Source organism: Bifidobacterium sp. WCA-178-WT-4B (assembly GCF_009696495.1).
Taxonomy (GTDB): domain Bacteria; phylum Actinomycetota; class Actinomycetes; order Actinomycetales; family Bifidobacteriaceae; genus Bifidobacterium; species Bifidobacterium infantis.
The window spans coordinates 57,672-115,342 of sequence record NZ_VULV01000002.1 but is presented as its reverse complement, the minus strand read 5'-3'; the positions used below and the strand labels follow the sequence as shown (position 1 = coordinate 115,342).

Sequence of the window (57,671 nt, the reverse complement as noted above, 5' to 3'; positions counted from 1 at the left end):
ATTTTATTGGTTACGTAAATCTTTTAACTCTATTCGTAATATCAATTTCAAAATGTTGCATCTTAATACTCAAGGTGCTATGCGTGATTCCCGGTTCATCATGACCTGTATCCTGATGAATATACCCGTATTGGCTTTGTACGCATTTAATACTGGCATGCCAGTATGGCTGGTAAAGTTCACTGCATTTCCAACAGTTTTAGTTGGAGTTCATAAGGCAATGGTAAATCTCACCGGCACGATATTGCATACCGTTTTAACGCGTAAAAATGCAACCTTCTTGGAAGGTGTTAAGGATTACGAATGTGCTGCTTTAATCCAGTCACTCGCAGTAGTATTGGTTCCGGTCTCCTTATTCCTATCTCAATATGGATACGAAATTGCCGCTATTTTCGTTTTTTGTGTCATCACTGCTCTGCTAGCGTTGACTGAAATTGCTATGAATGGCGCGGCTTGGACGGTATCATACGCTTTACGTCGTCAAGGAAAGCAAGGAGAATACGAAGCGTCAAGTAATTTTATCGACGGCGCTTTCGGCATTTTATATCCTTATATTACTACACCATTATGCTCTTCATTTTCCATGATAGGATGGTGGATCGTTGGTTCGATAAGTGCAGTTGGTGTAATAATTATGCGCCTATTTATCAAATCTCCATCAACCAATAACAAAAAGCAGGTGGGTTGACTCATCTCTCGATGAAATCAATTAAGTGTGAAATAGATGCTATGAAATAGCCTCTATTATGAGGTCTATGGGCGTGGAAGGTTGGACGTTTAAGCATCCAACCTTCCACCCGTAAACTCTTATAAACTTAGCTCCCCTCAGAGAGGGGAGCTAGAGAGAATGGTGGCTACAGCCGCACCAGATCACTTACCCTGCTGCGCGGCGTTCTGGCGACGCTGCTTGGCGCGCCACTTGTACCAGTCCTCACGGCCGAGGATGATCTTGCGCACGCGGATGGACTCCGGGGTGACTTCCACGCATTCGTCCTCGTTGGCGAAGTCCAGGGACTCCTCGAGGCTCATCTTGATCGGCGGGGTCAGGGTTTCGAGCACGTCAGCGGTGGAGGAACGCATGTTGGTCATGTGCTTGGCCAGCGTGATGTTCACGTCCAGCTCGTCGGGCTTGTTGTTCACGCCCACGACCTGGCCCTCGTACACCGGGGACTGCGGTTCGACGAAGAAGTTGCCACGGGCCTGCAGACGCTGCATGGCGTATGGGGTGGCGATACCCTTGCGATCGGAAACCATGGAACCGTTCTGGCGAATGGTGATGGCACCGGCCCACGGCGCGTAGCCGGCGGAGATGGAGGAGGAGATGCCGGTGCCGCGGGTGGCGGAGAGCAGCGCGGTGCGGAAGCCGATCAGGCCACGGGACGGCACGGTGAACTGCAGACGGACCCAGCCGGAGCCGTGGTTGGTCATGCCGTCCATGCGTCCCTTGCGGTCGGCCATGAGCTGGGTGACGGTGCCCATGTACTCTTCCGGCACGTCGATGGTGGTGTTTTCCATCGGCTCGTTGACCACGCCGTCGATCTTCTTGGTGACCACCTGCGGACGGCCGACGGTCAGCTCGTAGCCTTCGCGACGCATCTGCTCGGCGAGCACGGCCAGCGCCAGCTCGCCACGGCCCTGGACCTCCCAGGCGTCGGGGCGGTCGGTGGGCAACACCTTGATGGAGACGTTGCCGATGAGCTCGCGGTCCAGACGGTCCTTGATCATGCGGGCGGTGAGCTTGTGGTCCTTGCCTTCGGTGCCGGCCAGCGGGGAGTCGTTGGTGCCGAAGGTCATGGAGATGGCCGGATCGTCCACATGGATGAGCGGCAGCGGCTTCGGGTCGTTGGGGTCGACGATGGTCTCGCCGATCATGATGTCGTTAACGCCGGCAACGGCCACGATGTCGCCGGGGCCCGCGGACTCGACCGGGGTGCGCTCGAGGCCCTGCGTGCGCAGCAGTTCGGAGACGCGGAAGTTCTCGAGGGAGCCGTCCACACGGGACAGGCCGTAGGTCTTGCCCTTCTCAAGGGTGCCGTTGTAGATACGGACCAGACCGAGTCGGCCGAGGAAGTCGGAGGAATCGATGTTGGCCACGTGAGCCTGCAGCGGGGCGCCTTCCTCGTATTCGGGGGCCGGGATGGTGGAGATGATGGCCTCGAACAGCGGCTCGAGGTTCTCGTTGTCCGGCAGGCCACCGTCGGCGGGCTGGTTCACGGAGGCGTAGCCGGCCTTGGCGGCGCAGTAGATGACCGGCATTTCCAGCAGCTGGTCAAGGTTCAGGTCGATGCCCTCGTGCTGCACGTCGTCGGCCAGGCCGAGCAGCAGGTCGGAGGTTTCGCCGACGACCTCTTCGATACGGGCGTCGGGGCGGTCGACCTTGTTCACGCACAGGATGACCGGCAGCTTGGCCTCCAGGGCCTTGCGCAGCACGAATCGGGTCTGCGGCAGCGGGCCTTCGGAGGCGTCCACGAGCAGCACGACCCCGTCGACCATGGAGATGCCGCGCTCGACCTCGCCACCGAAGTCGGCATGGCCGGGGGTATCGATGATGTTGAGGGTGATGCCCTCCGGGTGGCCGTACTTGGCGGCCAGCGGACCGGTGTATTCCACGGCCGTGTTCTTGGCGAGGATGGTGATGCCCTTCTCGCGTTCCAGATCGTTGGAATCCATCACACGATCCGGCACTTCCTCACGCTCGGAAAACACGTGCGACTGCTGAAGCATGGCATTGACCAGGGTGGTCTTGCCGTGATCGACGTGAGCCACAATCGCCACATTACGGATATCTCCACGAACCGCCATCGAAACCTCTCTTAATGCTGATTCTTTTGCGTAATCGTTCGGTACTTGCGTTCTCGAGTACTTGAGTATCTACTCTGAGGTGTTATGTATACCTGCACACAAACCGTCACGATGATACTTGCACGGCTTGACCACGCGGCGAGCGCTCCCCCGCGGATTGTCCGGGCCTGACCCGACGGTGCCGGGTCAACGCCGGGTCAGGCCGGCATAGGACTCTTCGAGGGCCAGGCTGACCCGTTCGATCTGCTCGCGGGCCAATGGCCTGCGGAACGTCATGCGCAATGCCGATTTGGCGACGGACGGTTCGAGGCCCATCGCCAGCAACGTGGCAGGAATCTCGTGGCGTCCGATGGCGCAGGCCGAACCGGAGGAGGCTGCGATGCCGCGCGCGTCCAGATCGACCAGCAGCGCCTCGCCGGTGACGCCGGGAAAGACGAAGGAGGCGTGCCCGGGCAGGCGGCGCACGGGGTCGCCGGTCAGGTCGGCGCGGGGCACGACCCTGCGGACCGCGTCGATGAGCATGTCTCGGGACGCGACCAATTCACGGTACTGCGCCTGCATGCGCGCATTCGATTCATTGAGTCCGATGGCGAGCGCCACGGCACCGGCCACGTTCTGTGTGCCGGAGCGCAGGCCGCGTTCCTGCCCGCCGCCGGACAGCACCGGTTCGATGGGCGTGCGGCCGCGTACCAGCAGTGCGCCCAGACCTTTGGGCGTGCCGAACTTGTGCCCGGATACGGACAGAGCGTCCACATCCCAGTCACGAAAACGAATCGGAATCTGGCCGGCGGCCTGTACGGCGTCCACATGGATGGGCACGCCGTGCGCGTGGGCGATGCGGACCAGTTCCTCCACGGGTTCCACGGTGCCGACCTCGTTGTTGGCCAGCATGGTGGAGACCATCGTGGTACGTTCGCTGGCCTCGCCGTCGAGCTCGCATTCAAGTGCGTCGAGATCGAGATGTGCTTGCGCATCCACGGGAATGCGCACGACTTCGAAACCGAACCATTCGTGCAGCCATGCCGCCGATTGGGCCACGGCCGGGTGCTCGATAGCGGAAATGATAATGCGCGGGCGGCTGCTTGCCAGCTGCTTGCCATCGGTTTCGTCGAGTCCGTAGACCGGCCGCAGGCCCAGCTTGCGCATGCGGGCCATGGCAATGCCTTTGATGGCCAGATTGTCCGATTCGGTGCCGCCTGAGGTGAAGATCACGTCATCCGGCCTGGCGCCCAATGCCGCGGCAAATGATGCGCGAGCCGCGTCCAGCGCGCGGGCCGCGGTTTTGCCAGGCTGGTGCACACTGGCCGGATTGGCGTAGGCCTCAGTCAGGAACGGGGTCATGGCCTCGATGACTGCCGGGCTCACTGGTTCGGTGGCGGCGGCGTCCAGGTACAGTTCGCCGGCTTCGCTGGACGTGTTGGGGGTATCGGCCATGACTAGTTCCAATCCAATCCGAGGTCGATGCTACGCACGGAGTGGGTGAGCGCACCCACGGAGATCACGTCCACGCCGGTGGCGGCCACGGCTGGCACTCGCTCCAGGCTCATGTTGCCGCTGGCTTCCACGATGGCCTTGCCGTCGATGAGCTCCACGCCGCGACGGGTGTCGTCGAGCGAGAAATTGTCCAGCATGATGGTGTCCGCTCCGCCGGCGAGCACGGCGGGAATCTGGTCAAGGCGGTCGACTTCCACTTCGATATGCGTGGTGTGGCCCACCTGTTCGCGCACGTGGCGGATCACGCCGGCCAGGTCGATGCCGCGCGCGGCGAGCGCCGCCAGATGGTTGTCCTTCATCATGACCGCGTCGGACAGTCCGTAGCGATGGTTGTGGCCGCCGCCGCAGACCACGGCGTATTTTTCGAACGGGCGCAGGCCGGGCGTGGTTTTGCGCGTATCGACGATGCGGGTGCGCTCGTAGCGGCGTGGCCGGGTGACGGGTCCGTCATAGTCGTCGCCGTAGATGGCGTTCACCGCGTCCACGAAGGCGGCGGTCATGGTGGCGATGCCGCTCATGCGCTGGGTGAAGTTGAGGGCGATGCGCTCGGCGGTGAGCAGGTCGCGTACCGGGCCTGCCACGGTGGCGAGTATCTGGCCGCGCTGGAATCGCTCACCGTCCTTGATGGTGACGGTGACGGTGACGGCCGGGTTCTGTGCGGCGAAGGCTGCGGCGAACACGTCGATGCCGCTCATCACACCGTTTTCGCGCGCGGCGAGGTGGGCCGAGCCGGTTTCGTCCGCGGGGATGGTGGTCTCGCAGGTGATGTCGCCGTAGGGCGCGTCTTCGGCGAGCGCCGCTTCGACGGCGGTGCGGATGATGTGTGATGTGAGCATGGGTCAGTCCTTGATGTAGGCGACGGAGTGGGCCCAGTTGTCGACTGGCTCGCTGTAGTCGGTGCGGGCGTGGGCGCCTCTCGACTCGGTGCGGGCGAGCGCGGCGGTGGCAGCCACATAGCCTACGGTGAGCATGTTGCGGTTCTCCAAAGCCTCAACGCTACTTGCAGCGCCATCGGCGTTTATATCAGCCTGGGCGTTTGCGGCGGCGAGGCCTTGGCCGAGTTCGGCGATGGCGGTTTTCAGTCCGGCCTCGTCGCGCAGCACGCCGACGCCATGCCACATGGTGTTCTGGATGCGGGTACGGTCCCACACCTTGTCGGCGGCGGTATCGTCAGCAGCAGCCGTAGCGGCAGGAGCGGCCAACGCGATCGGCGCATGGTCGAACACGGCACCGGTGGCGGAGTTCAGGAACGGTTCGGGTGCCCAGACCGCGTCGTCACCGTCCGCGACGGCGGCAAGACCGGCGCGGCGTCCGTAGACAAGTCCTTCGAGCAGCGAGTTGGAGGCAAGGCGGTTGGAGCCCATGACACCGGTGCGGGCGCATTCGCCGGCCGCGTACAGGCCGGGGATGGAGGTCCGGGCGTTCAGATCGGTGCGAATGCCTCCCATGTAGTAGTGCGCGGCGGGCGCCACCGGGATCGGCTCCTTGCTCCAGTCGAAGCCAAGCGAACGCGTATAGGCGTCGATGGTCGGGAATCGGTGGGCCAGGAAGCTGGCCAGGTCGGGGTTCTCGCGGGTCATCGGCGAGACGTCGAGCATCACGGGCTTGCCGCCTTGCGCCTGCATCACGCGGAAGTTCTCGCGGGCCACGACGTCGCGCGGTGCGAGTTCGGCGCGCGGATCGATGTCCTTCATGTACCGGTGGCCGTGTTCGTCCAGCAGCACCGCGCCTTCGCCGCGCACGGCTTCGGAGACGAGGAAGTGCTCGCCCACGGCCATGGCGGTGGGATGGAACTGGTAGAACTCCAGATCGGCGACCTGGGCGCCCGCACGCCATGCGGCGGCGAGGCCGTCCGCGGTGGCGACCGGCGGATTGGTGGTGTACGGGTACATACGGCCTGCTCCACCGGCGGCCAAGATCACCCGGTCGGCGGCCAGATCCTTGTCCTGCCCGTCGATCAACAGGCGGACGCCGGCGATGTGGCCGTCCCGCACGATGAGGTCTTTGAGGAATGCGTTCTCGATGATGTGGATGCGCGGGTTCTTGCGCACCATGGCGGAGACGTCCAGTTCGAGCACTTTGCCGGTGGCGTCTCCCCCGGCATGCACCACGCGGGCGCGCGAATGAGCCGCTTCCAGGCCGCGCAGCATGTGTCCCTGCGCGTCGCGGTCGAAGTGGACGCCGGCCGCGGCGAACTCGCGGACGCGCTCCGCACCCTCACGGGTGAGGATGTCCACGGCCTTCGGGTCGCACAGGCCGTGGCCCGCGGCCATGGTGTCGGCGGCGTGCAGCTTCGGGTCGTCGTCGGAGAAGATGGCCGCAGCGATGCCGCCCTGCGCATGATAGGTGTTCGATTCCACCAGTTCGGCCTTGGTTACCACGGTCACGTCGTGTCCGGTGCCGGCCACGGCCAGTGCCGCGGACAGTCCGGCGACGCCTGCGCCCACGACGACGATTTCGGTGTTGCTCATTGTGTTGCTTTCCTCTGTTTTTGCGTCATCTGCCCCCCAGTCACCTACGGTGACAGCTCCCCTCAGGGAGGGGAGCTAGAAGCATGTCACGGGTGAACGCGCAGCATGCGCTCCAGTGCCACCTTGGCTTCGCGGGCGGTGTCTTCGTCCACGGTGATGCGATTGACCACGTTGCCGGCTTCGAGGTTCTCCAAAGCCCAAGCCAGGTAAGCCGGGTGGATGCGGTACATCGTGGAGCACGGGCAGACCACGGGGTCCAGGCAGAACACGGTCTTGTCCGGGTACTGAGCGGCCAGACGGTTCACCAGGTTGATTTCGGTGCCCACGGCAATGGCGGATCCGGCGGGTGCGTTGGTGATCTCCTTGACGATGTACGCGGTGGAGCCAGTACCGTCGGCGGCGTCGACCACCTGCATCGAGCACTCGGGGTGCACGATCACCTTGACGCCCGGGTATGCCTTGCGGGCGCGTTCGACCTGTTCGACGGTGAAGCGCTGGTGCACGGAGCAGAAGCCCTTCCACAGGATCATCTTGGCGCGGGCGTAGTCGGCCGGATCGGCGGCGCCGCCCTGTGCCTTGAACGGATCCCACAGCGGCATCTCGCTCAGCGGAATGCCCATCGCGCGGGCGGTATTGCGGCCCAGATGCTGGTCCGGGAAGAACAGCACGCGCTTGCCGCGGGCGAACGCCCATTCCAGCACGGCGTGCGCATTGGACGAGGTGCATACGATGCCGCCGTTGCGTCCGCAGAACGCCTTCAGCGCGGCGGATGAGTTCATGTAGGTGACCGGGATGATCTGCTGCAAGCCATCGGAGTCCGGCTGGGTGCCGCAGATCTCGCCGAGCTGGTCCCAGCATTCCTGGACCTGGTCGATGTTGGCCATATCGGCCATCGAGCAGCCTGCGGACAGGTTGGGCAGGGTCACGCTCTGTTCGGGCGTGGAGAGGATGTCGGCGGTTTCGGCCATGAAGTGCACGCCGCAGAACACGATGTGGTCGGCGTCCGGGCGTTCGGTGGCGTTCTTGGCCAGCTGGAAGGAGTCGCCCACGAAATCGGCGTGCTTGATGATCTCGTCACGCTGGTAGAAGTGGCCCAGAATCAACAGTTTGGAGCCAAGACGCTGCTTGGCGTCGGTGATGCGCTGCTGCAGTTCCTCGTCGGAGGCCTTGCGGTATTCGTCCGGCAGCACCTGCTGGCGCGGCGCGTTGGCGGGCAGACGGTCGAGCATCGAGGCACCGGGACCGTAGCTGGGTGTGGTGGTGTCGAAGTGCCATGGGTCCTGGGTCAGTCCTGCATCGCAGGTGCTTTGCGCGCCCAGCTTGGCGATGATCTCGTCAACGGACGGCGCAGTGGATAGTGCGGTCATAGCGGTTCCTTTCCTATATACGTCTGTGATGCCGGCCCGAAGCGGGTCGGCGGGAAAAATCAGATGCGCGCGGATGGAATCAGCGCGTCGAGAGCGTCTTCACGCTCGCCTTGTCTGGACAGTTCCACGATGTCGTCGCCATCGGATTCGTGGGGCGTACCGTTCTCGACAAGTCGTTTGGGGATGTAGCGGTAGACGGTGGCCGGTCGTTGGCGGCCTTCGCGCACCTTCTCCCCGGTGTCTTCAAGATCTCCCGAGGCAAGCATTTTGCGGCGGAAGTTCGCCAAGTCGAGGGTTTCGCCGCCAATCGCCTCATAGACGCCGTGCAGTTGGCGCAGGGTGAACGTGGGGCCGAGCAGTCGGGTGGCCACGTCGGAGTATTCGATTTTGGAGCGCAGGCGGAGCAGCGCGTAGTCGATGATCTGGCGATGGTCGAACGCCAGCTCGGGCAGTTCGTCTTCGGGGAACCATCGTACGTTGTCACCATCCTCGAAGCCCGCAGCCTCGGTCTGGCCGACGAGCGCCCAGTACACGACGGATACCATGGGCAATCCGCCATGAGACCGGGTCGGGCCTCCAAAGGTGTACAGCTGTTCGAGGTATCGCGGGTGCAGGTCTGTGGTCGATTCGAGGGCCGCGTAGGCAGACTGTTCCAACGACCGGTCGGAGCGCAGGTCGCCGCCGGGCAATGCCCAGCAGCCCAGGAACGGCTGACGGACGCGCTTGACCAAGGGCAACCAGAGACGGGAATGGGCCGAGTTCGCGGCGTTGCCGGAATCGGCGGCACTGTTGCCGGTATCGCCTTTCGGGCCGAGTGCCAGAATCACCACTGACACGCCGACCTGTGGCGGTGCGCTGCGGCGCTCGGACACATTGCCGAATCCCATGCCATGCCTCTTTCCATACCGGTTGTTCTCCCTGCATTGAGAGCATAGCACTACTTATAGTCACAATGACCATAAATCACATATTGGATGGTCTAGCGCACGAATATTGGTCAGGTAGCGGGCCCCAATCGCTACGAAATCACGTCCGTGTCTTCCGATTTCGACTGTGTCATTTCGGCGACGGGCGGGAGGAACGGCGCCAGGGAGGGTAGTTCGTCGAGACTCTTTAGGCCCATTTGGTCGAGGAAGAACTCGGAGGTGACCAAAAGGGCCGCGCGGGATTCGGGGTCCACGCCGTCTTCCTTGATAAGGCCGCGTACCGTGAGCGAGCGAATCACGCCATCGGAGTTGACACCGCGGATCGCGGCCACTTGGGCTCGGGTGACGGGCTGGCGATAGGCCACGATGGCAAGCGCCTCCAGTGCGGCCTGACTGAGTCTCGCAGTCTGGCCGTCGGTGACGAATAATGAGACGACCGGCTCGAACGCGGCTCGACTGGCGAACTGCCAGCCACGAGCGGTGCGGCGCAGTTCGAAGCCGCGCGGGCGGATGCCACGGGATTCATCGCCCTCATAGTCATCGTGCAGGGCTTGCAATGCCCCTTCGACTGTGTTGCGGTCCAATGCCAAAATGCGGGCCAGCTCGGTGGCGGTCTGCGGCTGGTCGGAGACCATCAGAATCGCTTCCAGACATGCGGTCAGCCCGCCGGGAAAAACGTCTACCGTGAAATCCACGTATTGGGGACGCGCCTCCTCCACTCCCCTCACCGCGGCCTTTGCGGATCCAGCCGTCGATTCCGTATCCGCCATGTGTTCGGTTGCATTCGTTGCGTCAATCCGCTCAGTCACCAGTCGCCGTCCTTACGCAAAATCGCCTTCGGAAATGTTCACGTCGCTCATCGTTTCGTCTACGCCGGGCACCCACCTCAGATGCAGTTCGGCAAACGGACCATCTTGCTGATACTGCAGCACACCTTGTTTGAAGAACACGAGCACGGCCATGAACCGAGCCACCACCTCAATACGAGAAGTGCAGTCCCGGGTCAATTCGCTGAACGACATCGACTGGTCTCCCTTGAATTCCAGTGCCGCGATCAGCCGGTCGCGCACCACCAGCGATTGGGCCCGCAGATCGACCAGCGGCACGTGCAGCTGGTGAATCGATACTTCGGAGGCGGGCGCGTTGGCGATGACCTGGGCGGCCAGTTGGGCGAGTTCGAGCGGGGTCAGCGTCCATACCAGCTCAGGCAGCATGGCGGCAACGGCCTCGTCCATGGCCGCCGGATGCGGGAATCGGCCGGAGTTGGCGGCGATACGCGCCCGGAAGTCACCTGCGGCCTGCTTGTAGGCGCGGTATTGGAGGAGTCGGGCGAACAGCAAATCGCGTTCGCGCAGTGCTTCAAGGCTTTGCTCGTCGTGCTGGCTGTCTTCGCTGCCGGGCAGAATCGCCACGCTTTTGGCCTCGACCAGAATAGAGGCGATATCGAGAAAGGCGCTGGCCTCATCCATGTTTTTCGTGAAATCGAGCCCACGCACGTATGTCAGGAATTCCTCGGTGATCGAGGAGAGGGAAACTTCGGTCAGCTCGAGTTTGTTGTTGGCGATCATGCCGAGCAAGGCATCGAACGGACCGGAATAGACTTCGAGGTTGACTTGGAAGCCGGAGGTGGCGGATTCCTCCGTGCTGATTTCGGCTTCCGCGGAGTTCCCCTCAGCCTCGCTACGCGAGCCAGCTTCCCTCAGAGAGGGGAGCCGAGAAAGGGAAGTCTCATTCATCGTTTATCGAAACAATCGTTACGCCACGATGCCGCGAGCAATGAGCTCACGTGCCACCTCACGGTATTCCTTTGATGTCTTGTGCTCAGGTGCATAGACCACCACGGGCGCGGCGGCAACCGTGGAATCGGGCAGTTTGATGGAGCGGGAGATGAACGTGTGGAACACCTTTTCGCTGAACGCCTCGTAAATGCGCTGGCAGACCTCTTCGCAGTGCAGTGTCTTGGTGTACATGGTGATGAGCACGCCGTCCACTTCCAATGCGGGATTGATGCGGGACTGCACTTTTTCGATGGACTGCATCAGCAGGGCCACACCGCGCAAGGCGAAGAATTCGGCGGCCACGGGAATGATCACGCCATCAGCTGCGGCAAGCGCGTTCACGGTGAGCAGGCCGAGCGATGGCTGGCAGTCGACGATGATGAGATCGTATTCCGACTTGAGCTTGCGCAGCACGCTGTTCAGGATCTGCTCTCGGCCCACTTCGGTGACCAGTTGGACCTCGGCGGCGGACAAATCGATGTTCGCCGGAATCACATCGATGTTCTCGAATGCGGTGTGCTGCACCACATCATGTGGATCCACGGAAATATCGAACAGCGCGGTGTAAATCGTGTTCTCCACGGTATTCGCGTTGACGCCCAGTCCCACAGTGGCGGCGCCCTGCGGATCGAAATCGACGATAAGCACGCGGCGGCCATACTGGGCCAACGCACCGGCGATATTGATGGAGCTGGTGGTCTTACCTACGCCGCCCTTCTGGTTGCACATGGCAATGACGCGCGCCGGACCGTGCTGTTGCAGCGGTCCGGGTGCGGGGAAGGTTTCGTATTCACGTCCAAGCAAATCGGTAGGCATACTGTCTACCTTATCAATATCCATGTTCCGGGGTGGTGTAACGACATACGCTTCGTCCATGGGCAGCGTGCCTTGACGGAATGCGCCGTCTTGCCCGTGGTCGCCACGCCGATCTGCCATGCCTGGACCTCCGTCGAATCCTGATCTCACCTGACCAGCGTACTCTTATCCGTTCGCCAATATCGCCGCAAACACGTTGCTTCGACATATCGCGGACAACCCGTCTCATCACCTCGCCAGACATCGGTCATCGCGCCCGAGGATGGGCAGTGAGATACGTTTCGATCAGGGTTTCCGGACTTACATGCGTGTAGATCTGCGTGGTGGTCACGCTGGCGTGCCCAAGCAGTTCCTGCACGGTGCGCACGTCCGCGCCACCTTGAATCAGGTGCGTGGCGAAGGAATGGCGCAGGGTGTGCGGATGGAGTGGTTTGGTGATGCCGGCCCGTTCCCCGGTTGCTTTGACGATTTCCCATACCGATTGCCGCGAGATGCGCTTGCCACGTTTGTTGAGAAACAGTGCGCGTCTCTCGGGAATCTTGGCGCTGGAGCGCCGTTCCAGCTCGCCACGCCCCGCATTGAGGTATGCGGTGATGGCCCGGCATGCGTAGCTGCCCAATGGCACAAGCCGCTGCTTGGAGCCCTTGCCCATGAGTCGCGCGATGTGCTCGTCCAGGTCGATGTCGTCCAGATTCGCGCCGGTGGCTTCCGAGACGCGGCAGCCGGTGGCGTACATGAATTCGAGCAGGGCCTTGTCCCGCAATACCACCGGATCGGTTGATCCGCCGACTGCCGCCGTGTCGAGCAGACGGGTTACCTCGTCCACGGTGAGTACGTCAGGCAGGGTGCTGGCACCTTTGGGTGCCTTGACTGCGGCAGAAACGTCGGCAGTCACCGCGTGCTGACCGAGCGCGAAGCGATGGAATTCGTGGATCGAGGCCAGTCTTCGGGCTTTGGAGCGGGCGGACTCCCCCGCCTGGTCAAGGGCGGCGATGTAGTCTTCGACGTCTTGTTTGGTTATGGCGTCAGGTTCGTGGATGCCGCGGGTTTCGAGCCAATCAATGTATTTGGCGATGTCGGATTCGTAGGCGGTGACGGTGGCCGTGGCGAGTCCTCGCTCCACACCGATGTGGACGAGGAACTGCTCGGTGAGTCTGGTGAATCCGTTGGTCATGAGTTTGTTCTCTCCCCCCACCCGCTGCGCGGGAGCCCCCTCGTCAGAGGGGACTAATAATAGGAAACCCCGCTCGGAAGCGGGGTTTCTAGTGTGAAGTCACGACTTCAAGCAATCAGGCCTCAACCGGAGCGTTGACGTCCTCAGGCAGGGCGGCCTTGGCGGCGTCCACGATGGTCTTGAAGGTGTTCGGGTCGGAGACGGCAATCTCAGCCAGAGCGCGACGATCCAGCTCGATGCCGGCGAGACGCAGGCCCTGGATGAAGCGGTTGTAGGTGATGCCTTCAGCGCGGACGGCAGCGTTGATGCGCTGGATCCACAGCTTGCGGAAATCGCCCTTGCGAGCCTTGCGGTCGCGGAAGTTGTAGTTAAAGGAGTGCAGCAGCTGTTCCTTGGCCTTGCGGTACAGGCGGGAGCGCTGGCCACGGTAGCCGGAAGCCCTCTCGAGAACAACGCGACGCTTCTTGTGGGCGTTCACTGCGCGCTTGACACGTGCCATAATCTATTCCTCAGCTTTCTAAAGTCTTATTTATTTCCGGGTAAGCCCTATGCTCACTTCTGCAGAAGCTGGTGCAGCTTCTTGGCCTGGCCGCCGCGCAGCACATCGTCGGCGGACAGTTCACGGCGCTTGCGAGCGGACTTGTGCTCGAGGTTGTGGCGCATGGCGGAACCGACATGCTTCACCTTGCCGGTGCCGGTGATCTTGGCGCGCTTGGAAGCGGCGGAATTAGTTTTCATCTTCGGCATTGCTGCCCTCCTTGCTGGTTTGCTTCTTGTCGGAAGTCTTCTGAGAAATCGCGGACTGCGCGTCGGCTGCGGCCTGAGCCTGAGACTCCTGCTTGGCCGCGAGACGAGCCGCCTGGCGAGCCTGACGCTCGGCGCGGGACTCGGCGCCACGACGACGCTGCTCGGACTGGGTGTGGACCTTCTTGCCCTTCGGCGCAAGGGTCATGATGATGTTGCGGCCCTCCTGCTTCGGCTTGGACTCGACGGTGCCGTATTCCTCGACATCGTCGGCCAAACGCTGCAGCAGTTCCACGCCACCAATCGGGCGGGAGATCTCACGACCGCGCAACATGATGGTGACCTTGACCTTGTCGCCTCCGTTAAGGAAACGGGTCACATGGCCCTTCTTCACGTCGAAATCGTGGTCGTCGATCTTCAGGCGGAAACGAATCTCCTTGATTTCCGCGGTGCTCTGGTTGCGGCGAGCCTCACGAGCCTTGATCTTCTCGTTGTACTTGAACTTGCCGTAATCAATGAGCTTGGCGACCGGAGGCTTCGCGTTCGGGGCCACCTCGACGAGATCGAGGTTTGCCTCCTTGGCCAGGTTCAGCGCGACGGAAGTCGCAATGACGCCCACCTGCTCGCCCTTCGGGCCGATCAGGCGTACCTGCGGGACGCGAATCTCGTCGTTAATACGTGGTTCGTCGCTGATGATGACTCCAATCCTCTACTTTAATTCCGTGGCGAGGTCCTTTGCTGGAGTCCTGTTCAATGCTTTGGGTTCATGGCAAGCCAAAACCAGCGCCAATATGCGCTCAGCTTCTGCAGACGCATATCAGTTCTTTGCGTCATTCCTGATTGCGCGTTGTATATCACAATCGCTAGGCTGTTTGCCTTGAACCCGAGGCCTTGAAAGGCTTCCAGGTGGGGTTGCCCCGCTTTCTTGATTTCTCAAGCCAAATAGGAATCCTACCACACGCCCGGACATTCGCGGCCCGTGTGTCGGTGGGTGGATACCGGCTACAGTGGGCATCATGGCTCAGGTATGCGTGATTTTTGGTGCGGGCGAATACTATGCGGGCACGCCCGTGGTGCCGGCCGGCGCGTATGTGGTGGCGGCCGATGGCGGGCTCGACCATACGCGCGAGTTGGGCATCGTGCCCGATGTGGTGGTGGGCGATTTCGATTCGCTGGAGGGCCGGCCGCCTCGCACTGATGTGCGCACCATCGCGCTGCCCGCGTTGAAGGACGACCCGGATATGCTTTCCGCGCTGAAGGTCGGTTGGTCGGCGGGTTGCCGCGAATTCCATGTCTATGGCGGTTTGGGCGGCCGCATTGACCATACGATTTCCGGCATTCAACTGATGGCATTATTGGCCCGGCATGGGGCAAGCGGGTACCTGTATGGTGACGAGCTCATCGTCACGGCCATCACCGATGGCAGGCTTTCGTTCCCCGCGCATCCGGTGCCCGAGGACGGCCGTATGGTGTCGGCGTTCTCCCACTCCGATGTTTCGCTTGGCGTGAACGAACCGGGGCTGAAATACGAGCTCAAGAACGGCACGCTGACCAATACGGTGGTGCAAGGCGTCAGCAACGAGTTCCGCGACGGCGTGGACGCGGCCATCAGCGTGGAACACGGCACACTGATCATCACTTTCCCCATCGAGGTGGCATTGCCTCAGGTGAGCCGATTTCACGAATTTGGCGGCGATATCGGCGAGCTGGACACCGCAGTGTCCAAGCTGCTGGTTCGCTGACTCGCGTATCGTGCGCTTGCTCGTGATGATTCAAGACATTCCTCCAAAGGAGAGGAAAATCACATGTCGATTGCGGGCAATCCGAATTGTGAGCGCTCACAAAAAATATGGCATTTTTGCCCAAAACGCACGCTGAAACGTTGCCATGTGTACAGAGTCGGCATTACAGTAGCAACTGTTGGTAAACAATGGCCCGGTGTGCCAAAGCGCGCCAAGGCCACCCTACAAGGGAGAATTACATGACAGTTAAGATTGGTATCAACGGCTTCGGTCGCATTGGTCGTCTCGCCTTCCGTCGCATCTTCGAGCTGCAGGCTCGCGGCGGCCAGGCTGGTGACATTGAAGTTGCCGCCATCAACGATCTGACCACCCCGGCTACCCTGGCTTACCTGCTGAAGTACGACAGCACCCACGGCACCTTCCGTCATGACGATGGCACTCCGGTTGACGTCAAGGCCACCGAAGACTCCATCATCGTCGACGGCAAGGAATACAAGGTCTACGCCGAGAAGGACGCCAACAACATTCCGTGGGTCAAGAACGACGGTGTCGAGTACGTGCTCGAGTGCACCGGCTTCTACACCTCCGCTGAGAAGTCCCAGGCTCACATCAACGCTGGCGCCAAGAAGGTCCTGATCTCCGCCCCGGCCAAGGATGACACCACCCCGACCGTTGTGTTCGGCGTGAACCACGACATCCTCAAGGCTTCCGACGTGATCGTTTCCGCCGGCTCCTGCACCACCAACTCCATGGCCGCCATGGTCAAGCTGCTGGACGCGAAGTTCGGCATCAAGGCCGGCTTCATGACCACCATCCACGCCTACACCGGCACCCAGATGCTGCTCGATGGCCCGCGTGGCACCAAGACCGGCCGCAACCTGCGCGCCGCCGCCATCAACACCATCGCCCACTCCACCGGCGCTGCCAAGGCCATCGGCAAGGTCGTTCCGTCCGTGAACGGCAAGCTGCAGGGCCATGCCCAGCGCGTCCAGGTTCCGGACGGCTCCGTCACCGAGCTGACCACCGTTCTGAACACCGAGACCACCGCCGACGAGATCAACGAAGCCTTCAAGGCTGCCTTCTCCGACACCGATTACTACGGCTACAACGATGAGGGCATCGTCTCCTCCGACATCCTCGGCGACACCCACGGTGGCGTGTTCGACCCGACCCAGACCGACGTCAACACCATTGACGGCGTGACCCTGGCTCGCACCGTGTCCTTCTACGACAACGAGTACGGCTTCACCTCCAACATGATCCGTACCCTGCTGTACTTCGCTGAGATCTCCGAGTGAACCACTGCGGTCTAGGCCGCTACGGTTCGTTTGAGAACTAAGCTGTGAGACCCCCGCCTTGTGCGGGGGTCTCTTCGTAGTAGAACGGTAATCATGGCAAAGAAAAGCAAGCATGATAAGGGCGCGGGTTCCACTCCGGCGACAGTCCAACTGGAGAAGGCGGGCGTGGAATTCCACGTATACGAATACGAGCACTCCAACGACCATATGGATGACGGCTACGGCGTGGAAGCGGCCACCAAGCTCGGCTTCGACGAGCATCAGGTGTTCAAAACCCTAATGGCGGACACCGGTTCGGAGCGTGTGGTAGGCGTGGTACCAGTCAGCGGACATATGGACCTGAAGGCATTGGCCGCAGCCGTAGGTGCCAAGAAGGCCTCTATGGCCGATCCCAAGGTGGCGATGCGTGAATCCGGCTATGTGGTAGGTGGCATCTCGCCGTTAGGCCAGAAGACACGTCATAAGACTGTGTTGGATGAAAGCGCCCTGCAATTCGACCAGATTCTGGTCTCCGGCGGCAAACGCGGACTGTCCGTAGGCGTGAACCCGCAGGACCTTCTCAAGGTCTTGAACGCCGTTGCCGCACCAATCAGCACGTGGTGACCGTTCTTGGCTTCCCTCGGTGAGGGGAGCCAAGGATGACTACTTCTTCCTGCGCAACTCCGCCGGCAGCACGAAGTGCATGTTTTCTTTGATGGTTTCGACGGACTTCATACCGGTGAAACCCAAGTTTTGCAGAGCGTCAATCACACCGGACACCAGTTCGTCCGGCACGGAGGCACCTGAGGAGATACCTACGGATTCCAGACCCTCGAACCATGCCGGGTCAAGCTCGCTGGCATCATCCACGCGATACGCTTTGCCGCGCTCTCCCAAGCCCTCCTGCGCCACCTCCATCAGTCGCACGGAATTCGAGGAGTTGGCCGATCCGACAATCACCACGCAATCGGACTGCTGGGCCACCAGTTTGACCGCAGCCTGACGATTCGATGTGGCATAGCAGATATCCGAACTCGGCGGCTCTTGAATCCACGGGAACTTGGCCTTCAGCGCGGCAATGGTGCCGGCGGTCTCATCCACGCTCAACGTGGTCTGCGAGAGCAGCACCAGCTTGGTGTCGGGCGCAAAATCCAACGAATCGACATCCGATTCATGCTCGATCAAGTGCACATGTTCGGGGTTCTCCCCCACCACGCCGACTGCTTCATCGTGGCCCTTGTGCCCGATATAGACGATTTCATACCCCTCGCGCACGAAACGCAGCACCTCACGGTGCACCTTACCCACCAGAGGGCAGGTGGCATCCACCACATGCATGCCACGACGTTCGGCTTCCGCCTTCACTACCGGAGATACGCCATGGGCGGAAAACACCACCGGAATACCCGCTTGGGCAGCAGCATCCGGAATCTCCGCCAATTCCTGGACGAACACCGCGCCTTGCCCGGCCAAATCCTCGACCACATGCTTGTTGTGCACGATCTGCCGGCGCACATATACCGGGGGCAGCCCATCCTCGCGCGTCCGCTTTCCGGAAGCCTCCGCGGCTTTGAGAATGGTCTGTACGGTAAGAATCGCACGGTCCACACCCGCGCAGAAGCCTCGCGGATCAGCGAGCACAACGCTTTTGGTCATCGGAACCTCCTGAACGTCAATAGTGTTTTTCCAGTGTAAAGCAGGGATTACAGGAATCTGCCGTCACAACTTTTCCGCGTCTCCCACGAATCACCGGTTTCCAAGGAATCCACGTGCTTCTCGCATGATGGTGTGAGACTCGTCACTCCACGTATTGCTACCGTGTCTGTACGAATTGTTTATTATATGCCGGCTATCGCCAATCCCCGCCTCGATAGAGGAGACGCGCTAGACTGGAGCCAGCGATAGCAGGAGCTACCGGCTCACCAACCTCACTACGGGAGTGATTCCATGACGAGTAAAACACCACGCACCGGAAATCAGTATTCGATTCACTATGGCGATTATTCCGCCGTCATCTGCGAACTCGGTGCCAAGATTCGCCGATTCGATTATCAAGGCAAGGAAATTTTCTGCCCGTTCGGCGTCAACGACCTGACCCCCACCTGTAACGGCTATGTGCTGGCCCCGTGGCCGAATCGCATCGAAAACGGCGAATACGATTTCGATGGCAAGCATTACTGCGCGCCGGTTAACGAATATCATCCCGCACCGCGCAACAATGCGAACCACGGATACGCCTACCACTACATGTGGAAGCTTGAATCGTTGACCGATAGCGCCGTGACGCTTTCGCTGCGCTTCCCCAACCTGGACGGATACCCGTTCGATGTGACCGTGACCGTCACCTACGAACTCGGCGACAACGGCATGACCGTGACCGTCAATGCCTGCAATGATGGCGACGAGCCGGCACCGTGGGCTCTCGGCCTGCATCCGTGGCTGGCCAACGGCAAGCAGGGCGCGACTGTCGCCGAACGCGATGCCGACTCCGCCGCCTGCCACCTGCAGATTAAGGCCGACAGTCATGTGACGGTGAACGAGGCGCTGATTCCCACCGGCACCGAACCGGTTACCGGCATCTACGACCTGAACGATGGCCCGACGCTCGAAGGCCGCGCCTTTGATGATGCCTGGGTCGACGTGGAGCGTGCCGCCGATGGTACGACCACCACCACATTCACCCGCCCGGACGGTATTGAAGTGAAGCTCATTGGCGACGAGACGATCAATGCTTGGCAGTGCTACACCGCCACTGGCGCGCCGTTCTCCGAGCATCCGTATGGTATCGCCGTCGAACCGATGACCGCCCCGGCCAATGCCTTCCGCACTGGTGACCACTTGGTGACGCTCGCCCCCAACGGCGACTACACCACTGTGGTCCGCTACGAAGTAGCCCAGAAGTAGTTCCGTTACGTTGGCTCCCCGCCAGAGGGGAGCCAATTATTTATCCTTATGTGCCGCCACGTCTTGGGACTTGTGCGATACGATTGTGAGCGGTAACAATCTGTTTCACCAAGGAGTGTGCACTATGGCTTTGAAGCCTCGCACTGGTAACCAATATGTCATCTCGGCCGGCGAATGGGGTGCTGTCGTCACCGAAATGGGTGCCAGCCTGCGCGAGCTGAAGTGGCGCGGCGAAGACCTCATCGTCCCCTTCGACCCGAACAAGGTCATCCCCTGCTGCAACGGCTGGGTGCTGGCACCGTACCCGAACCGCGTGACCAATGGTCAGTATTCTTTCGATGGCGAAGACTACCAGATGCCGATCGACGAGTTCGACCGCCAATCCTCCCTGCACGGCTACGCCTACCGCTACATGTGGGAGCTCGTTGATTTACAGGAATCACATGTGACGCTCTCCTGGCGCTCCCCCGACATCGTCGGCTACCCGTTTGATATCACTATCACCGCCACTTATGCACTTGACGAGAACGGTCTCACGGAAACCTTCACCGTGCACAACAACGACAGCGTGAAGGCCCCGTGGGCATTTGGCATCCACCCGTGGCTGGCCAACGGCAAGCACGCCACCGGTCAGGCCATTACCGCCGACAACGAGTCCTGCCGTCTTGAGCTGCACTGCGATACTCACGTGACCGTAGACGAACACCTGCTACCCACCGGCGAAGAGCCGGTTTCCGGCATCTTCGACCTGCGCGATAACCCCACGCTGGAGGGACGTGGCTTCGACGATGCCTGGACCGATATCACCAACCGCGGTGAAGATGGCAGCACTTCCGCCGTGTTCACCCGCCCCGACGGCATCAAGGTCACGCTGACCGGCGACAAGACCATCAACTCCTGGCAGGTGTGCACCGGCAACGAAATCGACGAGAAGGCTCGTCAGGCCGGCGTGGCCGTCGAACCGATGACCGCCTACGCCGACGCCTTCCGCACCGGCAAGGATCTGGTTGTGCTCGAGCCGGGCGATGACTACACCACCGTGGTCACCTTCCACGCCGAACAAATCTGAAAAACCGAATAACCAAGCCTGACGATCATCGCCACATGGACACCCGTGTTGCATCACGTCGTACTTATGTGGCATAATTCCGAAGGCTTATTTTTTTACTGCAGCAAAGGAGTCCATCATGGGCATGCGCGGACGTAAGCGCAAGGATCGTCGTAAGAAGGCCGCCAACCACGGCAAGCGTCCTAACGCCTGATTCTTCGCGTTTCTTATAGAACGCTCAAGGCCCGTCTGATGATACATCAGACGGGCCTTGTTGTATATGTCGTTACTTATCTTCGCCGCAGCAGTGATCAAGCGTGGTCTTGAGCCGGGCCATCAGACATTCGGGTGCCACATCCGGGCGCAAGTAGGCACGCAACGCGGCAATCAACGCCTGTTCACGCTCGTCGCAGCAGGTACGGGGGTCAAAACAGTCGCCCTCCGTAACGATATGCACGTCTGTCTGGACCGACGCAGCGGCCGAGCCGGTATCTACTGAACGATGATGCACCGCCGTGATATGCACTTCGGTCTGGCTTACCGTGCCATCGGCCGCCGTACGGGTTATGGAGATATGGCGAGTACGCTCTACCGGCTGATCGTTCATCAGATCTCCTTTCCCGAAAGCTTGCTTGACTGTTGTGGCGTGTGGGCGTGAGTCGCATGACTATGTCTCACTACGGCTTGCGTGTCGCCATTGCTGCCAACAGTTTGTTCACTACTTTCATTATGACCGGAATCGGCGATTCGACCAACGTTTTCGCTCAACTTCGCGGATGGTGAACCAGCCGACGAACCAGTCACGTACCCGCGCTCTTTCGCATACGAGGCGAGCTCACGCTTGAGTTGCGTGCGGGCGCGATTCAGGCGGCTCATTACCGTGCCGATTTTCACGCCCTGCTCATCGGCCACCTGCTGGTAGGACTTGCCGTCGATGGCGGCGTCGATGAACACCTGCCGGCGTTCCGGCGAGAGTTTGGCGAGCGCGGCCATGATTTCCTCGGGCGCGAAGGCGTCCAAATATTCCTCTTCAGCGGACTTGAGCCCGTCCGACGTATGTTCGGCGGCATCGTAAATGTCCCAATCGTCGTATTCGCCAGTGGAGTCGTTGGCACGCTGCGGGCGCCGCTTGGCCTTGGCATACTGGTTGAAGTAGGCATTGCGCTCGATGGTGGTCATCCACGCCTCGAAGTTGGAGCCCGACTGAAATGAGTCGAAGGCCTTGAACCCGCGTTCGAAGGTGTCCTGGACCAGATCCTGCGCGTCATCGGGATTGTTGGTCAGCCTCATCGCCTGCCGGTACAGTGCATTGACGGCGGGCATGGCGAGCTGCTCGAATCTGGCGCGCTTGGCTGCCATGGACTCGCCCGATCCGGCTGACTGCCCGGATTGCGTAGTTGCTTCGCTTGTCGTCACGGTTCACCATTCTAATCAAATCATGTGCCCATATCGTGGTCGATGACGTGTGAGTCACAACACGCTGCACCCCACCTGTAGAATGGCGTATCGGCTAGATAATAGGGAGTAACAATTATGGCTTTGACTTTGGCTTCGGCCGCTGACCTGCTCAAGGAACACCATCTGCTGCGTGAAATCATCCAAGGGGATGTCTGGACCGACGACCCGGCCCATATCGCTTCGGCGGATGAACCGTTCGCCGGCATCACCTACGACACCCGCAAGGTCACGCCGGGCACCCTGCTGTGCTGCAAGGGCCGATTCAAGGCCGAGTATCTGAACGGCATCGACGAAGCCGGCCTGGCCGCATACGTGGCCGAAACCGAGTACTCAGCCGCAACCGCCGCCCCCGGCCTGATCGTCAACGACGCACGCAAGGCGATGAGCCTGCTGTCCGCCGCGTTCTACGGATATCCGCAGAACGAGCTCACGGTCATCGGCGTCACCGGCACCAAGGGCAAGACGACCACCTCGTACTTCACGCAGGCGCTTATCAACGCCGTCTCCGGCGGCAAGGCCGCATTGTTCTCCTCGGTCGATAATTGCCTTGACGGCCACACCTACGTCGAGTCCGATCTGACCACGCCCGAATCGATGGACGCCTTCCGCATGATGCGCGAGGCGGCCGATAACGGCATGGAGTATCTGGTGATGGAGGTCTCCTCCCAAGCATACAAGGTGGACCGCGTCTACGGACTGACTTTCGATGTGGCCGCGTTCCTGAACATCTCCCCCGACCACATCAGCCCGATCGAACACCCCACGTTCGAGGATTACCTGTATTGCAAGCGCCAGATCATCGCCAACGCGAAGTCGCTGGTACTCGGCGCGGACAGTCTGCACGCCGATCTGTTGCGGGAGGACGCGGCGGCAGCCGGCATCGGCGCAACCACCTTCGCCCTGCATGACGCGGATAATGCCGGCACCAGTGCGGACGTCGTCGCCTGGCCCGCCGACACGGCGCACGCCTCCTTCCACATCGCCGACGGAGATCAGACCCTTGGCGACTACCATCTGTCCATCGATGGCGACTTCAACTACCTCAATGCGGCGGCAGCCATCGCCATCGCCCATGCGGCTGGCGTATCGCTCGATGACGCCGACGCACTGCACGCCATCGAATCCGTACGTATCGCCGGCCGTATGGAACAGTTCCGCGATCCGCAGTCGAACACGCTCGCCATCGTCGATTATGCGCACAACTACGCATCCGTCACCGCGCTGCTTGACTTCGTCTACGAGCGTTGGGGCGAGGAAAACCCGCGTATCACGTTGGTGACCGGATCGGCCGGCAACAAGGCCTACGATCGTCGTAAGGAAATCGTCGAGGCTGCCGAGAACCGTATCGCGAACTTCATTTTCACCGCCGAAGATACGGACACCGAGCCGTTCATCGACATCTGCATGGAAATGCAAGGCTACATCACGAACAAGGATGTGGCCTCCACGGTGATTTCCGACCGTCCGACGGCCATCACCAACGCCATCTACGATGCCCGTGCGCACGCCGACCGATTCAACATCCTGCTGATCATCGGCAAGGGCAACGAGCGTTGGATCAAGGACCATCACAAGCATGTGCCGTTCGACGGCGACGATCATGTCGTCGAACGCATGTTTGGCTTGTGACGGGATTCCGGCCAATCAGATCCTGATCGGATCCCGATTGGCCCACATCAGATCACGCGCAATACGACCAAACCAGAAACACGACATACGGATACGAACGAAAAAGGATAGCTGAATCGTAATGATCACGTTGGAGAAAGTTGACGGAGCCACACTGGAAGCCGAAGCCGAGAAGGCCGGCATCACGTTGCCCATCGAACAGACCAAGGTTTGGTCTGGTTTTCAGGCGGATATCGACGGACGCACGCCATGGGGCGATTATCTGATCAAGCGTGATGGTGAATTGGTCGCCGTGATCTCCTTTATCGATTTTGAGACGCACGGTTATCATTATCTGCGCTCGATGCATGGGCCGGCGTGGGTCGCCAAGCCCACCGAGGCTGAGGAGCGCGAGGTCGTCGACGCCATCGTGGACACCGTCAAGAAGGCTGACAAGAACATCGCGTTCCTGCGTATCGACACCTGGTTCGCCGATGGTACGGAGAAGGTGCTGTCCACAGTGCCGTACGACCAGACCGTGGTCATCGACGTCACCGGTGGCGATGATGAGATTCTGGCTCGGATGAAGCGTCGTGGACGCCGTGACGTGCGCAAGTCTCTGCGCGAGTGCCCGGCCGAGGTTGCCGATGAGACGGATAAGGCGCTGGCCGATTTCTCCGAATATTACGATGTGATGGTCGAGACCGGCCAGCGCGATGGATTCACGCCTGCTCCGATGAGCGACTACTCCGATATGATCGGCGCGTTGGGTGCCGATCATTGCCGTGTGTTCGCCGCACGTATTGAAGACCGTGTGGTGGCATGGTCGATTGTCACCGTGAACGGCACGCATGCGGTGCGCTACTATGCCGGCATGCGCAACGAGGTTATGCGTCTGCATGTGACCGACAAGCTGCTGTATTCCGAATGCTGCATCCTAGGCTCGCAGGGTATTACTGAATACGATCTCATGGGCATTGGCTCCGATTTCGCGCCGTCTCTCAAGGGCCTTAACGAGTTCAAGTGCAAGTTCACCGAGGAAATCACCCCGGTGGCCCCCGCCCGCGACGTACCCATCAAGAAGGTCTTCTACAAGACGCTGCAGACTGTACAGGGCGTGCGCAAGGCATTGCGCTAATACCGCCCAGCTCCCGCTGGCGGGAGCTGTCGAACGAAGCGAGACTGAGGGCGGTCTTTCGATATGGACCACCCTCTGTCACCTGTGGCGCCAGTTCCTGTCAGCGGGAACCATTCGTTTATCGTTCGAGTTTTTGACTCACCACGGCTGTTACGCCGTCGGCTCTCATGGTTACGCCGTAAAGCGCGTCGGCAATCGACATGGTTCGTTGCTGGTGCGTAATGATGATGAGCTGCGCATGGGCGCGTAGCTCATTGAACGCATTAATCAAACGGGTCAGGTTCACGTCGTCCAACGCGGCCTCGACCTCGTCCATCACATAGAACGGGCTGGGGCGGGCGGTGAAAATCGCGAACAGCAGCGCCAGCGCGGTCAGCGAACGTTCGCCGCCGGACAGGAGGCTCAGCTGTTTGACGCGCTTGCCGGCCGGGCTGGCCTCGACCAGTACGCCGGTGGTGAGCATGTCTTCCGGGTTTTCCAGGCGCAGTCGTCCGGTGCCGCCTGGGAACAGCGTGGCGAACATCTGCTCGAATGCCTCGGCGGTATCGTCGAACGCGGATTTGAACACCTGGACCATCGTGGAATCGAGATCCTTGATGAGCTGCATCAAATCGTCACGTGATTTGACCACATCGTTGCGCTGATCATTGAGATACTTGTTCCGCTCCTCAAGCGCTTCGAATTCCTCGGTGGCCAAAGGGTTGATCTTACCGAGTGTGGCCAGATCGCGGCGAGCCTTATCGAGACGCTTCTTCTGCTCCTGACGGTTATACGGCACGGTCTTAAAGAGGGCGGAATCGCCGTTGGTGCCGGCCTCTCCCCCGGTTTCTCCCTCTTCGGTCCCAGCCTCAGCTTCCGTCTCATCCAACGGCACAGGGTTGCCCTCATCATCCAGCACGGGCACCGGCTGTTCGGGGCCGTAACCACTAACCAATTCCTCCAAAGTGAGACCGAGTTCGTCGGACACTTTCTGCATGAGCTGCCCGGATTCGGCGGCCAACCGTTCGCGGTTTACATCCAAGGCATGTTCGCGCCCGGTCAGATCGGTGACCTTGGGCTCGATCTGGTTGCGCTGCGCGCGCAGGGCCTTGAGTTCCTCGTCATGGCTGGAGGCGGCGGCCTGCAGCTCGTCTCGTTTGGCGGCCACGTCATGCAGCGTATGCTCCACCATGGCGGCCACTGCTCGCGCGTCATCGGCCACGCCTTGCAGGTGTGCGGCCTGCTCGCGTCTGCGATCGTTCAACGCCTCGATGCGGGCGCGGCGTTCGGCGGCTTCTTTGGCGTTGTCCCGCAGCAGCCCGGCCTGTCGGCTCAGGGACTCCCCTTTGCGGCTTGCCTCGGTCCACGCGATTTTCGCGGCGACCTCATGCTCGCGAGTCAGGTTCAGTCCGCGCTCCAGCGTGCGTTCACGTTCATCGAGTTCGTCGAAATCGACATGTTCGGCGGTGGATTGCCGGGCCGATGCCATAGCACGATTGAGATCGTCGAGCTTGAGCTGATGCTCGTTGCGATTCTCTTGGGTCTCGGTGATTTTCCTATCCAGCTGCTCAAGCTGACGGGTGAACGATGCGACGCGGTCTGTGGCGGATTTCAGAGATTTCTCCGCCTGTTGGGCTTTGAGCCGGGCTTCGGTGCGTTTGGCGGATTCCTGGTCGACGAGTCGGGCCGCTTCATCGCGTTTGGCTTTGGCCTCGGCCACTTGCTCAGCCATTCCGCCGTCTTGGGCGGCCAACTGTTTGACCTGTGCCAATGCTTTGTCTCGACGGGCGGCCAGAGACAGGTCCGATTGAGAGATGGAAGAGCCGCCGACCGCCGCCACGCCGTGTGTGAAGGTCTCGCCGTTCTTGGTGACGGCCCGCATGGCTTCGCCGGATGCCACAATCTGCTGGGCTTCGTCGGCGGTGCCGGCCACTGTTACATCAGCCAGCAGGAGACGCACGGTGTGCACGACCGCTTCAGCCTGCGCCTGGTTCTCGGCATCCGGGTTCGCAGTGACGAGTGCTGCCAGCGCGTTGCCCGATTGCGGGGCGGCCGCCGTGTTCTCGGCGCTACTCTCCTCCGACTCCGTGCCCGGCTCTGTGGCGGGATCGCCGGCAATGCTCGCGGTCAGCACCACGGCTTTGCCGAGCTTATCTTCCCGAGCGCGTTCGAGGGCGTGCAACATGTTGCCTGCCTCGGGTACCACGATGGCGCTGGCATACTGGTCGAGAGCGTGGGCCACGGCATCTTCCCAGCCTTCGGCCACATGGATGAAGTCGGTGAGTCGGCCAAGCGAGGCCACGTCCGTGTCGCGTTCCAATGATCCGGAGGCATTGCGGCTGCCTAGCGTGTCGGCAAGCGCATCGGCCTTGGATTTGAGCGAGATGATCTTGGACTGTATCTCGCGCTGCTTATCGGCGAGTTCGTTCAGTCGTTCGCGGCATTCGGCGAGCGTTGCACGCGCGGCGTCCAATGCGGCACCGTCATCGTCGGCAATGGAGTCCGCTTCGCTGCGCAATGCGTCCAGCTGTTGCTGGGCATCGTAGCGCTGGGAAGTCAGCAAGTCGCGTTGGGAGGCATAATCCTTGGCGCGGCTGGTCGCCAGTTGCACGGCGGATTCCTCGCGGGCGATGAGTTCGCGCAGTCGGGCGATCTGCGCATCGCGCTCCTGTGCGGTTTTGCGCAGTTCCGTCAAGGTCTGGCGGACTGAGGCAAGCTTCTTCTCGTCGTCGGCGCGTTCCTCGGTGGCCTTGTCGAGTGCGATGCGTGCATCGGCCACGGCCTTGGTTTGTGCCGCGGCCTGAGACTCCAGTTCCTCGGCTCGTTTGACGAGCATGCCGGGATCCTCACCGAAGTTGGTGACGATCTGGCCGGTGAGTGACCGGCTGCGCTCTTCGGCCAACTGGGCGAGCGCGTTCAGTCGTTCACGGGTCTGTGAGAATTCATGCCAGTATTGGTTGGCCTTGGCGATGGCCGGACTGGATTCAGAGCTCAACGCCTCGACCTGTTCGATGCGTACTTTGACTTGGGCAAGTTCACGTTGGGCGACGGCCAGCTGGTTGCGCACATCGCCAAGCTCTTGACGTACCGTGTCGCGGCGGCTCATCGAGCGTTGGGCGTCTTCGGCATACAGGCGTGCTTGGGCGTCGCGTACGGATATCTGAATCGCGTCGGCGCGCCGGGAGATGCGTGCCTGGCGTCCGAGGGGGCCGAGCTGGCGGTGAATCTCCCCCAGCAAATCGTCAAGTCGACTCAGGTTCGTTTCGGTATTGGCCAACTTGCGCAACGCGCGTTCCTTGCGCTTGCGGTGCTTCAGGATGCCGGCGGCCTCTTCGATGAACGCGCGGTGGCCGGACGGGTCGGCCTTCAGAATCGCATCCAATCGTCCCTGACCCACAATCACGTGCATCTGCTGGCCAAGACCAGTATCGGAAAGGAGTTCCTGAATGTCGAGCAGACGGCATTGCGAGCCGTTGATCGCGTATTCGGAGCCTCCGTTGCGGAAGATGGTGCGGGATATGGTGACTTCCGTGTAATCGATATCGAGCGTGTGATCGGAATTATCGATGGTCAGGCTCACCTGTGCACGGCCCAATGGCGGGCGGGAGGACGTGCCCGCGAAAATCACGTCCTCCATCGAAGTGCCGCGAAGGTTTTTGGCACCTTGCTCACCCATCACCCAGGTCAGGGCGTCGACGATGTTCGACTTGCCCGAACCGTTGGGGCCGACGACCGCCGTGATGCCGGGCTCGAAGCGCAGCGTGGTGGCGGAGGCGAAGGATTTGAATCCGCGGAGGGTGAGTTCCTTGAGATACATGGCGTGAGATTGTTTTCCGTGTGTCCGGGTATCCGATATGCCTTGGATTCGGGTTACCGGGCGTCGGCGGAATCGTCGGTGCCTGTGTCGGCACTGGCCGTGCCGGTGCCGGCGTTACCGGCGTCACTGGCCTGTTCCTTACCGAGGCCGAGGACGTCGAATACGTCGAAGTCGTCCGGGCTTACCGAATCCTCGAGGTTGTCGGCGGCCTCATCCTCGGCCTTGTCTGCCGGCCGATCCGAATCGTCCGGGTCGACCGCCGGCTGATGGACGGCCATGGCCTGCCTCATCGTGGGGCTGGCGTGTTCCTCAAGCATCAGGCGTGCGTCGCCGGCGGTGACGAAGCTGCCGCAGATGAGCACGCCGTGGCCGTAGCCCACGCCCAACTCGTCTTCGGCATCGACCATGTTGACGGCAGCCTGAATCGCGTCGGGCAGGTTCGCTTCCTTGATCACACGGTCACGGCCGAACACGTCCACGGCAATCTTCTCAAGCTCATCGGCCGGCATCACACGCTCGCGCCACGAGTTCTCGGTGACCACCACGGAGCTCAGGATCGGCTCCAGAACACCCAGATATTCCTCGACTTGCTTGTCGCGCATCATGGCGACCACACCGACCAGCTGCTTGAAGTCGTAGCTTTCCTCGATGGCCTTGCGTAGGGCTTCGGCGGCATTCACGTTGTGTCCGCCATCCAGAATGATGGTCGGTGAGGTGCGGATCTGTTCGATGCGGCCGGGAATCTTGACCGAGCTCAACGCCTCGGCCACCAAGTCGCCGTCCAGCGGGCCATTGACCGGAATCACCACTTCGGCGGCGACGAGCGCGGCAAGTGCGTTATGGGCCTGATGCTCGCCGAACTTGGCGATCGGCACGCCCTCGTAAGTGCCGTTGGGCGTGGTCAGGGTGGCGACTTGTCCGCCGACTGCGGCCATGCGGTCGGACACGGTCATTTCGTAGCCGTCGCGCACGAGCGTGGCGTGGTTGCGTTCGGCGGCTTCGGTGAGAATCGGCATGACGGCTTCCTCATGCGGCTGCGGGCCGATGATGGCGGTGCAGTTCGGCTTGATGATGCCGGCCTTCTCGGTGGCGATCTGTTCGACGGTGTCGCCCAGCCACTGCATGTGGTCCATGTCCACCGGACCGATGATGGCCGCATCCGCGTTGAGCACGTTGGTGGCGTCCCACAGGCCTCCCATGCCGACCTCGACGATGGCCACGTCCACGGGCGTGTCGGCGAACTTCCAGATGGCCATGGCGGTGAGCACCTCGAAGAAGCTCATCTTCGGCTTGCCTTGCTCCTCCATCTTGGCGTCCACCAGGGCCACGAGATCCTTGGTCTGGTCCCAGATGTCGATGAAATCGTCGTCGGACAGCTTCTGGCCGTCGATGGCGATACGCTCGTTGATCTTCTCCAGATGCGGCGAAGTGTACAGGCCGGTGCGCATACCGTAGGCGCGGCAGATGGCCTCGGCCATGCGTGCGGTGGAGCCTTTGCCGTTGGTGCCGGTGATATGAATCACGCGGAACGACTGCTCCGGGTGGCCCAGGATGTCGAGCATCAGGTTCATCCGGTCGAGATCCAGATTGGTGGTGTTATGCTCCGGCGGGCGGCTCATGATGTCCAGTTCGACGTCCCGCATGCTCTCATTGTTCCGATTCGGATGCTCGAATGACATATTCTCTTCTAACCTCTGCTCGTGTTGCTGTTGCACCGTTCGGAGTGCGTATGCCACTTACGTGTTCGCGCCATTCTCATCATGTCTACGCATGCCCGCATATATTCCGCTTCCGCATGCGCAGGAAGCTCCCCTCGCACAGGTTTGCCCTGCATGGTTCGGGATTCTTGCCTTCACGCGTGGAGTCACACTCCTCAATTCCCTCTATCCTAGCCGCCGGGGTGGTTTATCGTGCGCGCACAGTGAAACCGTCTCATATGTCGCCGCCGCGCGGGCGGCCTTTTCCTGCAGCGCGCACAGTGAAGCCGTCTCATATAGTTGCAATGCGGCTCTTGCCGTCGGCATCCCATTCTTAGTCGGCTGCAATCCAAAACTTGTATGTCCGGCGACGCTGATGCTATTCAGCGTCGGTACAGTGCCAGCTTCTGGCGGTACACCGACGCTATGCTGCTCTTGCGAGTCGGTAGCTGGCCAAAACCTGGATTAATCCCGACTCCATCGCCTCTCAGTGTCGTCTCCTCGCCAAGGCATGCCATTCTGCCGTCGTTGAGAAATTTCAACGTCGTCAATCGACCATGTCTTGCCCCGGAAACGACTCTCACAAACGTCCGCTACATCATCTTTTGAACTCGCAGAGGCTCATTCACTGTTATGACTGCTCTCACCGTCGGCAGCCGTCCAAGCCCTGGATCTATGCCGCCAATAAATCGCAGCAAATCGTCGGCCACGATACAACCATTGGACTCACGCCGACGCTAGATTCCACACTCAGACAGAAGCCAGCCAATATCTGAATCAGCACCGACGGCGTACAAAGCATAAGCACTGTTAACCGTCAATTCGCCGCCCTCTACCAGCTACATCCGCCTTCGCCGATGATATCTTGTTCGAATCCCCAAAGCACGTTGTTCGAATGACATTACTGATGGTGGATAAGTTTTGTATGTTATCCACTATTCCGAATTAGTGGCCTAATACCTTGAAATTATCGGGAATATCTCACTCCAAGACAGCCAAGCTCCGAGGCTAGAACCACAATGGCTGAAATTCATACTTACGCTGCTTCGTTCCGGCTACACTCGACGTCATGAAGACACACAAAGCAGTGGCCTCGCTCATATCAGCCGCGCAGAATGAGCTGAGATGCGTCTATTCAAGAAATGAAGCGGAACAGACCGCTCTACGCCGCCGTGCCCAGAGTGGTGAGTTGTTGAAAGTGTATGACGGCATTCCCAGTCTTTATGCAAATACCGCATACTGGGATGGTTTGACGCCGCCGGAGCGAACGTTGCATATGGCCCGCGCTCTTGCGCAAGAGCATCCTCAGTGGGTTTTTGGCGGCTTGGTGGCAGTAAGTGCCTATGGATTCGAACATCAATGGCATTTGCATGATGGCTGCATAACCATCGTGACTTCCGATCATGGATCTCGTCAATGCCATCAGCGCTTACGACATGTCTATATGCCCGATATGAACAATCCGAAGACACATCACGAGGCCTCCGGCCTATCCCTGATATCACCGGCTAGAACCTTGGTCGAGGCCGCCATAGACCTTGATTTTCGGTTTGCGTTGCCGATCTTTGACTCGGCCCTTGCCAAGGGAATAACCAAGGAAGGGATAGCCGCCGACTGCGTTCAATGGAGAATCGATTATGCCCGAGTATTCCGCCTGCTGCGCTATGCAAACGAAAGGAGCGAGAATGGCGGAGAATCCCTCGCGCGAGGCACCATCATCGAAGATCGCTTCCTCACGCCGCGTATTCAGGTAACGGTGACCGACCCACAGACGAATACCGAGCACCGCGTTGATTTCGTATGGAAGCTCGATGACGGGCGCGTGATAGTGGCCGAATACGACGGCACACAAAAATACGTGGACCCAGCCATGACCGATAACCGCAGCATTCAGGAGGTAGTGGCCAAGGAACGCGCACGCGACGAGGGACTGAAACGAGCCGGTGCCACCGAAATCGTCCATTTCACATACGCCGACGTCATCGAACGCACTCCGCTGCGGGTAAAACTGATCAAAGCCGGGGTGCCTCAGGTGGAGACCTCCGCATAGCAGCGGGTCCCGCGACGCGATAAACCTTCATCGCATGGGTTCACATGGATTCAGCCCGCAAAATATGTCAATATCAATCGACAATCTCCAGCCCAAGCCCATGCCCCTCTCCTTCCCTGCCGAGAACAATAAACAGGCCCGCATTCCAGCCCGATGCACTCGCCATATGGGCATGTCCAGAAGACCGTCCAAATTCCGTACTTGGTTTTACCGTCAGCCGTCAATCGTGGCACATCGCATAAAGCCGACTAGTATGAAGTGGGAATCGATGATTCGACAACAACTACATACAGGAGAGTGGCAATGGGTGAAGTGATCACCGCCAAGGACAAGGAATATGAGGCCGAAGAGCGCGCTACGGCGCCGGGCGCGAACCAGTCGATGAGCGACCGCGTGAACAACCGCTCGCTGCGCCCGCAGTCGGCCGCATTCAAGGAGTTCATGAAGTCCGGCTGGGCCGACGACGATCCGGAGATCAAGCCTCTCGAATCCTCCAAGTTCATTCCCGCCCGTCTTGAGGCGCTGGGCAAGGCCTTCCCGGGCGAACGTCTGGTCATTCCGGCCGGCCAGCCGAAGGTGCGCAACAATGATTGCGATTACATGTTCCGCCCGGATACCACGTTCGCCTACTACACCGGCCTGGGTTCCGATTATGAAGCTGGTGCCGTGCTGGTCCTGAACCCGGTCGACCCCGACTCCCCCGAAGCCGCGACCGGCAAGACCCACACCCCGGAACTGTTTGTGGCGCCGCGCGCCGACAACTCCACCGAGGACTTCTTCATGTCCGCCCACTACGGCGAATACTGGGTTGGCCCGCGTGCCGGTCTCAAGGAGATGCAGGCGATGACCGGCATCGAAACCCACGACATCGCCCAGCTGGCTGACGCCCTGTCCAAGGATGTGGGTGCCGAGGCCGGTGCCGTGCGTGTGCGCGTGGTCAGCGAGACCGACCCCGAAATCACTTCGATGGTCGAGTCCATCCGCGAGGCCAACGGTTTCGCCGATCCGGACAAAAACTCCGCATCCGACGACAAGCTGCACGAGTTCGCCGCCGAGGCACGCATGGTCAAGGACGGCTACGAAATCAACGAAATGCGCAAGGCCGTGGACGCCACCAAGCATGGCTTCGACCGTCTGCTCTCCTCTCTGCCGGCCGCGCTCGACAAGCCGCGTTCCGAGCGTATCCTCGAAGGCGCGTTCAACGCTGTATCCCGTGAGCTGGGCAACGCCGTCGGCTACGACTCCATCGTGGCCTCCGGCCCCCACGCCCCGATTCTGCACTGGATGCGCAACACCGGTGTGGTGAAGACCGGCGACATGCTGCTGGTGGATGCCGGCGTTGAGGTCGATTCCCTGTACACGGCCGACATCACCCGCACCTTCCCGACCAACGGCAAGTTCACCGACTTCCAGAAGCGCCTGTACCAGGCCGTGCTCGACTCGCAGCAGGCCGGTTTCGAAGCCGCCAAGCCGGGTGCCACCTACTCCGACATCCACCACGCCTGCATGCGTGTGATTGCCGAACGTCTGCACGATTGGGGTCTGCTGCCGGTGAGCGTCGAGGAGTCGCTGTCTCCGCAAGGCCAGCAGCACCGCCGTTGGCTCGCCTGCGGTGTGGCCCACCACTTGGGTCTTGATGTGCACGATTGCGCGCAGGCTCGTTTCGAGTCCTATCAGGGTGCGCCGATTCGTCCGGGCATGATCTTCACCATTGAGCCCGGCCTGTACTTCCGTGAGGATGATCTGCTTATTCCGCCGGAATACCGCGGCATCGGCATCCGTATCGAGGACGACGTGCTCATGACCGAGAACGGTCCCGAATGGATTTCCGCCGGCATCCCGAAGACCATCGAGGGAGTCGAGGCGTGGATGTCGGAACGGGCCAACGCATGAGCACGCCCCCGTTCATTCTGGAACTGCGTAAGAAGATCGGCCATGATTTGTTGTGGTTGCATGGCGTGACGGCATGCGTACTTGACGAGCATGGACGCATACTGCTGGGTCGGCGCGCCGACACCGGCGAGTGGGCGATGGTGTACGGCATCATCGACCCGGGCGAGCAGCCCGCTGACGCCGCGGTACGCGAGGTGAAGGAGGAGACCGGCGTGGACGTCGTGGTCACCGATTTGGTGTCCGTGAATTCCGAGCAACGTATCCTCACCTATGCCAACGGCGACCACGCGCAGTATATGGATCATTCCTTCCTGTGCGAGCTCAAGCCCGGCGGCAACGCCGAACCGTTTGTGGGCGATGACGAAAGCCTTAACGTCGGCTGGTTCTCATTGAACGAATTGCCCTCTCCCCTGGCCCGTAGCACCACGGAACGCCTGTCGGTGTTCCGCCGCTATCTTGAGGCCAAGGCGAAGGGCGACGCCCACGCCTTGTTCATGGCTGACGGCCGGATGCACTAGCCGCGGCTCGTGCATCTTCGTTTCTTGCCCCTTGCGTGGGAGGGGCAAGAAACGGAGGCAACGGCCCTGGTCACCGGGCCGTTGCCTCACACCGTCCGGCCGGATGTACTTCTACCGATTTTCGCGATGAGACGAACGCCGGCGAAGCAGCACGACACCCGAGCCCATGGCAAGCAACGCCACCGTTGCCAACCCCGCAACGGCTACACCGGTATTGGCGATGAACGCCTTGGGATTGGCGCCATTGCCGTTCTCCGGAACACGTCCCGAACCGGAGCCGCTAGGTTTGGCTCCTCCCGGCGATTGCCCCCGGACTTCCACTGCCTTCCCCGGGAGTGGTCGTCCCATTGCCACCGGGATTGGGAGTTTCACCACCGCCCGGTTTCATGGAGCCGACCGGCGTATTAATGATCTTGAGAGTAAGATCAAGCGTGGATCCGCTATCGGATGTGAGACGGAACCCATAAGCACCTGATTGACCGTTCATACCCTTTGGATAATTCACCGGCAATGAGCGGGCCAGCGGCTCCGCGAGCGCAACGCGCCACTGGCCGTTATTCTCCTCGCGTACGGTGTAGTCGGTGTCTCGACGCAGCAGAGGCCCCTCATTGCCATTGGGCTGCATGATGCGTAGCATGCTTTCGGCAAGATGATCGCCGGAGACCAGCCATGAAACCTGATTGGTGTCGACTCCTGCATTCTGCGCAAGATTGTACCCGTCACGCGGCAACGATGCGACAAGTTTGAGCGATTGGGGAGAGGCGGTGCGGTACGCCGCGATTTCGCTGACGGTGGGACTTCCCGGCTTGCCTTGATACATATCGACATTGTCATAGACGGCATCTATTTGAAGTCGGATCTTGGACGTGGTCTGATCGGCGAAGGTCACCGATGTCGTGTCATCGGGCAATCCTTGATCAGAGTCATGGAATTTCACCCAATCGGACGATTCTTCATCCCACCGCCACAGCGAATAACGCTGCACACGGTGATGCGTGGACCACTCGGGGTGATTGCCAGGATCACTGGACACCTCAGTGAATTCCGTAATATCCAGGCGGTTCACGGTAACGGTCTTACCGAAATCGATGTCCAACGTCACCGGATAATCCGGACCATCGGCGGCCGCCCATCGCGTGCCGACCTTGCCATCAGTGATATTGGAGGCGGGGAATTTGCCATTGGGATGCGTCGAACCGGCAATCACGGTTTTGCCCAGTGCCAGATTTCCTTGCACGGGTTTGATGTTTTCCTCCACGGGATTAGTGTTCTTTCCACCGATGTCGGTGCGCTCTACGATGCCGATCTCCGGTGCCAGACCATGGAACACATCGCCTCCAAGTATGTCCTTCTGTCCCATTGCCTCGTTATACAAGCCGGCATTGAGCAGCGGGGAATCATTAGAGGGGGTGAACAGTTTGGCCGCGGAAGTAATGGATGCTTCGGGATCCGTCTTGTTTACCAAACCGGTCAACACGGAAGAATCCCCTGCGAAACCTTGGAATTTCGGCTCATCGGTGATGCCGTTGATATTCTCCGGTTCGCCTTCGCCGCGCTTTCCGGATGCCTCGTAGAACACGTTGTTGCGGAATATCGCTTTGGAAATATCCTTGGCGCTTTCACTGTCGTTCTTTGGATCATGCCAACGTGTCGCGCTGTTGGTGTTGGTGTTGTAGAACACATTGTTGACGAAATACAGCGTGTCTTTGAACGAGTCATTGTGGAACGCAGATTTCGTATTGCCGAATCCGGTCGAACCGCCATCGTAGACAATCACATTGTTGGTAAACCATGTGGGTGAATAGTTGCTGCTCATAAACTCACGAATCATGGTGCCGTTGTCGTTGACCGACAGATTGTATCTGGCTATGGCCTTATCGGTGTTGCCCATATAGGCGAACCATCCCGCGCCATTGTCATGCGAGTAGTTGTGTTCGTATATCACGTTGAAATCGTTATACTCGAAATCCCACGGCGTGCCGTCCCAAGTGGTGGCTGCGCCATCGAAGACCTCGTTGTAACGCATCACGATGTCGGCGCTGGCATAGGCATAGATGGCGCAGGACTGTACGTCATATCGCTTGAGATACCCGTTGACAGTATTGTATTCCATTACGCCGTTTCGAACATCACCCACTTGTATGGCACCTTGCCCGATTGAGTGCATGTAATTATGTCTGATGGCCACATTGGTCGTGTACTGGTTATGAGTTCGCACCCAGAGATGTTCCCAGCCATCATGCCACTTGCCGTTGGCATCCGTTTCGCCCGTGCCATCGCCGAACCAATTAAAACCGACTTGAATGGCATTGAGATCCACATTGTCGAAGACGTTGTTTTCGATGCTGATGTCATCGAACCGATAACCTCCCGCCATCCGTTCATATTCCTGATGGTTCTTGGAACCGAACACCTGGAAGTTGACACCGGCCGCATAGATTTTCTGCCAAGTGGATGGTGAATCCAGGTTATGCACATACACGTTCGAGATCCGGAAATGCCTCATCACCGTGGAAGCCGGATCATTGACCCCTTCGCGTTCAAGCAGATCGGCATTGACTGATATGGAAATGCCGTCCCATACGGTACCATCCTTATTGGTCTTGTCCACGGCGAAATCGTCATCATTCGACAACTGCACATCACTGATTTCCCAATACTGCTGGTTACGCAAAACGATTGCGCCTGTAGTACCTACCTTATCGGGATTCTTGACGGGGTTACCGGTTCCGATGCCCTCTGAGAAAGGGGATTCGACATTGCCGTTAGTGGCGATGTACGGCCGATGGGCCGTTGCTTCACCATATGCGCCGATACTGATCGGTTTGCCATCCACACCCGATCCCTTGGGCCATAGCTGCTGATTCTGCCATGATGAACCGGCCTTGAGCAGAATACGGTCGCCCGGACGGAAAACGGTTTCATTGACCTTGCCGAGGGTTTTCCACGGGGCGCTGACATCGGTGCCTGCATTGGCGTCGTCACCCTGTTGGGAATCTACGTAATAATCCTGTCCTCCGTAAGGATTGGACGCGCTGCCGGCCCATGCTTGTTCGGATTGTTCCGGCGTATCGATCGGGGCATCCAACGGTGCCGCGCCGGCTGTGGCTGTTGGAAGCATGACAGCGATGCCGAGAGCCACCCCAACAATCGCACGCCATGCAATGGCGGTGTGCCTACTTGCCATGGTTTTGTATACCTTTCTGTTGCGCGCCCTTCCAGACATCTGCGGAACAACGCGGAAAGACGTCATGGTGCACCGTCACCTAGTCTTCATAAGCTCTTTCACCTCATTCACGCCGATATCGACTTTGATGTTTTCAGCGCGCGAGGCAATCGCTTGTTCGAGCTTATCGCTCTCCATGACGGTTATAATTCGCGACGAGTATTCACCAAAATTTGTATCGTCATCCGATTTTGCGGAGACATTGACCATGCAAGTGAGCTGCCGCCCGTCGCTTTCGACCTCACTGACTTCTCCTTTCTTCAATTGCGCAATGGCCGAAGCCATAGCTTGGGCATGAGGCGATCCGCCCTCGCCTTTACTGATGGATTCCATATTCCACGATAAGGATGGATACCGCTCCAGTAGATGTTCTGAAGGACCGGTATCATCCATGCCGTCTTCCCAGACGGCTTGCCTGAATTCGCGTGGATCGGCATCTTGAGCATCAACGGTAAGCCGGATGACCTGATAGCCTTGCGATCCAGACCATGCATCACGATGCCGATCGAAGTATTGGCGTGCCTCCCCTTCGCTGACATATAGCTCCTGTCCCGCCTGCTGGGACAAGGTGTCTATGAGATAGCGCTTCGCCTGCGCGACCAGTTGACTGTGGAAGGTGCCGATGGAGAACGTGGTCACACCGTACACCGTTCCCCTTTGTCCAACCGTCGCCATGTTGGAGACGTTGGCACGCTTCATCGACCGCACGATCGCATCCCACGAGGTGTAGTCGCCATATCCTTCTCGTGCCGCCCATGCGAACAGGGCCTGATCGTCGGCGATGGCCTTGCGCATGACCGAAGCCATGGTTCGAACGTCACCCGGGGACGTACGTAGCCGCGCCTGATCAGCGTAATACGCCAGCTGGTCTTGAGGTATGGCTCTGCCGTCAATCGAGGCCCCATCCTGTGAGCAACCGGTAAGTGTCATGCAGCAGCAAAGCATCATAGCGACTGCGACCACATAAGTTCTTATATGACGTGTCATCGTGAAACACCAATCATGAATGCATCGCAAAGCACCCAGCATTGACGGCATCTGGGAATGCATATTCGAAACGACCAAGCCGATAAACAGATTGAACCGGGTGCCAGGTCTCGATGCCGAATCCGGCTCCGAGACCTGGCACACGCGATATGACGAGTATGGCCGCCTGAGGAACGAGCCACAGACGGCCCTGGTCACCGGGCCGTTGCACATGCCGTCCGGCCGGATTCGGTTACTATCGGTTATGCGCGTTGTACCACCACACCACGCCGATCACGCCGGCCAATCCGATGAGTTCCAGGCAGAGCCCGTCCCATCCGTCACGACCGACGCCGACGATGGTCAGCACCACGAAACAGACATACAGCGTCACTTTGACCGTCGTGGCGATCACGCTTTTCGTCCTGTCGCTCATTTGATTCCTCCCATGGTCGAGGTTTCGAGGAGTTTCTTCTGCACGACGGCGTAGAAGATCAGCACCGGCACCATGACGATCACCATGCCGGCGTACAGGCGCCCGTAGTTGGTGGCTGCCTTCTGCGTCTGCATGAGGTTGAGCAGGCCCACTTGCACGGTGCGGTTGTTGCCGGTCATGAGGGTCATGGAGATGATGTAGTCGTTCCAGTAGGTCAGGAAGTTGAACAGCATCGACATGGAGATGGCGGGCATGGCCATCGGGAAGAAGATGCGGGTCATGATCCTGGTTTGCGAGGCGCCGTCGATCATGGCGGCCTCTTCGTAGTCCTTCGGGATGGAGGCGAAGAAGTCCTGGAGCAGGAAGATGGTGAATGGCAGCGACGTCGAGGCGTAGACCAGCGCCAGGATGAACACGTTGTTCACGAAGAACCCGTTCGGCATGATGTTGTAGAGCAGCTTGTCGGCGTCCACAAGCATCAGGAAGATCGGCACGACGATGTAGTTCACGTTGATGAACAGGCCGGCCTGAACGGCGAGTTTGAGAATCTTCTTGCCTGGAAAATCGAAGCGCGCGAGCACGTAGGAGCAGGGCAACGCGATTACCAGCACCATGGCCATCGACATGACGGTGACCAGCACCGATGTGCCGAAGTACTGTCCGAGCTTGGCGTCCACGAAAGCATCCGCATAGTTCTGCCAGTGCAGGCCCTTGGGCCAGGTCCAGGGTGATCCGTAGAACTCGCTTTTATCCTTGAACGAAGCCACGAACACCCACAGGGTGGGGATGGCGATGCCCAAGGCGGCGATTACCAGCACCACTTGGCCAACCATGCGGCCCGCCGTCCATGAATGGGCCGAACCTCGATCGGCCGCCGGACGCACGCGCCTGGAGTGGGCCGGTCTTCCGGAAACTGATGAATAAGCCATGATATCTCGCCCTCCTTTAGTATTGCAGCACTTCGCGCTTGGTGGCACGGTTCACGATCAACGACATGATGAAGCTGAACAGGAAGATCACCACGCCGATCGCCATGCCGTAGCCGTAGGACGAGTTCGAATACGCCTGGTCGTACATGTAGCCGAGCAGCACTTGGGACGCGTTATCGGGCCCGCCGTTGGTCAGGGCCGTAACGAGCACGAAGCTGAGGTTCACCGAACTGATGATGAAGAAGGTGAGCGTGGTGCGGATGTTCGCCCAGATCAATGGGATGGTGATCGAGAACAGCTGTCGAGTCTTGCTGGCGCCGTCCAGCTGCGCCGCCTCGTACAGGCTCGGGTCGATGCCCGCCATCGACGACATGTACATCACCATGTAGTATCCGCAGGACTGCCATAGCATGGCGAAGGCGATGGAGAAGATGACGATGTCCTGATTGCCCAGCCACACCTGCTTGAGCCCGTTCAGGTGCAGGAAGCTCAGGGTGCCGTTGATCAGGCCGTTGTTCTGATCGTAGATGGCGGAGAATATGGCCGCGACCACCACGATGGACAGCACCGAGGGCACATAGAGGATGAAGCGAATCAGCGAGCCTCCGATGATGCGGTTCTGCGTGAGCACCGCGGCGAAGATGATGGCCAGCGGCATGGTGACGGAGGTGACCAGCACGAGGATGAGCACGGTGTTCTGGAACGCGTGGATGAAGTTCGGATCGACGAACAGTTTCCGGAAGTTCGAAAGCCCCACGAAGGTCTGTTCGTCCGAGTAGCCGCTCCATTTGTATACGGACATGCGGAACACGTTGACCGTGGGTATGAAGATGAAGATGATGAGCAGGATTGCGGTGGGCAGCGAGCAAAGAATGCCGAAACGGCTGCGCATCCTGCCAAGGTCGGTTGTATGTTTCGTTGAAGACATCGTTCCCCCTGAAAAGCGTTGCCTGTATGGCGCTGAGGCAAAGCGGGGCCGGAGCGGTCCGCCGCCCCGCCCGCCGCCGATGAATGCATCGGTGCGACGGGCCGGACCGTGGGACCATCTGCTCCGGCCGTTGTTCGACGGCGAGGTTACTGCTTGGCCGCCGCGTTCAGTGCGTTGCTGGTCTCGTTGAGCTTGTCCTGCCACTGCTGGAGCGTGGTCTTGCCGGAGGCCACGGAGTCGACCGCGTTGTACAGGTCGTCCTTGATGTTCTTGCCTTCCACGGTGGCGGTTGCGGAGAACGAGCCGGCCACGGCCTTGACGTTGTCCTCGTTGTAGGCGTCGTAGAACACCTTCATGTCGGAGGCCAGGTCATCGGTGTTGCCCTTGATCGGTTGGATGGCACCGGTCTTGGCGAAGATGGACGCGGCTTCGTCGGAGTACAGGTAGGCCATGAACTTCTTCGCCGCCTCCTTGTTCTTGGCCTTGGCGGGAATCCACACGGCTTCGATCGTGGTGTTGATGTAGCGGGTGCCGCCATTCTTGACGGTGGGCACCGGGGCGAAGCCCCACTCGAAGCCGCTGGTGCGCGGCGCATCCTTCATCTCGTTGACGATCCAGGTGCCGTTGGGCATGAACAGGGACTTGCCGTCGAGGATGGACTGCTGGTTCTTGGTGAAGTCCTGGGCGTTGGCGTAGCCCACGGTGTCGGGGTTGAGGTATTCGGTGACCAGCTTATAGGTGGTCTCCAACGCCTCCTTGGCCTCGTCGGTCTTCCACACGTCCTTCTTGTAGGTCATCACGTCCTGGTAGAACTGGTCGCCGCCGATGTCGGCGAGCAGCGCGTTGAAGAAGGCGTCGAAGTAACCTGCGGTCGGGTAGGTGAACAGCGAGATGCCCTTGGCTTTGGCCTCATCGCCCAGCTTGAACATCTCGTCCCATGTGGTGGGCATCTTCCAACCGTTTTGCTCAAGCAGCGTCTTGTTGTACACCAAGCCGGAGGGTGAGTAGTACATGGGCATGAGGTAGGTCTTGTCTCCGCCGTAGGGGTTGGTGTACAGGCCGATCACGCCGTCGACGAGCTTGTCCTTGACGGTCTTGTTTTCCCCGGGGACTTTCATGTCAAGCACATCGGTCACGTCCTCGATGGCCTTGTCCTTGAGCAGCGTCTCGGTCAGTCCGGAGGTCGAGCCCTGTCCCAGCTCCACGATGTCGGGATAGTTGCCGGCCTTCATGCCCGGCGTGATCTCGTCCTCGATCTTCTTGGATGTGGTCAGTTCGATCTTGACGTCGGGATTGAGCTTCTCGTATGCGGCGACCACCTCCTTGTACATGTCGGCACCGTAGCCGCCCTCGAACGCCGCGAATTTGAGTGTGGTCTTGCCGCCATCGGAAGCGGTTACCCCACCGCAGGCCGCCACGGAAAACAGCATGGCACCGGCACCGGCGAGGGCGATGACGCGTTTCACAGTGCTGAAGTGAGTCATGATCACGAACCTCCTTGTTGTCCGTCATATGGAGAGCCGAAGCGACGGACGCCACTTCACTCTCCTGCGCGAATGCGCTTCTGTACTTCTCTGTACGTTTTCTTAATGTACACTATGTTTCTCGGCAAATGAAATCACCGCGGGATTATCGCTGCAAGACAACGAAGAACATCGTCATAAGCCTTGCAATCACTGGGGTTTCGGAAACCGTGACACGACACGGTCAGCGTTTCCAATATGTTAGCTTTGTTGCACAGACGCGCGATCCGCGACGGTGTGCGCGATGGCGGCACTGCCATCGCGCACGTCAAGCCGAACGGGGATTCACGGCATACGCATAAGCGCGGTGTGCGCGGGCGTCATGCCATCGGTCCGCCGAATCGTCGACGAACTTCCGACATGCCTTCCGCGCGCACCGCGCGCAATCGGCCTCAGCGCAACTTGCGGCCCGCGCACCACACCTGTTCGACCGTCCAATCGGCCGGGTCGGCGAGGTTGAAGTCGGCGGCATAGCCGGGGGCGATGAGGCCCAGCGGCGCCCCGGTCACCGGATTCGGCTTGTCGAAGCCGAACGCCTTGGCCGGAGTCAACGTGGCGGCCTCGACCGCGTCCACCGGGCTCAGGCCCAGTTCGCACACCGCGCGACGCACGGCGACTTCCAGTAGCAGGGTGGAGCCGGCGATGGCGCCGTTGGAGACCAGGCGCGCATGCCCGTCGACCACGTTCACATCCAGCGCGCCCAACTTGTAGGCGCCGTCCGGGCAGTCGGTGGCGGCCATCGCATCGGTCACGAAGGCCGTGCGGTGAGGCGCGAACCGGAAGGAGAGCCTGACCATCGGATTCTGCACGTGGAAGCCGTCGTTGATGAGTTCGATGGTGACGCGCGGGTCTTCCACTGCGGCGGGAATGGGCCCGGGCTCACGGTGGTGCAGACCGTTCATCGCGTTGAACATGTGGGTCATGATGCCCGCGCCCGCGTCGAAGCCGGCTTTGGCGGTCTCGTAGTCGGCGTCGCAGTGGCCCACGGCCGGCACCACGCCGGCAGCGGCGAACTGGCGGATGGCGGAGATGCCGTGGGGTAGTTCGGGGGCGATGGTGATCTGACGGATGCAGCCAAGCCCACCGGAGGCGGGGTCGGCACCGGAGGCCTCAAGCATCTTATCGACGATGTCGGGCACCGGGTCCTTGAGGCATTCCGGGTCATGCGCGCCCTTGCGGACCAGAGCCAGGAACGGGCCTTCCAGATGGCAGCCGAGGATGTCGGGGCGGCCGGACTCCATCTTGGCGCGGACGGTGCGGATGTTCCGGCAGATCACATCCACCGGATTGGTGATCAGCGAGAGCACCTGACGTGTGGTACCGTGCACGGCGTGGCCGGCACGTGCCACGTCGATGCCATCCGACCCGTCATCGAAGCTCTTCTCCCATGCGCCGTGCGCGTGGATGTCCACGTAGCCGGGGGTCAGAATACGGCCTTCGGCGTCGATGACCGCGTTGCGATCGGCCGGGTCGAGCCCCACCGTGCGGCAGTAGTGCTCGAAGGTCTCCTCCCCCGTGCCGGCCGCCACGATGACGCCGGCGGCATCGGAGACGACCCAATATCCACGCTGTTCGCCGCGCGCATCCACCTTGCGTGCATTGCGAATGGCCACCGGGGACGGCCTGCCGTTCAACGCCGTGGTCACGCGGGAAACGATCTCTTCCCTATCAGACATGTTCAACTCCTCCACATGGTTTCCCGTCCGCTCGTCTTGCGCTCAAGACGAGCCTGCAGGCGGCCCGATGGACCGCTTGCAGGCTCGAAAGCTCGGCAATGGAGCGAACGGATCGGATCAGATGCCCTGCCAGGCCGGCTTGTGGGTGTAGGCGTAGCGGTAGTAATCCTTGTGGCGCAGACGGGAGGCGGCATCCTCGTCCACGATGATCGTGGCATGCGGGTGCATCTGCAGGGCGGAGGCCGGGCAGAACGCGGACACGCCGCCCTCCACCGTCTCCTCGATGGCTTCCGCCTTGCCGGCGCCGAACGCCAGCAGGACGAGGTGACGGGCCTTCATGATCGTGCCGATGCCCTGCGTGATGCAGTGGGTGGGCACCTGGTTGATGTCGTTGTCGAAGAAGCGGGCGTTGTCGACGCGGGTCTGCTCGGCCAGGGTCTTGACTCGCGTGCCGGAGGCCAGCGAGGAGCCGGGCTCGTTGAAGCCGACATGGCCGTCGGTGCCGATGCCGAGAATCTGCACGTCGATGCCACCCGCGGCTTCGATGGCGCGATCGTAGGCCGGGCCGGCCAGGGCGACCTTGTCGCCGTCTTCGAGCGGAGTGCCGTCAAGCACGTCGCCGGGCACGTGGACCTTGGCCGGGTCCAGGCCGAGCGGCTCGACCACGGTGCGGTGGATGGTCGCATGGTACGACTCGGGGTGGGTCAGCGGCAGGCCGATGTACTCGTCGAGCGCGAAGCCGCGCACGCCGGAAACGTCGATGGACTCGTCCTTGACGATCTTGGCGAGCGCCTTATAGGCGGACAGCGGGCTGGAACCAGTGGCCAGGCCCAGCACAGCGTCCGGCTTTGCTTTGATCAGGTCCGCCACGCAACGGCCGTAGATTTCGCCGGCCTCGGCTTCGTTCTTGACAATGATGATTTCCGGCATCGGTTTCCTCCAGTTCCGTGCGGCCCGCCCGATGCGAGTCGCTGTACTGCCGCCCGTCTTGCGGATAATGGCAACATCCTTGTCACGTCCGGGTGATGTGCGGCGTTCCAACCACCATTCGGCATAGTGCCGATTGGCGATTCGCTATTTGTTAATGATACTAACAATTTTGGACCTTGTGAACACTCACGGTGTTTCCTGACGCTTCGCACAGGTACACTGGAATTTATTGGTGAAGTTTCATAACAATTTCAACGACGAAATTGTGCTTCACCGTCTAAACTGTGTAAGGAACAACAATCACCGTCCATTCGCTCGCCATCAGGCAGGAGGAAACATGCCATATCTCGGTCTCAACACAACGACCGACGACCATGAGGCCAAGGCCTCCCCCGCCGATGTGCGCCGCAAGAACCGCCAACTCATCTTCAGGTTGTTGTTCCCCACCAACCAGTATTCGCGCGCCGAGCTCGGCCGACGCACCGGATTGAGCCGCGCGGCCGTTTCCGATGTGGTCGGTCAGATGCTGGAGGAAGGATTGCTGCGCGAGACCGGTCAGGCACCCAGCGGCGGCAAAGGCAAACGAGGCACACTGCTGAGCATCGATACCGATCGGCTGCGCATCATCAGCATCGACCTGACGCAGGAGCACCTGCTGCACGGTGCAGTCACCAATCTGCTCGGACAGCCGCTACGCCACGCCGAAGTCACCCTGAACACCGGCTCATTCGTTTCCGTGGATGTGATCATCGAACTTATCGAGAAGATGCTGGGCATGTCTGACGGCGATGTCATCGGCATCGGAGTCTCCTCCCCCGGCGTGGTAGACAACGGCGTGGTCCGCTCCTCCACGATGCGCGGCTGGAACAATCTCGACCTGTCCACACCGATCGCCGAGCATTTTGGACTTGAAGTAAACGTCAGCAACGACGCCACCGCAGCCATGCTCACCGAACGTTTCTTCGGCCAAGGCGGGCCGAATATGCTCTTCGTATGCATCGAAAGAGGCATCGGCTCGGCGATTCTGCTCTCGGACACGCCGGTAATCGGCGAACTGCATGCAGCCGGCGAAATCGGCCATATTTCCATCGATCTTGATGGGCCGCTATGCCCTTGCGGCAAGCGCGGCTGCCTGGAGACGATGATTTCCGGAACCGCATTGAAGAAGCAGCTCAGCGCGGCAGACGTGGAGCAGCATCAGAATATCCTCGCTCGGGCGGGCCGCTATCTCGGCCAGGCCCTGTCCATGCCTGTGGGCCTTTTGGATATGGCAGACGTATGCGTCTATGGGCAGCCGAACATCATCAACGAGACGTTCGTTGACGCGGCCCAGAGATATCTGGACGCCGCCACATCTTCGTCCTTCCACAAACACACGGTAATCCGGCGCTGCGAATGCGGACCCGACATCACCGTGCAGGGCGAGGCCATCGCCGCGGTCTTCCAACACTTGACCAAATAAAAGCCGGTCACCCCGGCAACGAAACGCGCAAGACCAAGCGCGGCACAGCACGACATAAAGCGATATAGGACTGCGTGGAAGATGGGGCCTCGGAGACAAATCCGACGCCTCACCTTCCATACCCCGGCACTATGCCAGTGCTACGCCGCCATGGCGGCACCGATGGCTCCGACCGGTTGGCCGACGGGTGCCAGACGCAGCCGGGCCGGCAGGTCCAGCGTTTCGAGGAATCGGCATTGCGATTCGCGCCGGCGCAGCTCAGCCGTGATCACCTCGACCAACGGTTCGCCGGTCTTGGCCATGCCGCCGCCCAAGATAATCAGCCGCGGATCAACGGATTGGGCCAGAATCTGTATAGTGTCGCCGATGGCGCGCACTACCATGTCCAGCACATCGACGGCCTCGGCCTCCCGCTTTTTCGCGCGACGAATCAGGTCGGGCATCGGCGGGTCGGCGTTGGGCCACAGACGCCCCACGGATGCGCCCGAGCAGACGGTTTCCAAGCATCCGTATTGCCCGCAAGGGCACTTGAGGCGATGAGGTTCGACTGGGATATGGCCGATTTCGCCGGCCGCACCGCTATAGCCATGCATCAGCACGCCGTTTTGGACAATGCCCGCAGCCAGTCCGGTGCCGAAGTTCAGGAACGCAATGGTACCGGCCATGCCATCCGCACCGCCCAACACGGTGGCCGCACCGACGGCGGCGGCGTTGACGTCGTTTTCCACATGGGCCTGCACGCCCGAACGCTGCGAGACCAACGGCCCCATGTCCAGCGAGACCACGTCGAGATTCACGATATTGCCCACATGCCCGCTGGCTGAATCCACCGTGCCAGGAGTGCCGATGCCGATGGCGCCCACCTCGTCAAAACGCTCACCCGCCGCCTGATGTGCCACAGCGACGATGTCTTCGATCACGGCATCGTTGCCATGTCTGGCGGGAATGCGGGCGGAACCCAATACCGTGCCCATTGCGTCAACCAGCACAGCTTCGATTTTTGTTCCGCCCACGTCAACACCGATTCTGAGATTGTTCATAATGTTTTCGGCCATCAGCCCTCCCCTGTTCTTCATCGAACGTTTCGCTTAGTATAAGTGTGCATCCGACTATTGACAACTATCTTAACAAATTCACCCAAGGCGACACTCACATACACGACACGCCGAATGACATATTGATTGCGTCAATTAATTAACAGCGTTAATATCTTAATCAAGTTCAGATTCAAAGACGAGCGGAACAATTCGCAGCGGTGCAGACAAGGAGGACTTAAGACCGATGGCAACAAACACCGCCCATGCCACTTCCCAGGCCAGTGTCTCCGAATCCAACCGCTCCCGCATCGTCAAGCACCTGTATCAAAACGGCATCAGCTCCCGCGCGCAAATCGCCAAGGCACTGGAACTCACCCCCGCGGCCATCACCAAAATCACCGCACGCCTTATCGAGGCCGGCATGATTGAAGAGACCGGCGATTTGGAAGGTTCCAAGAACCGCCGTTCCATCGGTCTCAAACTCGACACCACGCGGTTCCGCATCATCGGCATCAAATTCGCCCGCTCGCTGGTGCAGATCGGCGTGTTCGACCTGTGCGGCAACACCCTGAGCTTCGAAAACCTGCCCACGGTGTACGACAACACCATCAACGACACCATCGTCACCATCCACCAGCGCGTCGAACAACTGCTCGACAACGACCCGTCCATCGTGGCCATCGGCATGGCGGTGCCCGGCCCCTACCTGCGTAACGTAGGCCGCACCGCCGTGGTGTCCAGCATGCAGGGCTGGCGCAAAATCAACTTCATCGACGAATTCGCCACCGCTTTCCGCGTGCCTGTGTTCATCGAACAGGACGCCCGCGCCGGCGCCCTCGCACATTATCTCTTCGACCCGTCGGTGCACGCCGACGGCAACCTCGCCTATTATCTGGTCGGCGAAGGCGTGGGCCTCGGCGTCATCGACAACGGTCGCCTCATCAACGGCTTCCTCGGTGCCGCCACCGAAATCGGACACATCTCCATCGACGTCAACGGCCGCCCCTGCGATTGCGGCAACGTCGGCTGCCTTGAACGCTACTGCTCCACCCCCGCCATTCACGACATGCTCATCGCCGATGGCACCGTGGTTCCCGGCGCGGCCGATATGACCAACACCGCAGCCGCCCGCGCCCTGTTCGCCAAAGCTGGCGACGGCGACGAAGCGGCAATCGCCATTGTCCGCGAAGTCGCCCGATACGTCGGCTACGGATGCGTCACCATCTTCAACGGATACAATCCCGAGCACATCATCATCGGCGACATCGTGGCCGAAGCCGGCCCGATACTGCTCGATGAGGTGCGCGCCACGGTGGCCGAACGGGCCATCCCCGAAATCAATGCCTCCACTTCCATCAGCCTATCCACCCTGTCCGCCGACGCGGCGGTCTCCGGTGCCGCAGCAGTGGCGGTGACCCAATTCCTCGAACACCCCTCGGTATTCTTCGATGTCTCCTAAAACAAACGCCGACATCACAAGATTTTCCATACGAAACACCCGATAAAGGAAACAAAGGAAAGGAACCAACCATGACTACCCCGATCGTTCTGAGCCTCGGTGAACTGCTGTGGGATATGCTGCCGGGCGGCAAACGAGCCGGTGGCGCCCCCGTCAACTTCGCCTACCACGCGATGAAGAACGGCACCGAAGGCTGGGCCATCAGCGCGGTCGGCGAGGATGAACTCGGCGACGAACTGATTGCCAAGGCCAACGAGGCCGGCATCAACACCGTCATCCAGCGCAACGCCTGGCCGACCTCCACCGTCGAAGTCGCGCTGAAGAACGGCATCCCGGAGTACACCATCGTCAAGGGCGTGGCTTGGGATCACATCCTGTACACCCGCCAGCTCATCGACGTGGTCTCCAAGGCCGACGCCGTCTGCTTCGGCACCCTGGCCCTGCGCTCCCCCGAATCGCACGCCACCATCACGGAGCTGCTCAAGCACACCAAGCCGGGCGCGATGAAGTTCTTCGACATCAACCTGCGTGGCGACCACTACTCCAAGGACCTCATCGAGGAACTCCTCAAGGCGGCCACCGTCTTCAAGATCAACGACGAGGAGCTCCTGCTGCTGCGCGACATGTTCGACATCCGCGGCACCTCCGGCGAAGATGCCTCCCGCTGGTTCATCGAGGAATTCGGCCTCGACTACGTGATCCTGACCGCCGGCTCCGCCTACTCCACCATCATCTCCCGCAAGGGCGAGGTCTCCACGCTGGACACCCCGCACGTCGAGGTGAACGACACCGTGGGTGCGGGTGACTCCTTCTCCGGCACCTTCACCGCCCGCATCCTGCTGGGCGACACGCTGGCAGAAGCCCACCGCAAGGCCGTCAACACCGCCGCCTACGTCTGCACCCAGGCCGGCGCCTGGCCCGATTACCCGGCCGAGATGCCCGACTATCTGGCTGGAATCGGCAAGTAATCCACCCATCCCCTTATCCGCCATTCGTGCGACTTCACGAATCGACTGATCGCAACCGGTGAGATTCTCCGAACAGGAAATCTCACCGGTTTTTCATATGGTGCGCTCACACTCATGCTCTTCACGTACTTTCGCGTGTCATGAACTAAAGCGGTTTAGAATAATGCTGTTCCCTTGATATGCATATCCCCCAAAACAAAGAAGTTAAATTTATGGCGACCACCGCGATACCGAAGTCGGTCTCGGATTTCATGCAGCACATCACGGACCTGTGCGGCACCGAACACGCCGCCTGGGCCGAGAACTTCAACGCCTGCTTTGCCAACACCCTGACCACCACGGTCAAACGGCATGACGACGGCACCACATTCCTGCTCACCGGCGATATCCCGGCCATGTGGCTGCGTGATTCGACCGCGCAATTGCGCCCGTATCTGGCCCTTGCCGTCGAAGACAGCGATATCGCGAGCCTAATCGCCGGTCTGATACGGCAACAGTTCCGCTACATCACCATCGACCCGTATGCGAATGCCTTCAACGAGGAGCCGAATGGTGCTTCCTGGGACAAAGACGATCAGTCCGACTTCTCCAGCCCTTGGCTGTGGGAGCGCAAGTACGAGGTGGATTCGCTGTGCTACCCCGTCCAGTTGGCTTGGATGCTGTATGCGAACACCGGCAACACCGGTCATTTCGATGCCGAATTCATCGCCGGCGTCAAGAAGATTCTTGACGTCTTCGAGACCGAGCAGCATCATGAACGCTCCCCGTATTTCTTCATCCGTGACACGGACATCCCCACCGAATCGCTGAGCAATAACGGCAAGGGTACGCCGGCGGCGTACACCGGCATGACCTGGTCCGGATTCCGCCCCAGCGATGACGCCTGCACCTACCACTATCTGGTGCCCTCAAACATGTTCGCCGCTGTGGTGATGGGCTATCTGGAACGCATCTTCGGCGGTGAGATTCTGGATGACGCCGATATCGCCGCACGCGCTGGCGAGCTGCGCCGCACCATCACCGAAGGCATCGAAAACCACGCCAAGACGACGAACCGCAATGGAGAGACGATTTACGCGTTCGAGACCGACGGCCTGGGTCACGTCAATGTCATGGACGACAGCAATGTGCCCTCCTTGATGGCGGCCCCTTACTTGGGGTACTGTGCACCGGACGATCCGACATATCTGGCAACCCGACGTACGCTGCTCAGCGACGAAAACCCGTACTACTACGAGGGCAAGTATCTCAAGGGCATCGGCTCACCGCACACCCCGCCGCGCTATGTGTGGCCCATCGCCCTGTCTATCGAGGCAATGACCAGTGACAACAAGGACTTCAAGGCGCATATCCTCGACCGTCTTGTAACCACCGACGCCGGTACACATCTCATGCACGAAGGCATCGACGTGGACGATCCGACCAAGTACACGCGCGAATGGTTCAGCTGGTCGAATATGATGTTTTGCGAACTGGTCATGGACTATTTCGACATTCACGTGAAACACTAAGACGTGTCCGCTGAATGTTCATTGCGCACCCACCGCATGTTCTCGTTACGGAAAGGAACAATCATTATGACCAATAACCCACGGTATACGCTCGGCACCGAAGCCAACCGTATTTTCATGGCTTCCGAAACCTACGAGCTGCTGAAGTTCGGCAAAGGCTTCCCAGCGCCGAACGGCGGTTCCGGCTGGCTGAACGCCGACGGCACCCTTGACCCATCCCACGGCGTCGAAACGTGGATCACCAGCCGTATGGCCCATGTGTATTCGATTGGCGACATGCTCGGATATCCGGGCGCCGGGGAGCTGGTCGACAAGGCGCTACGAGGCCTGACCGGCATCCTGCATGACGACGAACATGGCGGTTGGTATGCGCAGGTGTTCGAGGACGGCACCCACGTGCCGGGCAAGATCTGCTACGCGCACGCCTTCGTGATACTCGCCGCATCCTCCGCCCTGCTGGCCGGACGGCCCGGGGCCAAGGAACTGCTCGACGAGGCGCTCGACACATATGACGAGCATTTCTGGGACGACAAGATCGGTCTGGCCGTCGATACCTGGAACACCGAATTCACCGAGCTCGACCCGTACCGTGGTCTCAACGCCAACATGCACACCACCGAGGCATTCCTGGCCGTGGCCGACGCCACCGGGAACAACACCTATCGCGTCCGCGCCGGCCGCATCATCGACCACGTCATCGAATGGGCGGCACACAACCGGTGGCGCATCCCCGAGCATTTCAAATCCGACTGGTCGTTGGACCTCGAATGCAACGCCGACAAGAAGGACGACCAGTTCAAACCGTATGGCGCCACGCCGGGCCATGGCATCGAATGGGCGCGCCTCATCGTGCAGTGGGCGCTGAGCTCCTTCGCCAACCGAGACGGCGCGCGGCCCTACATCGACGCCGCCGAGCACCTGTTTGCGCGGGCGGTGGACGATGCGTGGAACGCGGACGGCGCGGAGGGGCTCGTCTATACGACCGACTGGAACGGCACACCGGTGGTCACTGACCGCATGCATTGGACGGCCGCCGAATCGTTGAACACCGCCGCCACGCTGCACGCTGCCACCGGCGAGGCACGATACGCCAACTGGTACGCCACGTTTGCCCGCTACGTCGACGAGCACGTCATCGACCACGAAGGCGGATCATGGTTCCACCAGCTTGACGGCGACAATCGCGTGATCGGCACGGTCTGGCCGGGCAAGTCCGACCTGTACCATGCGTTCCAGTCCACGCTGATCGCATTCCTCGACCCGGCCGTCTCCATCGCCACCGCGGTCAGAAACGCGGCGTGACCATCGCCGTGGCGTCCTCACGCCGGCAATCGCTGACGCGGGGCGCATCACGGCACATCGTCCCGTGATGCGCCCCGCCCGCGTCATGACGGATCCACTGGTTCGGACGTACTGTCTCTGACCACCAGTTTCGGGGTGAGAATCCGCCTATTGCCACCCACCTGCTCGCCGGCAAGCACCTTGAGCAACAGCCTCGCCACTTTGACGCCGTATTCGCCGGCATCGCGGTGCACCGAAGTGATCGACGGATACGCCGTCTCGCAGATGAAGCTGTCCTCGAAACTGACGATGGCGGGCAATCCGCTGGGATATGCCGCGAACCGCCCCTCCCCCGACGCCGATCGCCCAATGGTGGCGGCACAGGTGGCATAGGCTTTGGCCATGGCATGCAGACTCGCCGCCGCAAGAATCTCCGTCTCATAGATGAACGCGGTGGGCGGCTGCGGCGAGCGCAACATCCCCATCGTCAGCGTCACGGCCCGTTCGGCGGCGAAATTCGTGAACTCGATGGCGATGGACTCCAGTCTGCGTCTCTTGGCGAACGAGCGGAACGCCGCCACACGCCCCTGGGAATAATCCAGATTGGCGTCGCCGGAAAGGTAGGCGATCCGGCGATGCCCCAACGACGACAGATGTTCGAGCACGGTGCCCATGGTGCGCGAATCATCGATGGACAGGGAGGGAACGTAATCATTCGGATCGGGTCCGCCCGCCAACACCGCGCGGACCCCCAACTCCCTCAACAGCGCGGGCCGCGGATCATCGGCCCGCAGGTCGACCAGAATCACGCCATCCACGCGCTTGCTCGACGCCCAGCCCCGATAGACGCTCATCTCCTCGTTCAACGATCGGCATGGTCGGTACAATAGACCGTATCCCTTGGGACTGAGCGAGGTATGCACGCCGGCCATGAAATGCAGCATGAAGGTTTCATCGGTGAGTCCCTGCACGGATCGCGCGGGCGCGAAGCCTATGGTCATGGTTCTCGATGAACCCAACGCCTGCGCGGCGTAGACCGGCGTCCATCCGAGTTCCGCCGCGACCTGTTTGACCCGCCGCCTGGTCTGCTCGGAGACGCCGGGCCGGTCGTTGATGGCAAAGGACACCGCGGTCTGCGAAATGCCCAGCTCGTCCGCGATGTCCTTCAAGCTCACACGCTGCGCACCTGTAGACACCGGCGATGACGCCCCGCGAGCAGGTCCCATGAATACTCCTCCTTGCAGCCACGATGCGAATACCACGCTACAACACATTATGCTTCCCGCCGCGCACCACACCCCGATTGTCGCGCCGGATGTCCGAAGCGGACAACCATGAGTGTGGGTTCGCGGGCGAAGCAAGCCTCGACGTCCTCGCCGTATGGACGAAGCACACCATGCCGCCGTGCGGGGTGACTCGTTACTTTCCGCTGGCGAGCAGTTCGTGAAGATGCGCGCGGTGCAGCCTCTGCTCGCGCGGATCGGGCACCGGCAGGGAGGCCAACAGCTTCTGCGTGTAGGCGTTGCGCGGATGCCGCATGATCTGATCGGCGTCGCCATGCTCCACGATCCGCCCCTTATGCATCACCATGACGCGGTCGGCGAGCATATCCACCACCGCCAGATCGTGGGTGATGAACAGGCAGGCGAAGCCGATCTCCGCCTGCAGCCGCTTGAACAGCTCCAGCACCTTGGCCTGAACCGACACGTCCAAAGCCGATGTCGGCTCGTCCGCGATCAGCAGGGAGGGCTTCAGGGCCAGGCCCCGCGCCAGCGAGGCGCGCTGACGCTGCCCGCCGGAAAGCTCGTGGGGGAAACGGTTCATGTAGGCGCGCGGCAACTGCACCATCTCCAACAGATCTCCCACATAGTCCCTAGCCTCGGCCACCGAACCATACTTCCTGTGCACGATCAGCGGTTCGGCCACGTTTTCCGCAATGGTCATCAACGGGTTGAACGAGGAGCCGGGATCCTGGAACACGAAGCCGATGTCGGCGCGCTTGGGTTTGAAGTCCCGCTCCCTGACACCGTTCATCTCCACGCCAAGCACGTTCAATGACCCGCCGGACACTTTCTGCAGGCCGGCGATGGCGCGACCGGTGGTGGATTTGCCGGAACCGGATTCACCCACCAGGCCGAGCACTTCGGAACGGTGAATCGTGAAGTCCACGCCGTCCACGGCCTTGAAATCGGGTTGCATCAGATGCCCGGGATACGTGATCGTCAATCCCTTGGCCTCGACGGCCACCGGCTGCTCGCGCCAATCGGATTTGCGTTCGATCACGCGACCGTCCGGATCGCGCACGACCAGCTTCTGGCCGACACGCGGCACCGCGCCCAGGAGGCGCTTGGTGTAGTCGTTCTTCGGGTCGTAGAACACCTGCTCCACGGTGCCTTGTTCGACCACGTGTCCACGGTACATCACCACCACCTGGTCGGCGATGTCGGCGATCACGCCCATGTTGTGGGTGATGATGAGCACGGACGCATCGAATTCGTCTCGCGCCAGACGAAGTAGGTCGAGAATCTCGGCCTGGACCGTCACGTCCAGAGCGGTGGTGGGCTCGTCGGCCAGGATGAGGCCGGGGTTGAGCACCAACGCCATGGCGATGACGATGCGCTGCTTCTGACCGCCGGAGAACTGATGGGGGTAATAATCCACGCGGGTCTCGGCGTCGGGGATGCCGACCTTGTTCAGGATGTCGACGGCTTTGGCGCGCAGCTTCTTCCTGTCCTTCAGCCCGTGGGCGCGCAGGCCCTCCTCGATCTGCCATCCGATCGTGTACACCGGGTTGAGCACCGAGTTCGGCTCCTGAAAGACCATCGCGGCTTCGGATCCACGCATGTCGCGCAGCTGTTCGCCGGAAAGCGAGAGCACGTCCAGGCCATCGGAGCCGTCACGCCGGGAAAGGTACACCGCTCCCGACGTGGTGGCGGTTTCCGGCAACAGTTTGATGATGGAGCGGGCGGTCACGGATTTGCCGGAGCCGGATTCGCCGACCACGCCGACCACGGTTTTACGTGGGATCGTGAAATTCACGTTCTCTACGGCTTTGATGGAGCCCGCATCGGTCATGAAGGAGACGGACAGATCCTTGATGTCGGCCAGATTATGTTGACGCTGTTCACTCATAATGCTCATTCCTTGCCCTTGGTCGCCGGCGCGACGGTGCCTTCGCCGGTCCACTCGGATGCGGTGAAGTCCGGGTCGTGATCGATGACGGTGGACGGCGGATTGACGTTGGAATCCAATTCGGCGATCACTTCATTGCGCACGGAGGGTTTCTCGGTGGGATCCACGGAGGTGTCTTCGATGGATCCCACCACTTCGCCGGCGGACTTGCGCGCGCGCAGGCGCGGGTCGGCAAGGTCGTTGAGGGATTCGCCCACCAGCGTGATGCCAAGCACGATCAGCACGATGGCCATGCCCGGGAACACCGCGGTCCACCAGATGCCGGCGGTCACGTCGGAGACGGAGCGGTTCAGGTCATACCCCCATTCGGCCGCGGCCGTCGGCTCGATGCCGAAGCCCAGGAAGCCCAGACCGGCGAGGGTCAGGATGGCTTCGGACGAGTTCAGCGTCAGAATCACCGGCAACGTGCGGGTGGAGTTCTTGAGCAGGTGCTTGGTCATGATCCGCCAGGTGGAGGCGCCGACCACACGGGCCGATTCCACATAGGCGGATTCCTTGATGCGGATCACCTCGGCGCGAATCGTACGGAAGTACTGCGGAACGTAGACCACGGTGATCGAAATGCCCGAAGCCAGGATGCCGCTCCACAGGCCGGACTGCCCGTGGGAGATCATGATGGCCATCAAAATGGCGAGCAACAGCGAGGGGAAGGAGTAGACGGCGTCGGCGATCATCACCAACACACGGTCCACCCAGCCACCGAAATAGCCCGAGACCAGGCCCAGCATCACGCCGGCGAAGATGGAAAGCAGCACGGCCACGACGATGGCGATCACGGCGGTGCGCGCGCCCCACACCACACGGGAGAACACGTCGAAGCCACCGGCGGTGGTGCCCCAGATGTGTTCGGCGCTGGGGGCGGCCTGCGCCGGGAAGGAGACGCCGTTGGCGTCCTTGATCTGCGCATGGCCGTAGGGGGCGATCAGCGGCGCGAAGACGGCCACCAGCAGGAAGAAGGCGGTCAGCGACAGGCCGGTGACCAGCATGGCTTTCTGCCATCCGACCGCGACGCGCAGCTCCTTGATGATCGGGATCTTGGACCACAACGGCGCGCCGGCGTTGACGTTGAGCTTGTTCAGGCGTTCGTCGCCCGGCACGGTGACTTTGTTTGCGGATGCGTTGGACACGTCAGTACCTCACTCTCGGGTCGATGAGCGCGGCGATCACGTCGACGACGAAGTTGACGACGGCCACGATGACGGCGATCAGGATCACGATGCCCTGCACGGCCACGAAGTCACGGGCTTTCAGATATTGGGACAGCATGAAGCCCAGCCCTTTCCACTCGAAGGTCGTTTCGGTAAGCACCGCGCCGGCGAGCATCAGGGCGATCTGCATGCCCATGACGGTGATGATCGGAATCAGCGCCGGCTTCCAAGCATGCGTGTTCAACAGGCGCTTCTCGCTCACGCCACGAGAACGGGCGGCCTCGACATAGCCTGCGTT

The 57,671-nt window shown here is 60.5% G+C and carries 48 protein-coding genes (2 of these 48 cut by a window edge); 17 read left to right on the top strand and 31 right to left on the bottom strand.

Annotated features, from left to right (window positions below):
• Positions 1–688, top strand: partial view of an MFS transporter gene (locus tag FYJ31_RS02275; protein WP_229773820.1) — the 3' portion only. It extends 641 nt beyond the left edge of the window; 688 of the gene's 1,329 nt are visible here — the last part of the coding sequence; its start codon lies beyond the left edge, outside the window; the stop codon is at positions 686–688.
• A 182-nt stretch (positions 689–870) separates the two neighbouring features.
• Here the strand turns inward: FYJ31_RS02275 and typA are convergent, their stop codons facing one another.
• The 13 genes from typA to infC all read right to left on the bottom strand — a co-directional run bounded on the left by typA (position 871) and on the right by infC (position 14,278).
• On the bottom strand, positions 871–2,802 hold the full coding sequence (typA, locus tag FYJ31_RS02270; RefSeq protein WP_154535865.1) for a translational GTPase TypA: 1,932 nt from the start codon (positions 2,800–2,802) through the stop codon (positions 871–873).
• Positions 2,803–2,988: 186 nt separating this feature from the next.
• A complete protein-coding gene (locus FYJ31_RS02265; RefSeq protein WP_154535864.1) occupies positions 2,989–4,236 on the bottom strand; it encodes a cysteine desulfurase family protein in 1,248 nt (415 codons plus the stop codon).
• A 2-nt stretch (positions 4,237–4,238) separates the two neighbouring features.
• Positions 4,239–5,132, bottom strand: coding sequence for a carboxylating nicotinate-nucleotide diphosphorylase (nadC, locus tag FYJ31_RS02260; protein ID WP_154535863.1), 894 nt, complete (start codon positions 5,130–5,132; stop codon positions 4,239–4,241).
• Positions 5,133–5,135: 3 nt separating this feature from the next.
• On the bottom strand, positions 5,136–6,767 hold the full coding sequence (gene nadB / locus FYJ31_RS02255; protein WP_154535862.1) for an L-aspartate oxidase: 1,632 nt from the start codon (positions 6,765–6,767) through the stop codon (positions 5,136–5,138).
• A gap of 86 nt (positions 6,768–6,853) precedes the next feature.
• Positions 6,854–8,134 (bottom strand): quinolinate synthase NadA, encoded by a 1,281-nt coding sequence (gene nadA / locus FYJ31_RS02250; protein ID WP_154535861.1) that lies wholly within the window; start codon positions 8,132–8,134, stop codon positions 6,854–6,856.
• A 59-nt stretch (positions 8,135–8,193) separates the two neighbouring features.
• On the bottom strand, positions 8,194–9,021 hold the full coding sequence (locus FYJ31_RS02245; RefSeq protein ID WP_012577276.1) for an NUDIX hydrolase: 828 nt from the start codon (positions 9,019–9,021) through the stop codon (positions 8,194–8,196).
• 131 nt (positions 9,022–9,152) lie between these two features.
• Positions 9,153–9,869, bottom strand: coding sequence for an SMC-Scp complex subunit ScpB (gene scpB, locus FYJ31_RS02240; RefSeq protein WP_174773103.1), 717 nt, complete (start codon positions 9,867–9,869; stop codon positions 9,153–9,155).
• 12 nt (positions 9,870–9,881) lie between these two features.
• On the bottom strand, positions 9,882–10,796 hold the full coding sequence (locus FYJ31_RS02235) for a segregation and condensation protein A (protein ID WP_154535860.1): 915 nt from the start codon (positions 10,794–10,796) through the stop codon (positions 9,882–9,884).
• Positions 10,797–10,814: 18 nt separating this feature from the next.
• Positions 10,815–11,654 carry a ParA family protein gene (locus FYJ31_RS02230; RefSeq protein ID WP_032745242.1) on the bottom strand — a complete coding sequence of 280 codons (840 nt, stop codon included), beginning with the start codon at positions 11,652–11,654 and terminating at the stop codon, positions 10,815–10,817.
• A 247-nt stretch (positions 11,655–11,901) separates the two neighbouring features.
• Positions 11,902–12,828 carry a site-specific tyrosine recombinase XerD gene (gene xerD, locus FYJ31_RS02225; RefSeq protein WP_136500556.1) on the bottom strand — a complete coding sequence of 309 codons (927 nt, stop codon included), beginning with the start codon at positions 12,826–12,828 and terminating at the stop codon, positions 11,902–11,904.
• Positions 12,829–12,943: 115 nt separating this feature from the next.
• The gene (gene rplT / locus FYJ31_RS02220; RefSeq protein ID WP_011068013.1) at positions 12,944–13,327 is read right to left on the bottom strand and encodes a 50S ribosomal protein L20; all 384 of its coding nucleotides are present in this window, start codon (positions 13,325–13,327) and stop codon (positions 12,944–12,946) included.
• Between the two features lie 53 nt (positions 13,328–13,380).
• Positions 13,381–13,575: a 50S ribosomal protein L35 gene (rpmI, locus tag FYJ31_RS02215; protein ID WP_007052593.1), complete on the bottom strand. Its 195-nt coding sequence runs from the start codon at positions 13,573–13,575 to the stop codon at positions 13,381–13,383.
• The gene (gene infC / locus FYJ31_RS02210; RefSeq protein ID WP_032682519.1) at positions 13,556–14,278 is read right to left on the bottom strand and encodes a translation initiation factor IF-3; all 723 of its coding nucleotides are present in this window, start codon (positions 14,276–14,278) and stop codon (positions 13,556–13,558) included. The genes rpmI and infC overlap by 20 nt, the downstream gene beginning before the upstream one ends.
• Positions 14,279–14,588: 310 nt before the next feature.
• On the opposite strand from infC, the gene FYJ31_RS02205 reads away from it, so the two are divergent.
• The 3 genes from FYJ31_RS02205 (at position 14,589) to ybaK (ending at position 17,215) form a co-directional block, all read left to right on the top strand.
• A complete protein-coding gene (locus FYJ31_RS02205; protein WP_154535859.1) occupies positions 14,589–15,314 on the top strand; it encodes a thiamine diphosphokinase in 726 nt (241 codons plus the stop codon).
• A 239-nt stretch (positions 15,315–15,553) separates the two neighbouring features.
• Positions 15,554–16,612 (top strand): type I glyceraldehyde-3-phosphate dehydrogenase, encoded by a 1,059-nt coding sequence (gap, locus tag FYJ31_RS02200; RefSeq protein WP_154535858.1) that lies wholly within the window; start codon positions 15,554–15,556, stop codon positions 16,610–16,612.
• A 93-nt stretch (positions 16,613–16,705) separates the two neighbouring features.
• Positions 16,706–17,215, top strand: coding sequence for a Cys-tRNA(Pro) deacylase (gene ybaK / locus FYJ31_RS02195; RefSeq protein WP_154535857.1), 510 nt, complete (start codon positions 16,706–16,708; stop codon positions 17,213–17,215).
• Positions 17,216–17,254: 39 nt separating this feature from the next.
• Here the strand turns inward: ybaK and FYJ31_RS02190 are convergent, their stop codons facing one another.
• Positions 17,255–18,247: a 4-hydroxy-3-methylbut-2-enyl diphosphate reductase gene (locus FYJ31_RS02190; protein WP_071477716.1), complete on the bottom strand. Its 993-nt coding sequence runs from the start codon at positions 18,245–18,247 to the stop codon at positions 17,255–17,257.
• 291 nt (positions 18,248–18,538) lie between these two features.
• Between FYJ31_RS02190 and FYJ31_RS02185 the strand changes: the two genes are divergently transcribed.
• The 3 genes from FYJ31_RS02185 (at position 18,539) to FYJ31_RS13265 (ending at position 20,757) form a co-directional block, all read left to right on the top strand.
• Positions 18,539–19,495, top strand: coding sequence for an aldose 1-epimerase family protein (locus tag FYJ31_RS02185; RefSeq protein WP_154535856.1), 957 nt, complete (start codon positions 18,539–18,541; stop codon positions 19,493–19,495).
• A gap of 124 nt (positions 19,496–19,619) precedes the next feature.
• On the top strand, positions 19,620–20,564 hold the full coding sequence (locus FYJ31_RS02180) for an aldose 1-epimerase family protein (RefSeq protein ID WP_032745246.1): 945 nt from the start codon (positions 19,620–19,622) through the stop codon (positions 20,562–20,564).
• A 118-nt stretch (positions 20,565–20,682) separates the two neighbouring features.
• Positions 20,683–20,757 carry a 50S ribosomal protein bL37 gene (locus tag FYJ31_RS13265; protein ID WP_003817083.1) on the top strand — a complete coding sequence of 25 codons (75 nt, stop codon included), beginning with the start codon at positions 20,683–20,685 and terminating at the stop codon, positions 20,755–20,757.
• A 72-nt stretch (positions 20,758–20,829) separates the two neighbouring features.
• On the opposite strand, the gene FYJ31_RS02175 is transcribed toward FYJ31_RS13265, so the two are convergent.
• A complete protein-coding gene (locus tag FYJ31_RS02175) occupies positions 20,830–21,150 on the bottom strand; it encodes a hypothetical protein (RefSeq protein WP_154535855.1) in 321 nt (106 codons plus the stop codon).
• Positions 21,150–21,902 (bottom strand): sigma-70 family RNA polymerase sigma factor, encoded by a 753-nt coding sequence (locus FYJ31_RS02170; protein WP_154535854.1) that lies wholly within the window; start codon positions 21,900–21,902, stop codon positions 21,150–21,152. The genes FYJ31_RS02175 and FYJ31_RS02170 overlap by 1 nt, the downstream gene beginning before the upstream one ends.
• Before the next feature lie 174 nt (positions 21,903–22,076).
• On the opposite strand from FYJ31_RS02170, the gene FYJ31_RS02165 reads away from it, so the two are divergent.
• Entirely contained in the window at positions 22,077–23,630 is a 1,554-nt protein-coding gene (locus FYJ31_RS02165) for a UDP-N-acetylmuramoyl-L-alanyl-D-glutamate--2,6-diaminopimelate ligase (RefSeq protein WP_154535853.1), read from the top strand.
• A 121-nt stretch (positions 23,631–23,751) separates the two neighbouring features.
• The gene (locus tag FYJ31_RS02160; protein ID WP_007055266.1) at positions 23,752–24,747 is read left to right on the top strand and encodes a lipid II:glycine glycyltransferase FemX; all 996 of its coding nucleotides are present in this window, start codon (positions 23,752–23,754) and stop codon (positions 24,745–24,747) included.
• Positions 24,748–24,865: 118 nt separating this feature from the next.
• Here FYJ31_RS02160 and smc read toward each other — a convergent pair whose 3' ends face one another.
• A complete protein-coding gene (smc, locus tag FYJ31_RS02155; RefSeq protein WP_154535852.1) occupies positions 24,866–28,543 on the bottom strand; it encodes a chromosome segregation protein SMC in 3,678 nt (1,225 codons plus the stop codon).
• A gap of 53 nt (positions 28,544–28,596) precedes the next feature.
• Positions 28,597–30,186 (bottom strand): bifunctional folylpolyglutamate synthase/dihydrofolate synthase, encoded by a 1,590-nt coding sequence (locus FYJ31_RS02150; RefSeq protein WP_154535851.1) that lies wholly within the window; start codon positions 30,184–30,186, stop codon positions 28,597–28,599.
• Between the two features lie 1,252 nt (positions 30,187–31,438).
• On the opposite strand from FYJ31_RS02150, the gene FYJ31_RS02140 reads away from it, so the two are divergent.
• The 3 genes from FYJ31_RS02140 (at position 31,439) to FYJ31_RS02130 (ending at position 34,701) form a co-directional block, all read left to right on the top strand.
• Positions 31,439–32,290, top strand: coding sequence for a hypothetical protein (locus FYJ31_RS02140; protein WP_165541019.1), 852 nt, complete (start codon positions 31,439–31,441; stop codon positions 32,288–32,290).
• A gap of 303 nt (positions 32,291–32,593) precedes the next feature.
• The gene (locus FYJ31_RS02135) at positions 32,594–34,183 is read left to right on the top strand and encodes an aminopeptidase P family protein (protein ID WP_154535850.1); all 1,590 of its coding nucleotides are present in this window, start codon (positions 32,594–32,596) and stop codon (positions 34,181–34,183) included.
• Positions 34,180–34,701: an NUDIX hydrolase gene (locus FYJ31_RS02130; protein ID WP_065436232.1), complete on the top strand. Its 522-nt coding sequence runs from the start codon at positions 34,180–34,182 to the stop codon at positions 34,699–34,701. The genes FYJ31_RS02135 and FYJ31_RS02130 overlap by 4 nt, the downstream gene beginning before the upstream one ends.
• Positions 34,702–34,981: 280 nt before the next feature.
• Here the strand turns inward: FYJ31_RS02130 and FYJ31_RS02125 are convergent, their stop codons facing one another.
• The 8 genes from FYJ31_RS02125 to nagB form a co-directional block, all read right to left on the bottom strand.
• Positions 34,982–37,888: a galactose-binding domain-containing protein gene (locus tag FYJ31_RS02125; protein ID WP_195839411.1), complete on the bottom strand. Its 2,907-nt coding sequence runs from the start codon at positions 37,886–37,888 to the stop codon at positions 34,982–34,984.
• 75 nt (positions 37,889–37,963) lie between these two features.
• Positions 37,964–38,722, bottom strand: coding sequence for a peptidyl-prolyl cis-trans isomerase (locus FYJ31_RS02120; RefSeq protein WP_143081243.1), 759 nt, complete (start codon positions 38,720–38,722; stop codon positions 37,964–37,966).
• Between the two features lie 427 nt (positions 38,723–39,149).
• Positions 39,150–39,329 carry a DUF6903 family protein gene (locus FYJ31_RS02115; protein ID WP_012577257.1) on the bottom strand — a complete coding sequence of 60 codons (180 nt, stop codon included), beginning with the start codon at positions 39,327–39,329 and terminating at the stop codon, positions 39,150–39,152.
• Positions 39,326–40,258, bottom strand: a complete 933-nt coding sequence (locus FYJ31_RS02110; RefSeq protein WP_012577256.1) for a carbohydrate ABC transporter permease — start codon at positions 40,256–40,258, stop codon at positions 39,326–39,328. The genes FYJ31_RS02115 and FYJ31_RS02110 overlap by 4 nt, the downstream gene beginning before the upstream one ends.
• A 16-nt stretch (positions 40,259–40,274) precedes the next feature.
• On the bottom strand, positions 40,275–41,186 hold the full coding sequence (locus tag FYJ31_RS02105; RefSeq protein ID WP_012577255.1) for a carbohydrate ABC transporter permease: 912 nt from the start codon (positions 41,184–41,186) through the stop codon (positions 40,275–40,277).
• Between the two features lie 146 nt (positions 41,187–41,332).
• A complete protein-coding gene (locus FYJ31_RS02100) occupies positions 41,333–42,670 on the bottom strand; it encodes a carbohydrate ABC transporter substrate-binding protein (protein ID WP_012577254.1) in 1,338 nt (445 codons plus the stop codon).
• Positions 42,671–43,101: 431 nt separating this feature from the next.
• On the bottom strand, positions 43,102–44,385 hold the full coding sequence (locus FYJ31_RS02095) for an N-acetylglucosamine-6-phosphate deacetylase (protein ID WP_154535848.1): 1,284 nt from the start codon (positions 44,383–44,385) through the stop codon (positions 43,102–43,104).
• 117 nt (positions 44,386–44,502) lie between these two features.
• On the bottom strand, positions 44,503–45,315 hold the full coding sequence (gene nagB, locus FYJ31_RS02090; protein ID WP_154535847.1) for a glucosamine-6-phosphate deaminase: 813 nt from the start codon (positions 45,313–45,315) through the stop codon (positions 44,503–44,505).
• Positions 45,316–45,652: 337 nt separating this feature from the next.
• On the opposite strand from nagB, the gene FYJ31_RS02085 reads away from it, so the two are divergent.
• A complete protein-coding gene (locus FYJ31_RS02085) occupies positions 45,653–46,777 on the top strand; it encodes an ROK family protein (protein ID WP_032745260.1) in 1,125 nt (374 codons plus the stop codon).
• Between the two features lie 140 nt (positions 46,778–46,917).
• Here the strand turns inward: FYJ31_RS02085 and FYJ31_RS02080 are convergent, their stop codons facing one another.
• On the bottom strand, positions 46,918–47,832 hold the full coding sequence (locus FYJ31_RS02080) for an ROK family protein (RefSeq protein ID WP_032745261.1): 915 nt from the start codon (positions 47,830–47,832) through the stop codon (positions 46,918–46,920).
• A gap of 226 nt (positions 47,833–48,058) precedes the next feature.
• Between FYJ31_RS02080 and FYJ31_RS02075 the strand changes: the two genes are divergently transcribed.
• The 4 genes from FYJ31_RS02075 (at position 48,059) to FYJ31_RS02060 (ending at position 53,054) form a co-directional block, all read left to right on the top strand.
• A complete protein-coding gene (locus FYJ31_RS02075) occupies positions 48,059–49,273 on the top strand; it encodes an ROK family transcriptional regulator (RefSeq protein WP_154535846.1) in 1,215 nt (404 codons plus the stop codon).
• A 71-nt stretch (positions 49,274–49,344) separates the two neighbouring features.
• Positions 49,345–50,241, top strand: a complete 897-nt coding sequence (locus FYJ31_RS02070; RefSeq protein WP_154535845.1) for a carbohydrate kinase family protein — start codon at positions 49,345–49,347, stop codon at positions 50,239–50,241.
• A 212-nt stretch (positions 50,242–50,453) separates the two neighbouring features.
• Complete coding sequence (locus FYJ31_RS02065) at positions 50,454–51,752, top strand: glycoside hydrolase family 125 protein (RefSeq protein ID WP_032745264.1); 1,299 nt, start codon at positions 50,454–50,456, stop codon at positions 51,750–51,752.
• Between the two features lie 66 nt (positions 51,753–51,818).
• On the top strand, positions 51,819–53,054 hold the full coding sequence (locus FYJ31_RS02060; RefSeq protein ID WP_195839410.1) for an AGE family epimerase/isomerase: 1,236 nt from the start codon (positions 51,819–51,821) through the stop codon (positions 53,052–53,054).
• Between the two features lie 83 nt (positions 53,055–53,137).
• On the opposite strand, the gene FYJ31_RS02055 is transcribed toward FYJ31_RS02060, so the two are convergent.
• The 4 genes from FYJ31_RS02055 to FYJ31_RS02040 form a co-directional block, all read right to left on the bottom strand.
• Positions 53,138–54,259 (bottom strand): LacI family DNA-binding transcriptional regulator, encoded by a 1,122-nt coding sequence (locus FYJ31_RS02055; protein WP_154535843.1) that lies wholly within the window; start codon positions 54,257–54,259, stop codon positions 53,138–53,140.
• 193 nt (positions 54,260–54,452) lie between these two features.
• Positions 54,453–56,165 carry a dipeptide ABC transporter ATP-binding protein gene (locus FYJ31_RS02050; RefSeq protein ID WP_014484724.1) on the bottom strand — a complete coding sequence of 571 codons (1,713 nt, stop codon included), beginning with the start codon at positions 56,163–56,165 and terminating at the stop codon, positions 54,453–54,455.
• 5 nt (positions 56,166–56,170) lie between these two features.
• Positions 56,171–57,352: an ABC transporter permease gene (locus tag FYJ31_RS02045; RefSeq protein ID WP_012577243.1), complete on the bottom strand. Its 1,182-nt coding sequence runs from the start codon at positions 57,350–57,352 to the stop codon at positions 56,171–56,173.
• 1 nt (position 57,353) lies between these two features.
• A protein-coding gene (locus FYJ31_RS02040) for an ABC transporter permease (protein WP_243822170.1) crosses the window boundary here: on the bottom strand, positions 57,354–57,671 show its end. Its footprint extends 777 nt past the window's final position; the window shows 318 of its 1,095 coding nt (coding positions 778–1,095); its start codon lies off the right edge, out of view; its stop codon occupies positions 57,354–57,356.

Coding starts and splice junctions, on each gene's coding strand:
- FYJ31_RS02070 (WP_154535845.1), top strand. CDS start 49,345: ATGACTACCCCGATCGTTCTGAGCCTCGGTGAACTGCTGTGGGATATG.
- FYJ31_RS02100 (WP_012577254.1), bottom strand. CDS start 42,670: ATGACTCACTTCAGCACTGTGAAACGCGTCATCGCCCTCGCCGGTGCC.
- FYJ31_RS02085 (WP_032745260.1), top strand. CDS start 45,653: ATGCCATATCTCGGTCTCAACACAACGACCGACGACCATGAGGCCAAG.
- FYJ31_RS02110 (WP_012577256.1), bottom strand. CDS start 40,258: ATGGCTTATTCATCAGTTTCCGGAAGACCGGCCCACTCCAGGCGCGTG.
- nadA (WP_154535861.1), bottom strand. CDS start 8,134: ATGACCGCACTATCCACTGCGCCGTCCGTTGACGAGATCATCGCCAAG.
- smc (WP_154535852.1), bottom strand. CDS start 28,543: ATGTATCTCAAGGAACTCACCCTCCGCGGATTCAAATCCTTCGCCTCC.
- FYJ31_RS02095 (WP_154535848.1), bottom strand. CDS start 44,385: ATGTCTGATAGGGAAGAGATCGTTTCCCGCGTGACCACGGCGTTGAAC.
- nadB (WP_154535862.1), bottom strand. CDS start 6,767: ATGAGCAACACCGAAATCGTCGTCGTGGGCGCAGGCGTCGCCGGACTG.
- FYJ31_RS02190 (WP_071477716.1), bottom strand. CDS start 18,247: ATGACCAAAAGCGTTGTGCTCGCTGATCCGCGAGGCTTCTGCGCGGGT.
- FYJ31_RS02160 (WP_007055266.1), top strand. CDS start 23,752: ATGATCACGTTGGAGAAAGTTGACGGAGCCACACTGGAAGCCGAAGCC.
- FYJ31_RS02130 (WP_065436232.1), top strand. CDS start 34,180: ATGAGCACGCCCCCGTTCATTCTGGAACTGCGTAAGAAGATCGGCCAT.
- FYJ31_RS02245 (WP_012577276.1), bottom strand. CDS start 9,021: ATGGGATTCGGCAATGTGTCCGAGCGCCGCAGCGCACCGCCACAGGTC.
- FYJ31_RS02175 (WP_154535855.1), bottom strand. CDS start 21,150: ATGAACGATCAGCCGGTAGAGCGTACTCGCCATATCTCCATAACCCGT.
- FYJ31_RS02080 (WP_032745261.1), bottom strand. CDS start 47,832: ATGGCCGAAAACATTATGAACAATCTCAGAATCGGTGTTGACGTGGGC.
- FYJ31_RS02075 (WP_154535846.1), top strand. CDS start 48,059: ATGGCAACAAACACCGCCCATGCCACTTCCCAGGCCAGTGTCTCCGAA.
- FYJ31_RS02125 (WP_195839411.1), bottom strand. CDS start 37,888: ATGGCAAGTAGGCACACCGCCATTGCATGGCGTGCGATTGTTGGGGTG.
- ybaK (WP_154535857.1), top strand. CDS start 16,706: ATGGCAAAGAAAAGCAAGCATGATAAGGGCGCGGGTTCCACTCCGGCG.
- FYJ31_RS02120 (WP_143081243.1), bottom strand. CDS start 38,722: ATGCGCAAGGCCATCGCCGACGATCAGGCCCTGTTCGCATGGGCGGCA.
- FYJ31_RS02165 (WP_154535853.1), top strand. CDS start 22,077: ATGGCTTTGACTTTGGCTTCGGCCGCTGACCTGCTCAAGGAACACCAT.
- FYJ31_RS02170 (WP_154535854.1), bottom strand. CDS start 21,902: ATGGCAGCCAAGCGCGCCAGATTCGAGCAGCTCGCCATGCCCGCCGTC.
- FYJ31_RS02235 (WP_154535860.1), bottom strand. CDS start 10,796: ATGAATGAGACTTCCCTTTCTCGGCTCCCCTCTCTGAGGGAAGCTGGC.
- FYJ31_RS02060 (WP_195839410.1), top strand. CDS start 51,819: ATGACCAATAACCCACGGTATACGCTCGGCACCGAAGCCAACCGTATT.
- FYJ31_RS02150 (WP_154535851.1), bottom strand. CDS start 30,186: ATGCGGGACGTCGAACTGGACATCATGAGCCGCCCGCCGGAGCATAAC.
- gap (WP_154535858.1), top strand. CDS start 15,554: ATGACAGTTAAGATTGGTATCAACGGCTTCGGTCGCATTGGTCGTCTC.
- nadC (WP_154535863.1), bottom strand. CDS start 5,132: ATGCTCACATCACACATCATCCGCACCGCCGTCGAAGCGGCGCTCGCC.
- rplT (WP_011068013.1), bottom strand. CDS start 13,327: ATGGCACGTGTCAAGCGCGCAGTGAACGCCCACAAGAAGCGTCGCGTT.
- FYJ31_RS02265 (WP_154535864.1), bottom strand. CDS start 4,236: ATGGCCGATACCCCCAACACGTCCAGCGAAGCCGGCGAACTGTACCTG.
- FYJ31_RS02135 (WP_154535850.1), top strand. CDS start 32,594: ATGGGTGAAGTGATCACCGCCAAGGACAAGGAATATGAGGCCGAAGAG.
- FYJ31_RS02230 (WP_032745242.1), bottom strand. CDS start 11,654: ATGCCTACCGATTTGCTTGGACGTGAATACGAAACCTTCCCCGCACCC.
- rpmI (WP_007052593.1), bottom strand. CDS start 13,575: ATGCCGAAGATGAAAACTAATTCCGCCGCTTCCAAGCGCGCCAAGATC.
- FYJ31_RS02180 (WP_032745246.1), top strand. CDS start 19,620: ATGGCTTTGAAGCCTCGCACTGGTAACCAATATGTCATCTCGGCCGGC.
- FYJ31_RS02105 (WP_012577255.1), bottom strand. CDS start 41,186: ATGTCTTCAACGAAACATACAACCGACCTTGGCAGGATGCGCAGCCGT.
- typA (WP_154535865.1), bottom strand. CDS start 2,802: ATGGCGGTTCGTGGAGATATCCGTAATGTGGCGATTGTGGCTCACGTC.
- FYJ31_RS02055 (WP_154535843.1), bottom strand. CDS start 54,259: ATGGGACCTGCTCGCGGGGCGTCATCGCCGGTGTCTACAGGTGCGCAG.
- nagB (WP_154535847.1), bottom strand. CDS start 45,315: ATGCCGGAAATCATCATTGTCAAGAACGAAGCCGAGGCCGGCGAAATC.
- FYJ31_RS02050 (WP_014484724.1), bottom strand. CDS start 56,165: ATGAGTGAACAGCGTCAACATAATCTGGCCGACATCAAGGATCTGTCC.
- FYJ31_RS02115 (WP_012577257.1), bottom strand. CDS start 39,329: ATGAGCGACAGGACGAAAAGCGTGATCGCCACGACGGTCAAAGTGACG.
- xerD (WP_136500556.1), bottom strand. CDS start 12,828: ATGACCAACGGATTCACCAGACTCACCGAGCAGTTCCTCGTCCACATC.
- FYJ31_RS02185 (WP_154535856.1), top strand. CDS start 18,539: ATGACGAGTAAAACACCACGCACCGGAAATCAGTATTCGATTCACTAT.
- FYJ31_RS02205 (WP_154535859.1), top strand. CDS start 14,589: ATGGCTCAGGTATGCGTGATTTTTGGTGCGGGCGAATACTATGCGGGC.
- FYJ31_RS02065 (WP_032745264.1), top strand. CDS start 50,454: ATGGCGACCACCGCGATACCGAAGTCGGTCTCGGATTTCATGCAGCAC.